The organism is Halomonas chromatireducens (assembly GCF_001545155.1).
Lineage (GTDB): Bacteria > Pseudomonadota > Gammaproteobacteria > Pseudomonadales > Halomonadaceae > Halomonas > Halomonas chromatireducens.
Genome location: NZ_CP014226.1, coordinates 1,028,686 through 1,084,390, shown reverse-complemented (window position 1 = coordinate 1,084,390; position 55,705 = coordinate 1,028,686). Strand labels below are relative to the sequence as shown.

Annotated in this window: 54 protein-coding genes and 1 pseudogene (2 of these 55 running past the window's edge); 24 read left to right on the top strand and 31 right to left on the bottom strand. The window is 62.8% G+C overall.

Annotation, left to right across the window (positions count from 1 at the left end; translation table 11 throughout):
* The 8 genes from LOKO_RS18595 to LOKO_RS18590 form a co-directional block, all read right to left on the bottom strand.
* A protein-coding gene (locus LOKO_RS18595) for a glycosyltransferase (RefSeq protein WP_083517437.1) crosses the window boundary here: on the bottom strand, nucleotides 1-813 show its 5' portion. It extends 252 nt beyond the left edge of the window; the window shows 813 of its 1,065 coding nt (coding positions 1-813); it begins with the start codon at nucleotides 811-813; its stop codon lies beyond the left edge, outside the window.
* 6 nt (nucleotides 814-819) lie between these two features.
* On the bottom strand, nucleotides 820-2,085 hold the full coding sequence (locus LOKO_RS05060) for an O-antigen ligase family protein (RefSeq protein WP_235588941.1): 1,266 nt from the start codon (nucleotides 2,083-2,085) through the stop codon (nucleotides 820-822).
* A 72-nt stretch (nucleotides 2,086-2,157) separates the two neighbouring features.
* Complete coding sequence (locus LOKO_RS05055; protein ID WP_235588940.1) at nucleotides 2,158-3,471, bottom strand: undecaprenyl-phosphate glucose phosphotransferase; 1,314 nt, start codon at nucleotides 3,469-3,471, stop codon at nucleotides 2,158-2,160.
* An 86-nt stretch (nucleotides 3,472-3,557) separates the two neighbouring features.
* Complete coding sequence (locus tag LOKO_RS05050) at nucleotides 3,558-4,061, bottom strand: glycosyltransferase (RefSeq protein ID WP_158509926.1); 504 nt, start codon at nucleotides 4,059-4,061, stop codon at nucleotides 3,558-3,560.
* Nucleotides 4,062-4,063: 2 nt separating this feature from the next.
* Nucleotides 4,064-4,492, bottom strand: coding sequence for a glycosyltransferase family 28 protein (locus tag LOKO_RS05045; protein WP_144439615.1), 429 nt, complete (start codon nucleotides 4,490-4,492; stop codon nucleotides 4,064-4,066).
* A 40-nt stretch (nucleotides 4,493-4,532) separates the two neighbouring features.
* Entirely contained in the window at nucleotides 4,533-6,284 is a 1,752-nt protein-coding gene (locus LOKO_RS05040; RefSeq protein WP_144439614.1) for a hypothetical protein, read from the bottom strand.
* 34 nt (nucleotides 6,285-6,318) lie between these two features.
* Nucleotides 6,319-7,629, bottom strand: coding sequence for a CDP-glycerol glycerophosphotransferase family protein (locus LOKO_RS19175; protein ID WP_144439613.1), 1,311 nt, complete (start codon nucleotides 7,627-7,629; stop codon nucleotides 6,319-6,321).
* A gap of 10 nt (nucleotides 7,630-7,639) precedes the next feature.
* The gene (locus LOKO_RS18590; protein ID WP_201025358.1) at nucleotides 7,640-8,434 is read right to left on the bottom strand and encodes a LicD family protein; all 795 of its coding nucleotides are present in this window, start codon (nucleotides 8,432-8,434) and stop codon (nucleotides 7,640-7,642) included.
* 116 nt (nucleotides 8,435-8,550) lie between these two features.
* Between LOKO_RS18590 and LOKO_RS05030 the strand changes: the two are divergent.
* Nucleotides 8,551-8,838, top strand: a pseudogene (locus LOKO_RS05030) (aldehyde dehydrogenase (NADP(+))); the annotation flags it as partial.
* A gap of 88 nt (nucleotides 8,839-8,926) precedes the next feature.
* Nucleotides 8,927-9,673 carry a CvfB family protein gene (locus LOKO_RS05025; RefSeq protein ID WP_083517435.1) on the top strand — a complete coding sequence of 249 codons (747 nt, stop codon included), beginning with the start codon at nucleotides 8,927-8,929 and terminating at the stop codon, nucleotides 9,671-9,673.
* A gap of 36 nt (nucleotides 9,674-9,709) precedes the next feature.
* Here LOKO_RS05025 and LOKO_RS05020 read toward each other — a convergent pair whose 3' ends face one another.
* Entirely contained in the window at nucleotides 9,710-10,255 is a 546-nt protein-coding gene (locus LOKO_RS05020; RefSeq protein WP_066445882.1) for a VOC family protein, read from the bottom strand.
* 164 nt (nucleotides 10,256-10,419) lie between these two features.
* Here LOKO_RS05020 and gshB point away from each other — a divergent pair, with 164 nt between their 5' ends.
* Genes gshB through LOKO_RS04995 form a run of 5 tightly spaced genes read left to right on the top strand, consistent with a single transcriptional unit; the run spans nucleotide 10,420 to nucleotide 15,278 of the window.
* The gene (gshB, locus tag LOKO_RS05015) at nucleotides 10,420-11,403 is read left to right on the top strand and encodes a glutathione synthase (RefSeq protein WP_066445881.1); all 984 of its coding nucleotides are present in this window, start codon (nucleotides 10,420-10,422) and stop codon (nucleotides 11,401-11,403) included.
* A gap of 45 nt (nucleotides 11,404-11,448) precedes the next feature.
* Nucleotides 11,449-12,372 (top strand): energy transducer TonB, encoded by a 924-nt coding sequence (locus tag LOKO_RS05010; protein WP_066445878.1) that lies wholly within the window; start codon nucleotides 11,449-11,451, stop codon nucleotides 12,370-12,372.
* A 38-nt stretch (nucleotides 12,373-12,410) separates the two neighbouring features.
* Entirely contained in the window at nucleotides 12,411-12,983 is a 573-nt protein-coding gene (locus LOKO_RS05005; RefSeq protein WP_066445876.1) for a YqgE/AlgH family protein, read from the top strand.
* On the top strand, nucleotides 12,983-13,426 hold the full coding sequence (gene ruvX, locus LOKO_RS05000) for a Holliday junction resolvase RuvX (protein WP_066445874.1): 444 nt from the start codon (nucleotides 12,983-12,985) through the stop codon (nucleotides 13,424-13,426). The genes LOKO_RS05005 and ruvX overlap by 1 nt, the downstream gene beginning before the upstream one ends.
* Before the next feature lie 34 nt (nucleotides 13,427-13,460).
* Nucleotides 13,461-15,278, top strand: a complete 1,818-nt coding sequence (locus LOKO_RS04995; protein ID WP_083517434.1) for a sigma-54-dependent transcriptional regulator — start codon at nucleotides 13,461-13,463, stop codon at nucleotides 15,276-15,278.
* A 156-nt stretch (nucleotides 15,279-15,434) separates the two neighbouring features.
* On the opposite strand, the gene LOKO_RS04990 is transcribed toward LOKO_RS04995, so the two are convergent.
* Entirely contained in the window at nucleotides 15,435-16,115 is a 681-nt protein-coding gene (locus tag LOKO_RS04990; RefSeq protein ID WP_066445871.1) for a phosphoenolpyruvate hydrolase family protein, read from the bottom strand.
* A 189-nt stretch (nucleotides 16,116-16,304) separates the two neighbouring features.
* Here LOKO_RS04990 and LOKO_RS04985 point away from each other — a divergent pair, with 189 nt between their 5' ends.
* The 7 genes from LOKO_RS04985 (at nucleotide 16,305) to LOKO_RS04955 (ending at nucleotide 22,965) form a co-directional block, all read left to right on the top strand.
* On the top strand, nucleotides 16,305-17,525 hold the full coding sequence (locus LOKO_RS04985) for a Tm-1-like ATP-binding domain-containing protein (protein ID WP_066445867.1): 1,221 nt from the start codon (nucleotides 16,305-16,307) through the stop codon (nucleotides 17,523-17,525).
* Entirely contained in the window at nucleotides 17,522-18,355 is an 834-nt protein-coding gene (locus tag LOKO_RS04980; protein WP_083517433.1) for a phosphoenolpyruvate hydrolase family protein, read from the top strand. Before LOKO_RS04985 ends, LOKO_RS04980 begins: the two co-directional genes overlap by 4 nt.
* Nucleotides 18,356-18,426: 71 nt before the next feature.
* The gene (locus tag LOKO_RS04975; protein WP_066445864.1) at nucleotides 18,427-19,284 is read left to right on the top strand and encodes a branched-chain amino acid ABC transporter permease; all 858 of its coding nucleotides are present in this window, start codon (nucleotides 18,427-18,429) and stop codon (nucleotides 19,282-19,284) included.
* Nucleotides 19,281-20,255, top strand: a complete 975-nt coding sequence (locus LOKO_RS04970) for a branched-chain amino acid ABC transporter permease (RefSeq protein ID WP_066445859.1) — start codon at nucleotides 19,281-19,283, stop codon at nucleotides 20,253-20,255. The genes LOKO_RS04975 and LOKO_RS04970 overlap by 4 nt, the downstream gene beginning before the upstream one ends.
* Entirely contained in the window at nucleotides 20,252-21,499 is a 1,248-nt protein-coding gene (locus LOKO_RS04965; protein WP_066445857.1) for an ABC transporter substrate-binding protein, read from the top strand. Before LOKO_RS04970 ends, LOKO_RS04965 begins: the two co-directional genes overlap by 4 nt.
* Nucleotides 21,492-22,256 carry an ABC transporter ATP-binding protein gene (locus LOKO_RS04960; protein WP_066445855.1) on the top strand — a complete coding sequence of 255 codons (765 nt, stop codon included), beginning with the start codon at nucleotides 21,492-21,494 and terminating at the stop codon, nucleotides 22,254-22,256. Before LOKO_RS04965 ends, LOKO_RS04960 begins: the two co-directional genes overlap by 8 nt.
* The gene (locus tag LOKO_RS04955; RefSeq protein ID WP_158509925.1) at nucleotides 22,249-22,965 is read left to right on the top strand and encodes an ABC transporter ATP-binding protein; all 717 of its coding nucleotides are present in this window, start codon (nucleotides 22,249-22,251) and stop codon (nucleotides 22,963-22,965) included. Before LOKO_RS04960 ends, LOKO_RS04955 begins: the two co-directional genes overlap by 8 nt.
* Before the next feature lie 69 nt (nucleotides 22,966-23,034).
* Here the strand turns inward: LOKO_RS04955 and LOKO_RS04950 are convergent, their stop codons facing one another.
* The 5 genes from LOKO_RS04950 to LOKO_RS04930 all read right to left on the bottom strand — a co-directional run bounded on the left by LOKO_RS04950 (nucleotide 23,035) and on the right by LOKO_RS04930 (nucleotide 27,511).
* Complete coding sequence (locus LOKO_RS04950; RefSeq protein WP_066445851.1) at nucleotides 23,035-23,472, bottom strand: SRPBCC family protein; 438 nt, start codon at nucleotides 23,470-23,472, stop codon at nucleotides 23,035-23,037.
* Entirely contained in the window at nucleotides 23,469-24,317 is an 849-nt protein-coding gene (locus tag LOKO_RS04945; protein WP_066445848.1) for a phosphoenolpyruvate hydrolase family protein, read from the bottom strand. Before LOKO_RS04945 ends, LOKO_RS04950 begins: the two co-directional genes overlap by 4 nt.
* A gap of 16 nt (nucleotides 24,318-24,333) precedes the next feature.
* Complete coding sequence (locus LOKO_RS04940; protein WP_066445846.1) at nucleotides 24,334-25,317, bottom strand: branched-chain amino acid ABC transporter permease; 984 nt, start codon at nucleotides 25,315-25,317, stop codon at nucleotides 24,334-24,336.
* A gap of 2 nt (nucleotides 25,318-25,319) precedes the next feature.
* Entirely contained in the window at nucleotides 25,320-26,207 is an 888-nt protein-coding gene (locus LOKO_RS04935) for a branched-chain amino acid ABC transporter permease (RefSeq protein WP_066445843.1), read from the bottom strand.
* A gap of 74 nt (nucleotides 26,208-26,281) precedes the next feature.
* The gene (locus LOKO_RS04930; RefSeq protein ID WP_083517432.1) at nucleotides 26,282-27,511 is read right to left on the bottom strand and encodes an ABC transporter substrate-binding protein; all 1,230 of its coding nucleotides are present in this window, start codon (nucleotides 27,509-27,511) and stop codon (nucleotides 26,282-26,284) included.
* Nucleotides 27,512-27,618: 107 nt separating this feature from the next.
* On the opposite strand from LOKO_RS04930, the gene LOKO_RS04925 reads away from it, so the two are divergent.
* Nucleotides 27,619-28,464 carry a helix-turn-helix transcriptional regulator gene (locus tag LOKO_RS04925; RefSeq protein WP_083517431.1) on the top strand — a complete coding sequence of 282 codons (846 nt, stop codon included), beginning with the start codon at nucleotides 27,619-27,621 and terminating at the stop codon, nucleotides 28,462-28,464.
* A 6-nt stretch (nucleotides 28,465-28,470) separates the two neighbouring features.
* Here the strand turns inward: LOKO_RS04925 and LOKO_RS04920 are convergent, their stop codons facing one another.
* The 5 genes from LOKO_RS04920 to LOKO_RS04900 all read right to left on the bottom strand — a co-directional run bounded on the left by LOKO_RS04920 (nucleotide 28,471) and on the right by LOKO_RS04900 (nucleotide 32,891).
* Entirely contained in the window at nucleotides 28,471-29,217 is a 747-nt protein-coding gene (locus LOKO_RS04920) for an ABC transporter ATP-binding protein (RefSeq protein ID WP_066445840.1), read from the bottom strand.
* Entirely contained in the window at nucleotides 29,210-29,965 is a 756-nt protein-coding gene (locus LOKO_RS04915) for an ABC transporter ATP-binding protein (protein ID WP_066445838.1), read from the bottom strand. Before LOKO_RS04915 ends, LOKO_RS04920 begins: the two co-directional genes overlap by 8 nt.
* 264 nt (nucleotides 29,966-30,229) lie before the next feature.
* Nucleotides 30,230-30,877 (bottom strand): hypothetical protein, encoded by a 648-nt coding sequence (locus LOKO_RS04910; RefSeq protein WP_066445836.1) that lies wholly within the window; start codon nucleotides 30,875-30,877, stop codon nucleotides 30,230-30,232.
* 217 nt (nucleotides 30,878-31,094) lie between these two features.
* On the bottom strand, nucleotides 31,095-32,126 hold the full coding sequence (gene pyrB, locus LOKO_RS04905; RefSeq protein WP_066445833.1) for an aspartate carbamoyltransferase: 1,032 nt from the start codon (nucleotides 32,124-32,126) through the stop codon (nucleotides 31,095-31,097).
* Nucleotides 32,127-32,213: 87 nt separating this feature from the next.
* On the bottom strand, nucleotides 32,214-32,891 hold the full coding sequence (locus LOKO_RS04900; protein WP_066445831.1) for an IclR family transcriptional regulator: 678 nt from the start codon (nucleotides 32,889-32,891) through the stop codon (nucleotides 32,214-32,216).
* 233 nt (nucleotides 32,892-33,124) lie between these two features.
* Between LOKO_RS04900 and LOKO_RS04895 the strand changes: the two genes are divergently transcribed.
* The 3 genes from LOKO_RS04895 (at nucleotide 33,125) to LOKO_RS04885 (ending at nucleotide 37,202) form a co-directional block, all read left to right on the top strand.
* Nucleotides 33,125-35,473: a cytochrome P450/oxidoreductase gene (locus tag LOKO_RS04895; RefSeq protein WP_083517430.1), complete on the top strand. Its 2,349-nt coding sequence runs from the start codon at nucleotides 33,125-33,127 to the stop codon at nucleotides 35,471-35,473.
* Nucleotides 35,474-35,546: 73 nt separating this feature from the next.
* Nucleotides 35,547-36,602 (top strand): TRAP transporter substrate-binding protein, encoded by a 1,056-nt coding sequence (locus LOKO_RS04890; RefSeq protein ID WP_066452224.1) that lies wholly within the window; start codon nucleotides 35,547-35,549, stop codon nucleotides 36,600-36,602.
* Nucleotides 36,603-36,767: 165 nt separating this feature from the next.
* Nucleotides 36,768-37,202, top strand: a complete 435-nt coding sequence (locus tag LOKO_RS04885; protein WP_066445830.1) for a hypothetical protein — start codon at nucleotides 36,768-36,770, stop codon at nucleotides 37,200-37,202.
* A gap of 57 nt (nucleotides 37,203-37,259) precedes the next feature.
* On the opposite strand, the gene LOKO_RS04880 is transcribed toward LOKO_RS04885, so the two are convergent.
* Nucleotides 37,260-38,189 carry a LysR family transcriptional regulator gene (locus tag LOKO_RS04880; protein WP_066445827.1) on the bottom strand — a complete coding sequence of 310 codons (930 nt, stop codon included), beginning with the start codon at nucleotides 38,187-38,189 and terminating at the stop codon, nucleotides 37,260-37,262.
* A gap of 123 nt (nucleotides 38,190-38,312) precedes the next feature.
* Here LOKO_RS04880 and amaB point away from each other — a divergent pair, with 123 nt between their 5' ends.
* Together amaB and amaA are read left to right on the top strand one after the other, a co-directional pair.
* Complete coding sequence (gene amaB / locus LOKO_RS04875; protein ID WP_066445824.1) at nucleotides 38,313-39,806, top strand: L-piperidine-6-carboxylate dehydrogenase; 1,494 nt, start codon at nucleotides 38,313-38,315, stop codon at nucleotides 39,804-39,806.
* A gap of 39 nt (nucleotides 39,807-39,845) precedes the next feature.
* The gene (gene amaA / locus LOKO_RS04870) at nucleotides 39,846-41,126 is read left to right on the top strand and encodes an L-pipecolate oxidase (RefSeq protein WP_083517429.1); all 1,281 of its coding nucleotides are present in this window, start codon (nucleotides 39,846-39,848) and stop codon (nucleotides 41,124-41,126) included.
* 11 nt (nucleotides 41,127-41,137) lie between these two features.
* On the opposite strand, the gene LOKO_RS04865 is transcribed toward amaA, so the two are convergent.
* The gene (locus tag LOKO_RS04865) at nucleotides 41,138-41,923 is read right to left on the bottom strand and encodes a helix-turn-helix transcriptional regulator (RefSeq protein ID WP_083517428.1); all 786 of its coding nucleotides are present in this window, start codon (nucleotides 41,921-41,923) and stop codon (nucleotides 41,138-41,140) included.
* Between the two features lie 119 nt (nucleotides 41,924-42,042).
* On the opposite strand from LOKO_RS04865, the gene LOKO_RS04860 reads away from it, so the two are divergent.
* Complete coding sequence (locus tag LOKO_RS04860) at nucleotides 42,043-43,764, top strand: FAD-dependent monooxygenase (protein ID WP_066445820.1); 1,722 nt, start codon at nucleotides 42,043-42,045, stop codon at nucleotides 43,762-43,764.
* 2 nt (nucleotides 43,765-43,766) lie between these two features.
* Entirely contained in the window at nucleotides 43,767-43,970 is a 204-nt protein-coding gene (locus tag LOKO_RS04855) for a DUF2783 domain-containing protein (RefSeq protein ID WP_066445818.1), read from the top strand.
* Here the strand turns inward: LOKO_RS04855 and LOKO_RS04850 are convergent.
* Nucleotides 43,963-44,418 carry a hypothetical protein gene (locus LOKO_RS04850; RefSeq protein ID WP_066445816.1) on the bottom strand — a complete coding sequence of 152 codons (456 nt, stop codon included), beginning with the start codon at nucleotides 44,416-44,418 and terminating at the stop codon, nucleotides 43,963-43,965. The genes LOKO_RS04855 and LOKO_RS04850 overlap by 8 nt on opposite strands.
* 389 nt (nucleotides 44,419-44,807) lie before the next feature.
* Here LOKO_RS04850 and LOKO_RS04845 point away from each other — a divergent pair, with 389 nt between their 5' ends.
* The gene (locus LOKO_RS04845) at nucleotides 44,808-45,695 is read left to right on the top strand and encodes a DMT family transporter (protein WP_066445813.1); all 888 of its coding nucleotides are present in this window, start codon (nucleotides 44,808-44,810) and stop codon (nucleotides 45,693-45,695) included.
* A 51-nt stretch (nucleotides 45,696-45,746) separates the two neighbouring features.
* Here LOKO_RS04845 and LOKO_RS04840 read toward each other — a convergent pair whose 3' ends face one another.
* The 8 genes from LOKO_RS04840 to LOKO_RS04805 all read right to left on the bottom strand — a co-directional run bounded on the left by LOKO_RS04840 (nucleotide 45,747) and on the right by LOKO_RS04805 (nucleotide 54,527).
* Nucleotides 45,747-46,967, bottom strand: coding sequence for an MFS transporter (locus LOKO_RS04840; protein ID WP_066445810.1), 1,221 nt, complete (start codon nucleotides 46,965-46,967; stop codon nucleotides 45,747-45,749).
* Nucleotides 46,964-48,187 carry a multidrug effflux MFS transporter gene (locus LOKO_RS04835; RefSeq protein ID WP_066452222.1) on the bottom strand — a complete coding sequence of 408 codons (1,224 nt, stop codon included), beginning with the start codon at nucleotides 48,185-48,187 and terminating at the stop codon, nucleotides 46,964-46,966. Before LOKO_RS04835 ends, LOKO_RS04840 begins: the two co-directional genes overlap by 4 nt.
* Before the next feature lie 140 nt (nucleotides 48,188-48,327).
* On the bottom strand, nucleotides 48,328-48,972 hold the full coding sequence (gene maiA / locus LOKO_RS04830) for a maleylacetoacetate isomerase (RefSeq protein WP_066445808.1): 645 nt from the start codon (nucleotides 48,970-48,972) through the stop codon (nucleotides 48,328-48,330).
* 19 nt (nucleotides 48,973-48,991) lie between these two features.
* Nucleotides 48,992-50,011: a fumarylacetoacetate hydrolase family protein gene (locus LOKO_RS04825; protein ID WP_066445806.1), complete on the bottom strand. Its 1,020-nt coding sequence runs from the start codon at nucleotides 50,009-50,011 to the stop codon at nucleotides 48,992-48,994.
* 105 nt (nucleotides 50,012-50,116) lie between these two features.
* A complete protein-coding gene (gene hmgA / locus LOKO_RS04820; RefSeq protein ID WP_066445804.1) occupies nucleotides 50,117-51,427 on the bottom strand; it encodes a homogentisate 1,2-dioxygenase in 1,311 nt (436 codons plus the stop codon).
* 14 nt (nucleotides 51,428-51,441) lie between these two features.
* Nucleotides 51,442-51,684, bottom strand: a complete 243-nt coding sequence (locus LOKO_RS04815; protein ID WP_066445801.1) for a DUF2783 domain-containing protein — start codon at nucleotides 51,682-51,684, stop codon at nucleotides 51,442-51,444.
* Complete coding sequence (locus LOKO_RS04810; RefSeq protein WP_066445799.1) at nucleotides 51,671-53,407, bottom strand: FAD-dependent oxidoreductase; 1,737 nt, start codon at nucleotides 53,405-53,407, stop codon at nucleotides 51,671-51,673. Before LOKO_RS04810 ends, LOKO_RS04815 begins: the two co-directional genes overlap by 14 nt.
* Nucleotides 53,408-53,558: 151 nt before the next feature.
* Nucleotides 53,559-54,527, bottom strand: coding sequence for an MBL fold metallo-hydrolase (locus LOKO_RS04805; protein WP_066445797.1), 969 nt, complete (start codon nucleotides 54,525-54,527; stop codon nucleotides 53,559-53,561).
* Between the two features lie 373 nt (nucleotides 54,528-54,900).
* Between LOKO_RS04805 and LOKO_RS04800 the strand changes: the two genes are divergently transcribed.
* On the top strand, nucleotides 54,901-55,705 hold the 5' portion of the coding sequence (locus LOKO_RS04800) for a TRAP transporter substrate-binding protein (RefSeq protein ID WP_066445795.1). Its footprint extends 251 nt past the window's final position; only the first 805 of its 1,056 coding nucleotides appear in the window; it begins with the start codon at nucleotides 54,901-54,903; its stop codon lies off the right edge, out of view.

The window sequence follows — 55,705 nt, the reverse complement described above, 5'->3', positions numbered from 1 at the left end:
ACCTTCACAATCCGACGAGAGAACGAGCAGCCGCGCATGATAGATGTATGGGTAGGGATTCAGCTGCTTACCCACGAAAATTACCCGCTCCGCGATACCGAGTGCGACGGTAAGCACCTTGGCTTCGTCGACCTCGCCATCGCCAACCACCACCAGGTGCTGGGAAACACCGCTCGCTTTATATGCCTGGAAGAGCCTGTCATAACGCTTGTGTCGCCTATCCAGGCGCCCGACGTAGACGATAAAATCATCATACGGAACGGGGGCTTGCATAGCCTGCTGTATACCACTTGCATCAATGACGTTATGCACCACCTGAGCTTCAGCAGGAACGATGTCAAGTTCCGCCAACGAGTTCCGTATACCTTGTGAAATACACAGCACCCGTCGTCCATGATAAAGATGTCGAAACCGTGCAAGTCTTCCTGACCGTCGCGATCCTGCCACTTCAGCACCAGGATCGGTGCGAATGCAGAGCCACGCCCTGTTAGCCAGGCAAGAACGAATCACCACCTGATGGCTATAATGCATGTTGGCAATGACGAGGTCGAAGGGCTCGGGTTGACTGGCAAACCAGTCATTCAAACGAAGGGCATGAAGATGATAACGCCGAAATTTCTGCCAAAAGCCACGGTAGGTAAAGCTCAATACTTGAAAGTCAACGCCCTCGGGTGGCTCGTGCCAGATCTTATCCTGCAGGGAGACGATCGTCACCAAACAACCACGCTCAGCAAGAGTGGAAGCCAGGGCAAGGATGGAAATCGGTGCCCCTCCGCCGCCGAGATGATCCGTTATAAAAAGGACACGGGTCATGATGTACTACGTCTTTGTTGCAGCCAGCCTATTTACAATCGATTTCGTTGTACCATACAGCACCGCTAGCCAGAACGCATACATCATCACCCCGCTATTGTGGGCCAGGAAGACCTGCGACAGGCCGAAGTCGATATAGGCAACTGACAGCAGCACACCGGCCACCGCAAGAGATCGCAATTCAAGGTTCCTCGCCGTCATGTGGCGTGCAAAGAACCTCATCGGGATCAAATACAAGGCCAGCAGCACCGCAAGGCCAATGACACCACGCTTGGCAAAGGCATCGATGAACTCATTATGGGCGTGCCCGTAGATCGTGACCCCCGGGTGAATCACATCCTCTTCCGCCAACCGATCCATGCCCTCACGGTATCCAAGATGACCCCAACCGGTGACGGGCTTCTCAAGGATCAGATGGTAAGCCCCTTTCCACATCTCGAAACGGGCACCCACGGAGCTCGTGCGGCTCTCACCGCTGATATAGCGCTCGACATCACTGAACGCCTCATGCACCCGAGATTGAACGCCTGTATGTGGTAATGCGTAAACCGAGCTGGCACCCACCACCACTGCGGCGAGAACAGCCACCTTGATCCTGCCCGGCAGCTGCCTTCCATAGCCGCGATAGAGTACCAACAGCACGATCGGAAAACCGATCCAGCCACCGCGACTACCCGAAAAAAGCGAACCGAGGATTCCCCCCAAGGCGCCCAGCAACAATACTGCGAACCATAGATTGCGCCGTGGCTGCACAACGGCCCAGCCAAGCCCGGCAAGGCACAAGACCCCCAGCAACATACTCAGGTTGCCAAACTGAATCACATGGGTGTGTCCCTCGGCGCGCCAGGCCCCCTCCACCAGTTTCTGCCAGCCAGCCCATATCCCCGCGCCAACGGCCCCCGTGGCAATCCCGCTCCACATCCAGGCAAGGCGGGGCGGGTAGGCCATGATCAGCAGCATGGCCGGTATGGCGAGTACAAAGCGAATCGGCTTGTCGATACCACGCGTGCCCTGCCCGTCCCACCAGGCCTCCGCCATGCCGACACTCGCGTAGGCAACCAGGGCTGCCATGACCAGCCAGTCACTGCGATCCAGGTTCAGGTCTGGGCGCTTGACCAGCAAGAAAACGCTACCCAGCAGCAGCATCACTGCACCCAGCGAATATCCACTGGACACGATGAGTGCAATGGCCCCCAGCAGAAATACAGCCAGGCTGGTGTAGTGCCGCATAAGTACGGGAGCCCCAACACGCTGATAATCAAAAGAAAACATCGAAAATGGAACTCCAGAATCAAAAAGGCCGGCATCAAAGCCGGCCGATTATAGCACCCTGCCACCGAAGCATCAGTAGGCGTTAGGGTTGATGAACCCCTTGACTATCGTCAGTCCGATGATGCGCAGGTCAAGCCACAACGACCAGTTGTCGATGTACCACAGGTCGCACTGAACGCGGCGCTCCATCTTATCCACGGTGTCCGTTTCACCCCGAAGGCCGTTGACCTGGGCCCAGCCGGTGATCCCGGGCTTGACCTTGTGACGCTTCATGTAGGATTCCACCAGGTCCTTGTAATGCTCGTTGTGGGCCAATGCATGCGGCCGAGGCCCCACGATAGCCATGCGCCCTTGCAGCACATTGTAGAACTGCGGTAGCTCATCAAGTGAGGTGCGGCGCAATAAGGCCCCCAGCCGAGTTACCCGTGGGTCGCCCTTCCTGGCCTGGGTGACACATCCCCCCACTTCCTGGTGTACCGCCATGGAGCGGAACTTGTACACCTTGAACAATTTGCCGTTGGCACCAGTACGGTACTGCTTGAACAGCACCGGTCCAGGTGACGTGGCCTTGATGGCAACCGCAATGATCAAGCAGATCGGCAATGCCAGTAACGAAAAAAACGAGCCGAGAACCAGGTCCTCAAGGCGTTTGACGATGCGCGCCACCCCATCAATGGGGGTCACGCTAAGATCAATGGACAACTGCCCTGCTACTTGACTCATGCGATGATTGAGCAAATGCATATCCTTGAAGTCAGGAACGAAGCGGACCTCGGCGGTATGGTAGCGCAGCGCGTAGAAAATCGTACGCACTACCCCTCCCATCTCGAGCGGGACGCAGATCCACACTTCTCGCGCCCCCGACTCTTCCACGCGGCGCGCCAACCGTTTCAAACAACCAGCTTCGGGAGGCGCCGACATGCGCTCGATACCTGCCAGCGCATACCCTTCGGCGGGCGAGTTGCGCATGCCAGCGGCCACGCGAAGGATCTGCTCGCCAGGCCCTACCAAGAAGACAGGACGCTGCGACCATCCGCGCCGCCGAGCACTACGTAGCAGCACCTGTGCCAGCACACGGCTGCCGCCAGAGACCAAAAAGGAGATAACCAGGGTGAAGCCGATCCAGAGCCGTGAGAACCGCTCGGCAGCATGGGCAAAAAAGATCAGCGACGCAGCTATGATCGCCACCGTCAGCCAGACCAGACAAAGTTTGCCAAGCAGTGACGAGATGCGGCTGATACGCCAACGCTCGTAGCCGCCTTGAACGGTATTGAGCAGAATAACAAGCAAACACATGATGGCAATGGCAAGCCAATACCGTTCATGCAAGTCAAAGCTACCGAAACGAAGCCAATAGGCCAGCAGGCCACCGCCCACGATGGCCATGAAATCAACGAAAGGAACGATCAACTGGGCAGGGTATCGGTCGGCAAAACCGAAGGTGCTTTTACTCATCAGTTCTACGACGATCCTTACAGTTGCTGAATCAGTGCTTTTAGCTGCTTGCCAAAGGCCTGACGCTCATCGTGAATGCGTTGGGCCGGCGCAGCGGGCGGAGCCAGGGCTGCCGGCCCATCAAGCACGGCCTCGACCAACGGTTCGACGTCTTGAAAAAACGGTACGCCATAGATACGCGAGATGGCCTCGGCGGTATCCACCTGATGGTCATTGCGATGCTCCCCCAGCCGCGCAAGCCTCGGCAGCATCAGAAATGGCTTGCCCTGCTCCAGGCACGCCATGATATTGCCCATTCCGGCGTGCGTCACTACCAAATCAGCATTATCGAATATTGAGATGAACTCACTAGCGCTGAATAATGCTTGCGCATCCAGGTTTGCCAACGACGCGAAGCGCTGGAGCGACGCCCCTGGCCCGGCCTGGTAGACCAGCTTCCACGCTGGCCGCTGGCGAGCCACGCTCAGCACCGCCTCGTCCAACCGCGGAAAGGAAAACTGGGTACCCGCAGCAAACAGCACCCTCATAGCAGCCTCCCCAGGTAGCGCACGCGCCCCGTGGCCAGCTCCGGCCACTGGGTTAGCACCTGGCTGGCAAACAGCTTGGCCACGCGCCCCGAGAGCGACAACCGACGGCAATTGGCGATACTGTCCACCCACAGGGTCTTTTTGCCCAGCAGGAAGCCGGCGAAGAGTACCAGCAATCCGGGCGCAGCGCCGGTGCTGATGATCAGGTCTGGCCGGCTACGACGCACGATACCGAAAGCCCTGGGCAGTTGACGCACGCCCCGCCAGAGCTCAAGCACACTAAAATCATCGAGATAATAGGCCGCTCCACCATTCTGCTTCCCGGCCGTGGAGACGAACACCTGCTCCTCCACTTCCAGCAGCGTGGCCAAGCGCTGCAGCTGCACCCAGTGCCCCCCGAAAGACGCAACCAGAAGGACTCTCACAGATACACCAAAAGGTCTCGGAAAATGTAGGACAGCGAAGTCACGCTGATAGACTCTGCTGAGAAGGCAAACAGGCAATCATCTCGGGTATCAAGGCAACCGCATCTGCATAACGCTGCTGATTGAACTGTTGTTCGAACAAATGGCAGTAAGCACTGAGTCTGACCAAAGGGAACATTGAAGGATAAAAATCACTTCTATGCTCACATGCTCTATCGAATACATAGCGCAAATCCTTAATCCACCCTTTTCTTATGCCGAACCCCGCACCGACTGGTTCCAGCTGCCACCGCCCCCAATGCCCGACTTCAAAGTTATCGTCGGCTTTCAGAAACACCATTTCCGGGCAAACGCCTGGATTGATCAATACGACGGGGAGCGAAGATAGGGACTCCTTGATTTCCTCCAGAAGACTGCCAAGGAGTGCAACACTCTCTGCATGCTCTGTATTATTGAAAACTATAGACAGCCACTTTATAGTTGAACTGTCAAGCCTCTGAGGAAGCAAAGGGTGCGCCTTGCGATATCTCGAAATTAATTTTTTTGGAAGGCTGATCGACCAGTAAGTAGTCACCCGATCTAACGCCAGCCTGTTAAAATCCTGCCTTGAGACAGCCTCCGCACCAGAACCATGAAATAAATGAACACTATACCCCTCCCACTGACACTCTCCCGCGAGCGAAAGCGCGGGCAGCTTATTATCATAGCAGCAGGTCAACAACTCCATCTCATGAGCCGCCTGCTTCTTTAGCCGACTATCATAGATTTTCAGGTAATAAGATCTCGAAATTGAAGCTTGGGAAGCCAATTTCACAGAAAATAAATGAATATTTTTAATGCCGCTCTGTTGCCAACTGCAAAGCACGGAGGACTCATCGCCCACAATGTCGGGGCTACACTTTTTAAGCATATGAAGAAGAATATCGGGGCGCTCTGGCAGCCGAAGAAGATCCTGATGTTTTTTATTACCTCTTTCTTCAACACTTCTGAAAAACTTATGACGCGAGAAAAAAATCGCATTTATTTGCAGCTTTTTTTCATTCAACCAGCATGCATCCTTGACCAGTCGCTGACTTTTGTTAAACAATTGCCTGGATAGAAGCAAACAAATAATAGCCTGCATGAACCCCGGACCATCGCCTAGCAAAAAATCCATAACCATAAACGAGAAGACAAAGAGGAATCCCCCACCAAAAATAAAGCCTGAAAATTCCTCGCTTTTATTTTCAATAAAAGCCTTTCCGCCATCAAAAGTCATAACAACTACAGTAATGATCAAAGTAATAAATAAAAAATAACCGACCACGGCCATCAAGAACCGCGGATAAATCGCGCCAAAAACAACCAGCAAGGAGAATGCCATAACCACGGTTGCCAAACTGGAGGACAATCGGTGATAGGCCTCAGAAGAAAGTTCATTTTGCTTGGTAAAAATTGGTAGTTTTCGCGTCTGCGCTATGATACGGCTTGAACCAACCTCAGAAACTTTTGAAGCCATATTTTCTGATATAAAATGGATCAGAAAAAAGAAAATTGATGCAGCGCTCAGAGCCAGAACCAGAGGTTCTTTTTCATAGGCAGCCCATGAGGAAGGAAAATATCGCGGAATTCCGGTCGAGCCAATCAAGATAATAACCTTCAATGGCAAGAAAAAGGCTAATAGCTTCGCACCTTGGCTCAGCAAAGTAAGTAAAATAACCGCCAAAGTCGGAAGCGGCACTATAGAAATAAACTTTTTTAGAACCGAGGAAGACCAATGGAACTGGCGCCAGCACAACCTATAGAACCACATCACCACACCTTATTCAGTACTGCATTCGAGTTGGTTATACGGCAAGAATCGCACGCTTGAGATCATCTTTTATCTCACGCCCTGCCACACCGCTTGGTAAACAAACATTCCTGATCCGCTCTTCATAGAGAAAGTCATCGCCGTTTACTACCACCCTCTCAAACAAGACTGATAGACTTTCTCCATCTACGGCTTTATAAAAGTTTCTTACGACTTCCTCCCCAAAGGAACTATATCCTTGAGAGTCTGAATTGACAAGGTGAATTAGGGGTTTTCCTGTAATTAGATATTCAAGTAAGAAAGAACCGCAGTCCGTAATCATGGCGTCTGAATGCTTGAGAATTTCGAGATAGTCGCCATCGTCAACAATTTCAGCATTTGGCAGCATCCTCCAGCTTTTATAGTATTTTTCGACTTCATCAGCTTTCATGGTGCCAGATTTTACCAATGTATATTTCAAGCGAGGATGAGGTTTGAAAACCCACCTGAATTGCGGTGTACCCCTGGCAAGCTCAAGAACATCTTCCCCACTCCAAGGAAAAGTGGCGTATTGGTTATGATGCCCACTCTCCAATGAGTGATGAGGTGCAAACACGACAACTTTCTCAGAAGAGACTGATTCGCCCATCCTAGATCCAGCATGTCTAGACCTTGGTAACTGAGACAACAAGGCATCCATCTTTGGATACCCTAGATAGATATAATTACCATACTCGACAATTGGGCTATCATCCCAGCCATTAAGCAGCCCTCTACTCTCGAGATAAACACGCCATATCAATGGGAAAAAGTTGGACGATAACTGCCCTGACTCTCTAGCCAAATAGAGCCCATAGCCGTAAGGGATATAACATGTCAAAGCATAACGCGACACCACTTCAATACGATGAGAATACGATAAGCCATACGGTTGATCATAGAAAACGACATCAGGAAAAAAGGTTTTCAATGGAATAAAACATTTCCGGCCCTGGTCATAACCAAGCTCTACATTCATATTTTTATTCTTAAAAAAAGAATAATTCTCGCCCAGTTGAAGCAACTGTGTTTTCCCGACAGAGCGGCCTAGCTGTTTCAAAGGCGCCACGACGACTACAGGCTCAAACGCTATATCTTTTTCAAGTTCTTCATAAAGGGACTGAGCGCCCCATTTCTGGTTCTCTCTTACCAGAAACAACACCCTGATTTTTTTTCCATCAGCAATGTTTAATACTAATCTCTCTCTTATTTTTTCATATCGGCCAGCAAGCAGTGCTTGCTTTTTAACCCAGCCATCATTATCACGCTGATAAAACCTTCGCCACAATCGTGAGGCTAAACTAAGGATAAGACCACCTGCCATCATCAAATATGACCTACTCTAGATCCAGACTCGGAACATCTTCGGAATAAAGATCAAGCAAGCCGATTGCAATAAATCTACCAGGATTGGGGTAATCGCTACTGCGTTGCGCTATTTCCTCACACATCTCCCGATACTCGGCTGGACTTATGTTGGTCTTGTTTAGAAACTTTTTCACCTCATCAGGAATCGCTTCATTAGAGTATGAGGGATCAGGGACTTTCCAGCCTTTCCCATAATAGGACGCTAAAAATACCTCTGTATTATTTGGGGTAAAAACCATCTTACCCCTCAACAACTCTTCTTTTACCGGCAAGAAGTCCTCTCTACAAAGTGGAAGTTTGGCTTGGCGATGCGCCCAAACATGTCCATCCTCATACCACACGGGGCGAATGTCCAGATGGACCCCGGGCGGGCTTTCGGGTAAAGCAATGCGGAAGAGCCGACCTTTTCTATTAAAGCTACAGTTAAACCCCAAGAGCACAAGATCGAGGACTAACTCTTTAGTCTCCTTTTTTACAGAATTAACATCCGTACAGTCTGACCAATATCCCACATCAAAATCATCATCACCTTCTATAAAGTCCCCATTCCTATGATGGCCAAGCAAAGTTCCATACATAAGAAAAACAGGCTTGTCAAACTTATCCTTCATCACCACTTTTAACTTTTCATAAATTTCAAGGTATTGCGACTGGCGCTTAACCACCTCTTCTTTTTTAGGTACAAGATAGCCTTTTTTGTTAAGTAAATTAGATTGTCTTTTAGATAAAATCGTCTCATCACCATGCGGAATTTTGAGCTCCAATAGAGGGCTTTTTTTTCTTAAAAGACATCCCCCATTCTGGCTTTCAAGAGAAAGAGATGATCTCACTGGAAACCGTTTTAATGCGTTTCTTTTTATTGTGTAACTAAAAAATCCGCGATCTCGCTGCGGCGAAAGCCCTGCTACCCATTCTCGAGCGCAAGGCGGGGCGGATTCTGGCTAACGGCTGGCCCACTGGCGTGGAGGTGTGCCATGCCATGGTCCACGGCGGCCCCTACCCGGCCACCTCGGACTCCCGCACCACCTCGGTGGGCAGTGCGGCGATCTTCCGCTTCTTGCGCCCGGTGTGCTACCAGGCGCTGCCGGGGGGCCTGCTGCCGGAGCCGCTCAAGGACGGCAACCCCTGGGGCGTGTCGCGGCTGGTGGATGGCAAGCGCGAGGCCTGAAACCGTGGAGTTCTCTATTGGCGGCCCGGGCAACCCGGCGCCGCCTTTTTTTGCCATAATGCCCGCACACTCCTGCGGAACCCTCGCCATGTCCTCCTCCTTTCACGATCGTCGTAACGGTCGGCTCACAGCGTCCCGCCCGCCTCAACCCTCCGGCCGTGAGAGTCGGCCTCGTGCCCCGAAGGCAGCGGTGGGCGAGGTGGCCTACCTCGAGGTGGTGACGGTCAACGAAACCGGTGCCTTCCTCGACTGGGGGCATCCGAGGGACCTGCTGCTGCCCTACGGTGAGCAGCGCTTCCGGCCCACGCCCGGCAAGCGGGTACTGGTGATTATCTACGAGGATCAGCAGGGCCGGCCGGTGGCCTCCCAGAAGCTCGACCGCTTCGTTCAGGACGAGGCCACCGGCTACGCCGCGGGTGATGAGGTCGTGCTGGTCATCGCCGACCGCACCGACCTCGGTTACAAGACGGTGGTCGACCATCGCTTCTGGGGCCTGCTCTACCAGGATGACGTGACCCGGCCGCTGCGCCGGGGCCAGCGGGTGCCCGGCTTCGTCAAGCGGCTGCGCGAGGATGGTCGCCTCGACCTTTCGCTGTTGCCGCCGGGGCCGGCCCGGCTCGATGTGGTGGGGGAGCAGGTGCTCAAGGCGCTGCGGGAAAGCGGCGGCTACCTGCCGCTCTCCGATGCCAGCCCGGCCCACGTGATCAAGGCCCGGCTGGGGGTGAGCAAGAATGCCTTCAAGCAGGCCATCGGGCGGCTCTACAAGCGCCGCCTGATCGTCATCGAGGCGAGCGGTATTCGCCTGGTGCCCGGGTCAACGAGCGACCCAGCCTGATCCCCGGATCGCCTGGGTCGGTCTTTCGAAGGGGGCTCAGTCGAGTGCCTTGAACTCCTCCTCGTGCAGCCAAGCGGCGTGCTTGGGCGCCCGCTTGGTCCTGGACCACTCCTCGACCATGGCCGGGGCCACTTCCCGAAGCTGCTTCATCTGTGCCGGGGTGCCCTTCTCATAGGTCAGCTCCAGGCGATGTCCATTGGGATCGAAGAAGTAGATCGAGCGGATGATGCCGTGCTCGGTGGGGCCCAGCACCTTCACGCCCTTGCTCTCCAGCTCCTCCTTGGCCGCCAGCAGGGCGGTCTCATCGGCCACGCGGAAGGCGATGTGCTGGACCCACTCCGGGGTATTGGGGTCGCGGCCCATGGGCGGTGAATTGGGGATCTCGAAGAAGGCCAGGATATTGCCGTTGCCCGCATCGAGGAACAGGTGCATATAGGGGTCGGGCTCCTTGGTGGAGGGGACCCGGTCCTCGGCGATGGCGACCAGGAAGTCCATGTTGAGCTTGTCCTGGTACCACTCGACGGTCTCCTTGGCATCGCGGCAGCGATAGGCGACGTGATGAATCTGCTGGATATCGATCATGGCGAGGGTCTCTTGGCGGTGCGCTATAATAGTTTCAACTGAAACTAAATCTAGTGGCAGTGATTGATGAAGTCAAGCGCAACGCATCGGGTCCGCCTTGGTGTTGCCCTCGAGCCTGCGGCATACTTCGCCCACACCAATCCATTCGTGGAAGCCCGGAGCCGATGAGCAAGCCGAGTAGCAAGCCGACAAGCGAACGTGCCCTCAGGGTAGGGGTGGTGATGGATGCCATCGCCGACCTCACCTACAAGAAGGACACTACACTGGCCATGCTGTGGGCCGCCCAGGAGCGCGGCTGGTCGCTGCACTACATGGAGCAGGAGGACCTGTTCCTGAAGGATGGCCGCGCCCATGCGCGGATGCGCGACCTGACCGCCTTTCGCGATCCCGAGCGCTGGTATGCCCTGGGCGCACCGGAACCCACCCCGCTCGCCGAGCTCGACGTGATCCTGATGCGCAAGGATCCGCCGGTGGACAGCCACTTTCTCAACGCGGTGCACCTGCTGGGCTTCGCCGAACGCGAGGGCGTCCTGGTGGTCAACCCTACGGTGGCGCTGCTCGCCTGCAACGAGAAGCTCTTCGCCCAGGAGTTTCCGCAGTGCTGTACGCCGACCCTGGTCTCCTGCAGCGAGCCGGTGCTGCGTGACTTCCATGCCGAGCACGGCGACGTGATCTTCAAGCCGCTGGACGGCATGGGCGGCAGCGGCATCTTCCACGTGCAGCCGGAAGGGCGAAACCTGGGGGCGATCATCGAGACGCTCACCGAGCGGGGCCAGCGACAGATCATGGCCCAGCGCTACATTCCCGAGATCAGGGATGGCGATACCCGCATCCTGTTGGTCGACGGTGAGCCGGTGCCCTATGGCCTGGCCCGGGTGCCCATGGCCGGGGAGACCCGGGGCAACCTGGCCGCCGGGGGCACCGGCGTCACCCGTGAGCTGACCGCGCGCGACTATTGGTTGATCGAGCAGGTGCAGCCGATGATTCGCGAACGGGGGCTGATGTTCGTTGGCCTCGACGTGATCGGCGACTACATCACCGAGATCAACGTGACGAGCCCCACCTGCGTGCGCGAGATCGATGACCAGCGCGGTACCGATATCGCCGGGCTGTTGATGGATGCCATCGAGCGACGCCTGGAGCGGTAACCCCATATAGCCACACATCCAGTACGAGGAGAGCCTGCGAATACCATGGCGGTCACCATCAGCGATCCCATCCGCTATGCTCCGGTCACGCGCTCCTATCGCCGCTGGCTGGCGCTCTCGGTTGCGCTGCTGCTGCATCTGGCCCTGATCGGTGTGGTGGCCAGCTTCCGTTTTGCGCCGGCCCCGGCGGAACCCTCGAGCCTGGATGTGGTGCTGGTGACGCAGCCCGCCGAGATACCGGTGGAGGCGGACGCCATGGCCGAGGCCGATCAGCAGGCTGCCGGGGAGCCTTCCGAAGAGGCTCCCGCCGAGTCGCGGGCGGCGGCCATGGAGGAGATGCCCGTGCTGGAGGCGCCGGAGAGCGCGGTTGACCCGGCCACCACGGCGGAGCCGGAGCGTGCAGCGCACAGCGAGACGGAGCCGGCCCCCGCTGAGGAGGCGCCGCCATCGGCAGAAGTGGCCCGTGATGAGAGCGCCGTCCCCGAGCCCCGCGAAAGCGCGCCCCAGGCGAGTGAATCGCCATCCGCCCCGGCCGCGGCAGCTCCCTCGGCATCGGGGCGAGACCTGCTGGCCCAGGCCACCAGCAGCATTCGCGAGCAGGGGCTGGCGCCCAGCGTGGAGGGCCCCGCCGCCGATTCGCAGCGGCCGGCGGCCCAGCAGGCCGCCGAGGCCCGCTATATCGACGACTGGACACGGCGGGTCGAGGACTACGGCAACCGGGTCCACCCGGCCCCTCGCCATCTGGACGGACAGCTGCGCATCCGCGTGGTGATTGGACGAGATGGTCAGCTCCGTCAGGCGGAGGTGGTACAATCGTCAGGACATACCGAACTCGACCAGGCGGCACTGGATACCGTCCATGGCGCGGGCCCCTACCGGCCCTTCGACAGCGGCATGGGAGAGCTCGACAGCCTCTCCATTACCCGGGTCTGGCGGTTCGGACAAGGCAATCATTTCGGCGTGCGGTAGGGCCCTGCCACGAGCTGGGCCTGCCGTCCGGGAGTCACATGCAATCTGCGCAAAGCTTAGGCTTGAAACACCATTTTCTGATGGCGATGCCACATCTGGAAGATCCGAATTTTGCCGGCTCTCTCAGTTACCTGTGCGATCACGACGAGAACGGCACCATGGGTGTTATCGTCAATCGGCCGCTGGATATCAGCCTGGATGCCCTGTTCGAGCAGCTGGAGCTGGAGGCGGAAGAGAGCCCACACCGCAATGCACCGGTCTACTATGGCGGACCGACGCACAAGGATCGCGGCTTCATCCTGCATCGCGGCTCGAGCGAAGGCTGGGATTCCAGTATTCAGGTGGACAGCGATATCGCCCTGACCACCTCCATGGATATCCTGCTGGCGCTGGCGGCCGGTCGCGGGCCGAAGGAGTTCCTGGTCTGCCTGGGCTGTGCCGGCTGGGAGGCGGGGCAGCTCGAGGCCGAGCTGCTCGATAACGCCTGGCTGACCGTGGAAGGGCGCGCCGACATCCTCTTCGAGGTGCCGCCGGAGCAGCGCCTGACGGCCGCCGCCGGTATCCTCGGCGTGGACCTCAATCTGATGACGCGGGAAGCCGGGCATTCATAATGTCCGGCAAGCGCCTGATCCTGGCCTTCGACTTCGGTACCCGGCGCATCGGCGTGGCGGTGGGCAACGAGGTGATCGCCAGGGCCCGCCCCCTCGACCCGCTGTCGGCACGGGATGGCATTCCCGACTGGAACCGGGTCACGCGCCTGGTTGAGGAGTGGCGGCCGGACCTGTTCGTGGTGGGGCTGCCGCTCAACATGGACGGCACCGAGTCGGCGATGAGCTTGCGTGCGCGCAAGTTCGGCAAGCGGCTCTACGGCCGCTACGGCAAGCCCTGCGAGATGGTCGACGAGCGTGGCTCCACCCGGGAAGCCAAGGCCATCGCCCGCGAGGCGGGACACCTGCGCGATCGTGACAAGAGCTATCGCGACGACGGTGTCGACGGCATCGCGGCGGTGTTGATCCTCGAAAGCTGGTTCGCCCACCAGGAGGGGCTGCCCTGAAACGGTAACATTGCCGCCCGGAGAGACAAGGCACATGGCCAAGGTGGAGACTCTCGACAATCGCCGCTTCCTGGTGGGAGCCGCCATCGGCACCGGCATGACCGCCAAGGCGGCGGCCCAGGGAGGCGCGGATTTTCTGCTCGCGCTCAACGCCGGGCGCCTGCGGGTGCTGGGCGGCCCCTCAATCTCCTGCATGCTGCCGCTGGCCGACAACAACCGTGCGGTAATGAACTTCTCCCGCGCCGAGATACTGACGCGTGTCACGCTGCCCGTCTATTTCGGCGCCTGCGTCTTCGATCCGGCCTGTGACCTGGAGGCGCTGGTGCGGCAGGTGCGCGATGCGGGCTTTCAGGGTATCTGCAACTTTCCCACGGCAGTGCACTTCGACGGCCCGATGCGGGCCTGCCTGGAGCGGGCCGGCGTGGGGCTGGAGCGTGAAGTCGCGCTGATGCGCCTGGCCCGGGAGGCTGGCCTGCAGACCTGCGCCTATGTGCGCCAGCTCGACGAGGCCCTTGCCATGGCCGACACGGGGGTCGACCTGCTGTGTATCAACTATGGCTGGAATGCCGGCGGAGCGGATGGTGTCCCCAGTCGATACAGCCTGGACGAGGCTGCGGAACACGCCAGGGCGGTGTTTGAAGCTGTGCGCAGCCGTCATCCCGGCCTGCTGTGCACCGTCGAAGGCGGCCCAATCACCACCCCCGATGAGGCGCAGAAGGTGGCGGAGATATCCGGCGCCAACGGCTATATCGGGGGCTCGACCATCGACCGTATCCCGCTCGAAGCCGCGGTGGCGGAAACCACCTCGGCCTACAAGGCCGTTGCCCAGCTGCAGAGCCACATCCACAGCCTGAAGAGCGAATGGCTGGGCGATGGCCACGAGTTCGGCCTGATCGGTCGCTCGGCTGCCATCACCGAGGTCGTGCAGATGATCCGCAAGGTGGCGGAGAGAGATATCACGGTGCTGGTAACGGGCGAGAACGGCACCGGCAAGGAGCTCGTGGCCCGTGCCATCCACCTGGTCAGCCGGCGTCGACACCAGCGGATGGTGGCGGTCAACTGCGCGGCGATACCCCGCGATTTGCTGGAAAGCGAACTGTTCGGCCACGAGGCCGGGGCCTTCACCGGCGCCCTCAAGGCCCGGCTCGGGCGTTTCGAGCAGGCACACGGCACCACCCTGATGCTGGACGAGATCGGTGATCTGGAGCTGGCGCTGCAGGCCAAGCTATTACGGGTGCTGGAGGACGGTAGCTTCGAACGGCTGGGCAGCAATGAGCCACGCTTCACCGATGCGCGACTGATCTGCGCCAGCAATCGTGCCCTGCGCCGCATGGTTGCCGAGGGCCAGTTCCGCGAAGACCTCTTCTATCGCCTGAATGCGGTGGAGATCCCCCTGCCACCCTTGCGCGAGCGCATCGAGGACATCCCGCTGCTGGTGCGTCATTTGCTGCCGCGTATCGCCGGGGAAATGAATCCACGGGTGCGCGAGATGGACGCCTCGGCCTACCGGGCCCTGATGCAGCATCATTGGCCGGGCAACGTGCGCGAGCTGCGCAACGTGCTGGAGCGTGCCGTGGTGATGTGCGAGCGGGAGGTGGTCTCGGTCCGAGACTTGCCCGTTCTGCACGCTAAACCACCGGGTCAAAGGGAGGGCCTACCTCGGTTATCGGCGCGTTCGGACGAGACGTCCTGGCAGGCAGCTTCCAGCAACGGGGCGCTGCCGGAGACCGAGCGGGAATGGATACTCGATGCCCTGCGTCGCAACCGCTTTCGACGCCAGGAAACCGCGGCGGAGCTTGGCTTGGCGCGCAAGACCCTTTACAACAAGATGCGCCATTACGGCTTGCTCTAGGAGCCTGTCGGACTCAACGCTGATCTACTGCGAGATCCGGTCTTTCGGCCAATTTCATTCGATCTGATTCGTTAAATAGCGGGCTATTCGCCTCATCAGATCGATAAACTTGTCTCGAAATCCAACTCTCTCGTGACGATCAAATCCGATAGGCTCCTAGCGCTCCACCGCGTGTGGGTGACGTATCACGACCTCCGCCACCGGGTGCAGGGCAGCCATGAGCTCGGCCACGCCGTCATGTTCGTAGCACCATACCGCCTTGCCCTCTGCCTTGATTCTCTTCGCCAATACCTGCAGTTCCCTTCGCTCCACTGACGGTGACGTGTCCACGCTCGCCGACAGGCCGGCGGCAATCATCAGTTGCGTGGGCTTCGTGGCCATTGCCAGCGGCAGCTGTGAAGGCTGTGAAACGATAGCCAGGGTCGCGAAGCCGCGCTTTCGTGCCTGAGTCAGGAAAGCCATCTCCTCTCGGTACCCCAGCCCCGAATGGGTGAGCGTCTCCGCCAGCTCGCCGCTGAGCAGGGCAGTAGAGGGCCAGTTTGCCACGCGCTTGCAGCCCAGCCTGGCCAGCATTTCGAGCAGGTCGTCCGCTAGCCGGAAAGGATCGTTGGCCAGTACGCCGGCATAGGTCGTTTCGGGAAAAGCCGGACTGTTGCGCAGCGCGTCGAGCAGCTCACCGTTGGCATCGCCAATGGGAAGGCTGCTGCCGAGATCGGCCAGCGTTGCCGGCAGGCGGGCGGTCATGGGGCTCAGCAGGGAAGGGCTGCCACGCTGCTGCCGGGCTTCCTCGAGGCTGGCCACCAGGTGACCAATCGTGCCGTTGAACGCTTCTGTCATTGGAATCCCTGCGTGTCATATCGGGTAATTTCGGGTATCTGGGTACCCATTTATACCCATACTGGCCAGGCCGGTTGGCTCGAAATCCCGTCATACGGCGGCTCGTCAACCTGGCACGCTTACTGCAACACTCTGTGCAAACAAGAAGGCCGCTGCGAAACGATGGCGGCCAGGAAGTGGAGACATGCCATGGGCTTCAAAGCTTACATTATTGGAACCTGCGACACGAAAGCCGCCGAGCTGCGCTATGTTCGCGGCCTGCTGCAGGCGGCGGGCCTGGACACGGTCATCGTCGACGTGGGAACGCGTGGCGGTGACCACGGCACGGCGGATATTCGTGCCGTGGGTGTGGCCGCCTGCCATCCCGATGGTCCCCAGGAGGTGTTCGTCAACGACCGTGGCCGTGCGGTGGCGGCCATGGCAGAGGCCCTGCGCGGGCTGCTTGCCAGCCGCTCCGACATCGGCGGTGTCATCGGCTTGGGGGGATCGGGCGGAACGGCACTGATTACCCCGGCCATGCGCGACCTGGATGTTGGCGTACCCAAGGTGATGGTGTCGACGGTGGCGTCGGGCAATGTGGCGCCCTATGTCGGCCCCAGCGATATCGCGATGATCTATTCGGTCACCGATGTGGCGGGCATCAACCGGATCTCTCGCCGTGTTCTCGGCAATGCGGCCAACGCCCTGGCCGGCATGCTGAAGGGCCACATCCCCGAGGTGGATGATGGCAAGCCGGCGATCGGCCTGAGCATGTTCGGGGTGACCACCGACTGTGTCGGTCAGGTGACCCGCGTGCTGGAATCAGACTACGACTGCCTGGTCTTCCATGCCACCGGCACCGGCGGCCAATCCATGGAAAAGCTCGCCGACAGCGGCATGATCACCGGGCTGCTCGATATCACTACCACCGAAATCTGCGACCTGTTCATGGGTGGCATCTTCAGTGCTGGCGAGGAGCGTCTGGATGTCGTGGCCCGCACCGCGGTGCCCTATGTGGGCTCGGTGGGGGCGCTGGACATGGTCAATTTCGGTGCCTTGGATACGGTGCCGGCAGCGTATCGCCAGCGCCTTCTCTATGAGCACAACCCGCAGGTCACGCTGATGCGCACCACGCCGGAAGAGAACGCGCGCATGGGCCGCTGGATCGGCGAGAAGCTCAACCGCTGCAAGGGGCCGGTACGCTTTCTGCTCCCTGAAGGCGGCGTCTCGCTGCTCGATGCCCCCGGGCAGCCCTTCCACGATCCTGAAGCCGATGCCGCGCTGTTCGAGGCCCTGGAGGAGACCGTGGAACAGACCGCCCAGCGTCAGCTGATTCGTTATCCCTTCAATATCAACGATCCCGAGTTTGCCACCGCCCTGGTCGAGCATTTCAGGGACATCATGTCTACGGACCCGAGGAGGCCCAATTGAAAAAGTGGAATCGAGAGGAACTGGTGGCGCATTTCCAGGCGATGGTGGCACGCAACGAGCCCATCGTGGGCGGCGGTGCGGGAACAGGCCTGTCGGCCAAGTGTGAGGAAGCAGGCGGCATCGACCTGATCGTGATCTATAACTCGGGGCGCTACCGCATGGCCGGGCGAGGCTCGCTGGCCGGGATCATGCCCTACGGCAATGCCAACGAGATCGTCAAGGAGATGGCGCGGGAGGTGCTGCCGGTCACCCAGAAGACCCCGGTGCTGGCGGGGGGCTGTGGCACCGATCCATTCGTCTTCATGGAGCCCTTCCTGGCCGAGCTCAAGGCGATGGGCTTCGCCGGGGTGCAGAACTTTCCCACCGTGGGCCTGATCGATGGCACCTTCCGCGCCAATCTCGAAGAGACCGGCATGAGCTACTCCCAGGAAGTGGAAATGATTCGGCAGGCGCGCAAGGCAGGGCTGCTGACCACACCCTATGTCTTCAGCGCCGAGGACGCCCGAGCGATGACGGAGGCCGGCGCCGACATCATCGTCTGTCATCTGGGACTGACCACGGGTGGCAGCATCGGTGCCGAGACCGCCATGAGCCTGGATGACTGCGTAGAGGCCATCAACGATTGGGCAGCAGCGGCCCGAGAGGTACGTGACGACATCATCGTGCTCTGCCATGGCGGCCCCATCGCCGACCCCGAGGACGCCGAATACGTGCTCGCGCGCTGCCCCGACTGTCACGGCTTCTATGGGGCATCGAGCATGGAGCGCCTGCCGACCGAGCGCGCCCTGACCGAGCAGACGCGTGCCTTCAAGAACGTTCGCCGAGGCTGAATCGCCATGTGCTTCAACGACAACAACAGCACGCCGGAAACGCCACGCTCGATCAGTCGGGAGGCGAGGCCATGAACACCTTCTATTTTCTGACCCTGAACGGCCTGACCATGGCGGCACTGCTGTTCATCATGGCCAGCGGACTGACCCTGGCTTTCGGCCTTATGCGGGTGGTCAACCTGGCCCACGGTGCCTTCTACCTGCTGGGCGGCTACTTCGGGGTCCAGGTGATTCGAGAGACCGGCAGCCTGACGCTGGGCATTCTCGCCGGTGGCGGTATCGCCCTGGTGGGCGGCCTGCTGATGGAGCGCTTCCTGCTGCAGCGGGTACGCGGCATGGATCTTTCCGAGGCGCTGCTGACCATCGCCGTGGGCCTGATCATCGCCGACGCCCTGCTGGTGGTCTACGGCGGGCAGCCGGTGAGCCTGCCTCTGCCTCCCGAGCTGCGGGCGCCGGTGGACCTCGGCGTGATGATGTATCCCTACTTCCGGGTGCTGATCATGGGCTTTGCCGTGCTGCTGGGTATCGCCCTGTGGCTGGTGATGACCTACACCCGCATCGGCGCGGCCATCCGCGCCGGGGTCGACGATCGCGAGACCGCCATGTCACAGGGCATCAATGTGCCACTGCTGTTCGGCGGGGTCTTCGCTGTCGCCAGCTTCCTGGCCGGTGTCGCCGGGGTGGTCGGTACCTCCTACATGTCGCTGACCCAAGGGCTCGACGTGCGGGTGCTGATGCTCTCGCTGGTGGTGATCATCATCGGCGGCATGGGCTCGCTCAAGGGGGCGGCAGTGGGTGCGCTGATCACCGGGATGGTGTCGAGCTTCGCTACTGGCTACCTGCCGCAGTTCGCGCTCTTTTTCCTGTTTCTACCCATGACCCTGATTCTGGTCTTTCGGCCCCAGGGCCTGTTCGGGAGGACGGCATGAAACGCGAACATCTGCTCATTCTGTTTATCGTTGCCGCCCTGGTGGCCTGGCCACTGGTAATGGGCAACTATGCGGTCTCCCAGGCCAATCGGGCGATGATCTACGCCCTGGCGGCGCTGAGTTTTTCGCTGTTGGCGGGCCGTCTGGGCTGGTTCTCGCTGTGCCAGACCACCTTCGCCGGCATCAGCGGCTATACCATCGCCATTCTCGGCGTGCGCTTCGGCCTGCCCTTCCCGGTTGTCGTTCTGTTGGCGCTGCTGTTCACCACGCTCAGCGCCTTCATCTTCGGCCTGCTGACCGTGCGCTCGCGCAAGGTCAGCTTCCTGATGCTGACGCTGGCGCTGGGGCAGATGGTCTGGGCGCTGTCGTTCCAGTGGGTCGACGTCACCGGCGGCTACAACGGCATCGCCGGGGGGCGCATGCCGGTCTATGGCGGTGTCGATCTCAATGATACCCGGGTCTTCTATGTGCTGGTCACCACGGTCACGGTGGCGATCTTCCTCGCCGTATGGCGGCTTTACGGTTCGCCCTTCGGGCTGCTGCTGCTGGGGATTCAGGAGAACGAGCAGCGCATGCGCGCCCTGGGTCATCCCGTTTATCTGGCGCGCTTCACCGCCTTCGTGCTGGCCGGAGCCATCGCCGGCGTGGCGGGCGTCTTCCTGGTCTACGACATGGGCATCATGTCGCCCTCCCCGCTGGGCCTGGGTCACGCCGTCTGGGTGCTGACCGCCGCGGTCCTCGGCGGCTATCGAAGCCTGCTGGGCCCCGCTATTGGCGTGGCTGTCCTGATCGCCCTGGAAACCCTGGTCTCCCAGTACACCGACCGACACATGATGGTGATTGGTCTGGTTCTGCTGCTCTCGATTCTGCTGATGCCGCGTGGGCTGGCAGAAATGTTCGAGCAGCACTTCAAGCGCAAGTCGAAGCCACAGGCTTCCGTGACAACAACAACCCGAGGAGAAGAGCCATGAAGCACGCCAAGACCCTTATCATTGGCGGTATTTCCGCCCTGACGGTGGGCGCTACAGCCCATATCCAGGCCGACGACACCCTGCGTATCGGTGTCATCGGGCCCACGACCGGGGTGTTCTCGTTTTTCGGCGAGCAGCAGCGCATGGGCGTGGAGCTGGCCCAGGAGGAGCTTGCCGAACGTCTCGAGGCGCTCAATATCGAAGTCGAGTTCTACGACTCCCAGGGCGATGCAGAAACCACGGTGGATCGCCTACGCGCCATGGAGTCCCGTGACGATGTCGACCTGGTAGTCGGCCCGGTGCTGGGCGGTACCGGCCTGGCCGGGCTGGAGTGGGCCAAGGGCTCGGGGATGCCGACGGTGATCTCCTACTCGGCCCCCGAGGACATCACCATGCGCGACCGTGCCGAGAACGTGGTGCGCGCCGGCTGGACCGGGGCGCAGCCCATGTTCGCCTTCGGCGAGTACGTGGCCGAGGAGCTCGGTCATCAGCGCATCATCGCGGTCGGCCAGGATTACTCCTTCCCCTATAACCAGCTGGGTGGATTTCTCAAGGGATTCTGCGCCGCCGGCGGGGAATCGGTGGAGCGCATCTGGCACCCCACCGGTACCTCGGACTACAGCTCGATCCTGGCGACCCTGCCGGACGGCGATGCCGTCCTCTACAACGGTGCGGGCAGCGACGGCCTGGCATTCTTCCAGCAGTACCACGACTTCGGCATCGACGCGCGCATGCCGTTGCTCGGGGGCTCCAACTTCTTCGCGGTGGGCGACCTGCCGGAGATGGGTGAGCAGGCCATCGGCGGTCTCTCGGCGCTGCAGTATGCCGAGGGCCTGGAGAGCGATACCTTCCTGGCCTTCCGTGACGCCTTCTGGGACATGCACGGCGATGACGTCATGCCGCTGGCACCGGCCGAGCATGGCTATGTGGCCTTCAAGATGGCGGTGAACGCCTTCGAAAGCGCCAACGGCGGTGACCGTGACGCCGTGATTGCCGCCCTGCGCGAGACCGAGATGCCGGATGCGCCGCGCGGCCCCTTCCACCTCGATGAGTACGGCAACCCGGTACAGAACATCTACATCAATGAGGTCCAGGAAGTCGACGGCCGCCTGGTCAATGTGCCGATCAAGACCTACGAGAATGTCAGCCAGTTCGGCCCCTTCGATGCCGAGACGTATCTGGCCGGAGAGCCGGATAGCCGCGACTTTCCCCCGGGCGACTGTTCGGATCCCTACTATGACTGAAGCTCAGCTTTCGATGAGCCCAGAGCCGGCGCTGGAGGTCGCCGGCCTGGCCAAGTCCTTCGGCTCGCTGATGGTGGCCAGCGACGTGCATCTGCGGGTGGCGCCGGGCGAACGGCGTGGCCTGATCGGGGTCAATGGCGCCGGCAAGACCACGCTGTTCAACATGATCGCCGGCGAACTCAAGCCCGACCGGGGGAAGATTCGATTCTTCGGCGACGATATCAGCGCGGACTCGGTCATCCAGCGTACCCTCAAGGGGCTGGGTCGTACCTATCAGGTATCGACCCTGGTGCCCTCGGTCACGGTCAGGGAGAACCTGGCGCTGGCGAGGGGGGACGGCCGGCTGCCATCGCTGTGGCAGCCCTGGCAGTCGCGCCTGGACGATGACCTGATGACCACGGCCGACCAGTTGGGGCTGACGCCAGTGCTCGACGAGGCGGTGGCCAACCTCTCCTATGGCACCCTGCGTCAGCTGGAGCTGGCCATGGTGATGGCCCAGAAACCGCGGCTGCTGCTGCTCGACGAGCCTGCGGCCGGGCTCTCCCATGCCGAGCGCCAGGTGTTACAGGGTATTCTCAAGGACCTGCCACAGGAGGTGACGCTGTTGATGATCGAGCACGACATGGAGATGGTGCTGGCACTCAGCGACCGTATCTCGGTGTTGCATCAGGGTGAAATGTTCGCCGAGGGTTCTCCTGACGAAATTGCCGCCCATGAGGGCGTGCGTGACATCTATCTGGGGCGTGCCAATGGCTGAAACGATGATAAGCGTCGAGCGCCTCGAAGCCCATTACGGCCTGGGGCTGGCGCTGCAGGACATCAACTTCCGTGTCGGCAAGGAGTGCGTTGCGGTCATGGGGCGCAACGGGGTCGGCAAGACCACGTTGGCGAGGGTCCTGATAGGGCTCGATCCGCCCCAGGCAAGCGGTTCGGTGGAGCTGTTGGGCCATCAGGTGCTGGGCATGCCGCCACACCGCATCGCGCATCTGGGAGTGGGCTATGTGCCCCAGGGAAGACGGCTGTTTCCCTCGCTCAGCGTCGACGAACACCTCCAGCTCAACTCCCGCAAGGGGCCCGCCGGGCAGCGCTGGTCAACCAGCCGCGTGTTCGAGCTGTTTCCCTCGCTGGGGCGTCGGCGAAAGGCATTTGGGGATCAGATATCCGGAGGCGAGCGCTCGATGCTGGCCATAGGCCGGGCGCTGGTGACCAACCCGGGCTGCCTTATCCTCGACGAACCTACCGAAGGACTGGCACCGGCGGTGGTCGAGGATGTCGCCTCGAGCCTCAAGGAGCTCAGCCGAGAGGGGGTGGCGGTGCTGCTGATCGAGCAGAACGTGAAGGCGGCGGTACTGGCGGCCGATCGCGCCTACTTCATGTCGGAAGGTCGGATCGTGCATGAAACCGCCGACGGCGAGTCGATGTCCGACGAAGCGACCCTGGGGCGCTATCTTGGCGTGTCGGTCTAGTTGCATAGAACGACTAGCGCCCGGGCCTTGTGGCCGGGGCGCTTGTTGCAGGTATCGTGATGTTTACTATCAGCTGGTAAAACGCTCAGCGGCCCCTTCGAAGGCCAGCCGGAAGGTGTCCGATACGCGCTGCATGACATCCTCACGATCGGCCTCTGCGACCTCGAACTCCGCCCACCATTCGCCGAAACACTGCCCGCTGGTGGTGATCGGCTTCAGGCGCATTTCCGCCACGTAGCCTTGTACCGGCAGGGCAGGGGCTTCGAGAATACGGTAGCAGCAGAGGTGGTCACGGTCCGAGAGCGAGAGCAACTCTTCGCGGATGTGGTTGCCATCGTGGTCGTGGAAATGGCGTACGCAGCCGAGCTGGTCGGCGGGTTTGCCTTCCTCGATGTAGCTCTTGGCGAAGAAAGGGTGATAATCCGGCAGGCCGTTGAAATCGCGCAGCACGCTCCAGGCCTGCTCAAGGGAGATTGGCATCACTGCGCTGACGTATACCCGGGTCATGACGAGGTCTCCTGATAGTCGGTGATGGCCTTGAATTTGCGAATCTGTTCAGTTAATGCGATTTCCGTGGGTAGGCGCTCCATGCTGCTGGCGCCATAGAAGCCGTTGCAGTGCTCGCTCTGTTTCATGACATAGGTGGCATCCTCGGGAGTGGCGATGGGGCCGCCGTGACAGAGGATGATCACGTCCCGGCGCACGCGCCTGGCTGCCTCGGCCCAGTCATCGATCAGGCGCACCGATTCGTCGAGGCTCTTGGCCGACTCAGCGCCGATGGTGCCGCCCACGGTGACGCCCATGTGCGCCACGATGATGTCGGCACCCGCCTCCGCCATGGCCACGGCCTCGTCGGCCGAGAACACGTAGGGCGTGGTGAGCATGTCCATCTCGTGGGCCAGGCGAATCATGTCGACCTCGCTACCGTAGGTGATGCCGGTCTCCTCCAGGCTGATGCGGAAAGTACCGTCGATCAGGCCTACGGTGGGAAAATTCTGCACCCCCGAGAAGCCAAGCTCCTTAAGCTCACGCAGCAGCTTGGGCATGATCACGAAGGGGTCCGTACCGTTGACCCCGGCCAGCACCGGGGTGTGCTTGACCACCGGCAGTACTTCGAGGGCCATCTCCTGAACGATCTGGTTGGCGTTGCCGTAGGCCAGCAGGCCGGCGGAAGAGGCGCGCCCCGCCATGCGGTAACGCCCCGAGTTGTAGATCACGATCAGGTCGATCCCACCGGCTTCCTCGCATTTGGCCGAGATGCCGGTACCGGCGCCGCCGCCGATGATCGGCTGGCCGCGGGCGACCATGTCCTGGAAGCGGGCCATGAGGGTCTTGCGGTCGAAGGCAGGCATGGCGATTTTCTCCTTGTTATTGCTGATGGGCATGCGAACGACGCTGGCCCTTGGCTGAGGTCATCGAGGTGCGGCGAGAGCGAAGCCAGAGATTGAGCTGACCCACGACACCCTGGCGGAAGGCCAATACGCAGGTCATGAAGACCACGCCGGTGATGACCGTGACCCAGGCGCCGAAAGGGTCGAGATAATGGTTGAGTGCGGAAACCAGTGCCGCACCGACTGCTGGGCCGAAGACCGTGTTCATGCCGCCCAGCAGCGTCATCAGGATCACGTCGCCCGAGGTGTGCCAGTGCACGTCGTAGAGTGCCGCGAGCTGGAAGACGATCGCCTTGAGTGAGCCGGCGATCCCGGCGAGACCGGCCGAGATGGTGAACACCAGTACCTTGTAGCGGGCCACGGGGTAGCCCAGCGAGATGGCTCGGGGCTCATGCTCGCGGATGGCGCGCAGCACGTTACCGAACGGCGAGTTGACGGTGCGCCACACCAGCCACAGGCCGGCCGCGACGATGCCCAGCACCACGTAGTAGAGCGCCGTGTCGCTGCGCAGGTCGATCACCCCGAGGAAGGTGCCGCGGGGAATCCGCTGCAGGCCGTCCTCGGCCCCGGTGAAGGGCGCCTGCAGGAAGAAGAAGAAAACCAGCTGCGACAGGGCCAGGGTGATCATGGCCAGGTAGATGCCGCTGCGGCGAATGGCCAGAGCCCCGATGATAGTCCCTAGCGCTGCCGCCACCAGGCCGCCGGCCAGGATGCCGAGATCGGTGGGCACACCGTACTCCTTGACCAGCTGCCCGGTCACGTAGGCCCCCGTGCCAAAGAAGGCGGCGTGGCCGAAGGAGAGAATCCCGGTGTGCCCCAGCAGCAGATTGAAGGCGCAGGCGAACAGCACGAAGCACAGCATCTTCATGACGAAGACGGAATAGACGAGCTGGGGTACGAAGGGAACGACCAGCAGCGCCAGCAGGACCACAGCGATTGCAGCGATGTACAGGGTGCGCATGCTCAGCTCTCCTCTCTACCGAAGAGGCCTGCCGGGCGCAGCAACAGTACCAGCACCATGACCAGGAAGACGATGGTGGAGGAGAACTCTGAATAGAACACCCGGGTGAAGCCCTCCACGACGCCAAGCCCCAGGCCGGTAACGATGGCCCCCATGATCGAGCCGAGCCCGCCAATTACCACGACGGCGAAGATGATGATCACCAGGCTGGATCCCATCGAGGGGTTTACGTGGAAGATTGGTGCGGCCAGCACGCCGGCGAAGGCCGCCAGCCCCACGCCCACACCATAGGTCAGGGTGATCAGGCGTGGCACGTTGATGCCGAAGGCCTGGGTCAGCTCCGAGCGCTCGGTCGCGGCACGCAAGCTGGCGCCCAGTGAGGTGCGCTCGATGATGAACCAGGTGGCCAGGCACAGCGTCAGCGCCGCGGCAATCACGAAACCGCGATAGATCGGCAGGATCATGAAGCCCAGGTTGATGGTGCCTCGCAGCAGCTCTGGCGTGGCGAAGGGTTGGCCGGAAGAGCCGAATGCCACCCGGAAGCCCCCTTCCAGCACCAGCACCAGGCTGAAGGTCAGCAGCAGCCCGTAGATCGGGTCGAGGCCATAGAGCCGACGCAGGAACAGGAACTCGAACAGCATACCGAACAGGGCAACTGTCAGCGGCGCGATGAACAGCGTGACCCAGTAATTGGCGCCCATGTACTGGGCCAGCAGGAAGGCGGTGAAGGCACCCAGCATGAAGAAGGCACCGTGAGCAAAATTGACGATCTTGAGGACGCCGAAGATGATCGCCAGGCCAAGGCTGAGTACCGCATAGAAGGAGCCATTGACGATGCCCAGCATGAGTTGCCCCAGCAGGGCCTGAATGGGAATACCGAAAATATCCATGATCACGTGCTCGCGAGGCTAACGGTAGGAGAGAGTTGTGGTGCCCGGCCAGAGGCCGGGCACGCAGTCGCACATCAATCGTTATCGAGCAGGTGACAGGTGCTGTCCTCCAGCGGCTGGAAAGCCTCCTCGCCGGGAATGGTGTTTACCAGGCGCAGGAAGTCGTAGTCGTACTCCGACTCGTCGGGGGATTTCACCTCCCACAGGTACTGGTCATGCACCATGCGGCCATTGGGGCGGATATAGCCACCGGTAGCGAAGAAGTCGTTGATCTCCAGCTCACGCATCTTTTCGGAGACTGCGGTGGCGTCATCGGTGCCGGCGGCTTCGACGGCGTTCAGGTAATGCATGGTCGACGAGTAGTTGCCGGCATGCGCCATGTTGGGCATGCGCCCGGTGCGCTCATAGAAGCGCTGGGAAAACTCGCGAGTCTCCTCATTGGCGTCCCAGTAGAAGGCATTGGTCAGCAGCAGGCCCTGGGCGGTATCGAGACCCAGGCTGACGATGTCGTCGTACCACAGCAGCAGGGCTGCCGGCCGCTGATCCGGGGTAACGCCGAATTCCGCCAGGGCGTTGATGGCGTTGATGGCATCCGCCCCGGTAGAAGCAATACCGATGATCTCGGCACCGGAGGCCTGGGCCTGAAGGGCGTAGGAGGAGAAGTCGGTGGTGTCGAGGGGGTGTCGTGCAGCACCAACCACCTGGCCGCCGGCCTCGCGCACGACATCGGATACCTGCTCCTCAAGACCGATGCCGAACGCGAAGTCCACGGTGAGGAAGAACCAGGTATCGCCACCGTCCTCGACGATCGTCTTGCCGGTGCCTTGTGCCAGCGAATAGGCGTCGTAGGTGTAGTGAGTCACATAGGGCGAGCAGTAGTCGTTGGTCAGCCCGATGTTGGACGCCGAGTTGGAAATGGCATGGCGCTGGCGCTCCTCGGCCACTGCTGCCACGGCAAGGGCGACACCGGAGTTGGACAGATCGTTGATCATGTCCACGCCCTCGTTGTCATACCATTCTCTTGCACGGCTGGCGCCAGTGTCGGCGCGATTGCGGTGATCGCCGTAGATGACTTCGATGGGTACGCCGTTCACCTCACCACCGAAGTCTTCGACGGCCATGCGTACGGCGGTCACGGCCGCTTCGCCGGAGAGGTCGGTATAGATGCCCGACATGTCGGTCAGCACGCCGATTCGCACCACGTCGTCGGAATAGTTGGCGCTTGCCATTCCGCTGGCGAGGCCCCCCAGGCCGAGTACGGCTGAAGACATCATCAGCGTTTTCAAGGAGTTTTTGGCTGGCATTGGTTTCTCCTGTTCACTTGGGAAGTTATTGTTGTACTTTGCTCTGATTAGAACGTTCTTGTTTTCCATTGCCACTATCAGTTAGGGCCAATCAGGGCGATTACGCCATGGCTATAGAACACGAACAGCTATCCGAAACACACATAGTCGGCGCCGACACCCAGCAGTGGATCGTGCGTGCCGAGGACTGCCCGGTGCTGGCGCAGCGGCATATCTCTCACCTGGGAGTGGGCGATGCCGCCGTGCCTTACCGCATCGTGCGCACCCGCTTGAGCGGCGCTTATATCCACGGCTCCCTGAGCGGCGAGGGGCGCATGCTGCTCGACGGGCGCTGGTGCATCATGCGGCGCAACATGATGTCCTTCGCCCCGGCCCATGCGCTGCATGCCTTCCATGCCGTACCGGAGAAGCGCTGGCAGTACTGCTGGCTGCGCTACCTGCCGAGCGCCCCGCGCTCGGTGGTGGGTACCATCGCGCCTATCATGCAGGACTTCGATCCAGAGCCCATGAAGTACGCCATCCTGGGCCTCTACAGCGAGGTGTTTCATGGCAAGGGCGATGCTGCCAGCTGCGTCATGTGGGTCGATACCATCGAGCGCTATATCGCTCGCTTTGCCGACCCGTGGCGGCGCGATCCCCGGATCGTCGCCGTTTTCGAGTCGGTAATGCCGACGCTGGAGCGCCAGTGGACCATTGAGGAGATGGCCGAGATCGCCCACGTCAGCACCGAACATCTGCGGCGTATCAGCCGCAAGGTATTCGGCCGCAGCCCGATGCAGCAGTTGACACAGTTACGCATGCAGCATGCTTCGCATCTGCTGGCGACCAGCGATCTCCCCGTGGAGGAGATCGCCGGGCGGGTGGGGTATCAGAGCCCTTTCGCCTTCTCCAAGACCTTCAAGCGCATGAACGGCGTCTCGCCCTCCCATTTCCGGCTGCACACCCGCGAGTAACGTCGACTAGACGCCGAGCCGCGCCAACAGCGCGTCAATATCCTTCTCGATGCCATCACGATCATAGTGAGCCGCGACCTGGCCGTGGTCGATCAGATAAAACTGGTCGGCAACCTCCATGGCGAAGCGCAGATTCTGCTCCACCAGCAGAATGGTGTAGCCCTGGGACTTCAGCTTCTTGATGGTGTCGCCGATCTGCTCGACGATGCTGGGCGCCAACCCTTCGGTGGGCTCGTCGAGCAGCAGCAGCGGGGCACCGGTGCGCAGAGAACGAGCGATGGCAAGCATCTGCTGTTCGCCGCCGGAAAGCTTGGTGCCGGGGCTGTGCAACCGTTCACGCAGGTTGGGAAAAAGGTCCAGAGCCTGTTCCGTACTGAAGCCTCCATCATCGACTTGCTTCGGCAGTTCCAGATGCTCCTTGACGTCCAGGGTGGCGTAGATGCCGCGATCCTCGGGGCAGAAGGCCACACCGTGTCGAGCGATATGGAAAGGACGCAGGCCAATGGTCTCGGTGCCCTGCAGGCATATGCTGCCGCGACGACGTGGCACGATGCCCATGATCGATTTCAACGTCGTCGACTTGCCGGCACCGTTACGGCCCAGAAGGGTGACGACCTGCCCCGGCGGCACCTCCAGGTCGATACCATGCAGCACGTGGCTTTCGCCGTACCAGGCATGAAGATCGCGAATGGCCAGCATGGGCTCGGGAGTCAGCATGGGTTCGGAAGAGTGGATAGCGGCGGCATCAGTCATGGCGGGCGCCTCCGATATAGGACTCGATGACACGCGCATCCTGCGAGACCGTGGCGTAATCGCCCTCCACCAGTACCTCGCCGCGGGCCAGTACGGTGATGCGGTCGCAGAGATCGGCCACCACACCCAGGTTGTGTTCCACCATCAGTACGGTTCTGCCCTTGGCAACGCTGCGTATCAGCTCGGCGGTTCGCCCCACGTCTTCGGTGCCCATGCCGGCGAGCGGCTCATCGAGCAGCATCACCTTGGGGTCCAGTGCCAGGGTGGTGGCGAGTTCCAGCGCACGCTTGCGCCCATAGGGGAGCTCGGCGGCGGGCGTATCGGCCCACTCCTCGAGACCGACATCTTCGAGCAATGCCATGGCACGCTGCCCTTGATGATCCAGGCGGTGGTGTGAGCCCCAGAAATCGTAGGATTCGCCGCGCTGTCGCTGCAGTGCCAGCTTGACGTTGTCCAGGGTTGTCAGCTTGCCGAAGACGGCGGATATCTGAAACGAGCGGACCATGCCCCGTCGGGCGATCTGGTCCGGCTTGAGCCGGGTGATGTCCTGGCCCTGGTAACGGATAGTCCCCGAGGTAGGTACCAGGAACTTGCTGAGCAGATTGAAGCAGGTGGTCTTGCCTGCTCCATTGGCCCCGATCATGGCATGAATGGTGCCGGCCTCGACGCGCATGGATATGTCATTGACCGCCGTGAAACCCTTGAAGCTCTTGGTCAGGTTGGCGGTCTCGACGATTGCTTCTGCCATGGAGTGCTCCGCTTGGCATTGTTATTGGAGTCGGATCTCTGGGCGGAGTCGTGCTGCCCTGTCTCTAGTCTTGTTCTTCATGGGGAATAGGGCCATGGCTGCAGGGCACTTTAGCCTGTCCAAAAACCACATGCTGCCGTCCAGGTTCTACCTGATTTGATTAAAGCAGACCGGTAGGCGGGTGGGTAGCCGACAAAAGCGAATCCCGCCGATAAGCGTTGCTTATCGGCGGGATGGAAGGAAAGAAGCCTGGGCGTGCCGGGCTCAGGTCGTCAGCACCCGCTCCTCATCGTAGTGGGCGGCAATATCGCTGACCGAGATACAGGTGTACTTGATGACGAAGAAGGCCAGGGTGGCGGGGCAGGTGAAACTCTCCTCGAACTGCTCCACCCGGGCGCCGCGGCCACGGGTGACGCTGGCCCGGTAGGTGTCGCCGGCCTTGGTCAGCTTGACCTTGGCCTGGCTGTCGGCCTCCTGCTTCTCGAGCACCAGCTCCTGCTGCTTTGCCAGCAGTTCGTCCAGCATCTTGCCGCCCTCGCGCTCCTCCGGCGTGGCCCAGACCTCCTGGTCCCGGTTGCCATACTGGTAGAGCATAATGATCGGCAGAACGGAGAAGATGGCCCCGCTCAGTACCCAGGTCAGCTCTCCGCTGGAGAGTCCGCCGGTGAATACCGCGAGCAGCTGTACGACGATGCCGACGGCGAGCAGGCCGGCCAGCGGCCGCCACATGCGCGGATTGAGGAAGGGCTTGCCCAGAGTGTGGCCCCAGAGTCCCGTTGCCACCAGGACGCCCACCCCGGTGGAAATAAGGGCCCAGAGCGGTCCGCCGCCCACGAGCAGGGCAATAGCTCCCAACAGCACCAGCAGGCTGTAGAAACCCGCCAGTAAAATGTACGCGCGATGCAGATTCATGCGTAACGTCTCCTTGTTGCGGGTTGCCGGCCGGCAACGCCTGTTATTGTCGTCGAACGCTTATCGGATAGCTGGACCTGGCGCCAGCCGTTTCGTCATGGGGGTGGCTGCTCATAGCTTCGCATATTACTCGGCTGCGAACAGCATAGCGCTGACCAACGCTATATGCATGGTTGGGAGCCAGCCGATAACCTGGCCTCTCAACCCGACAGGCTCCCTAGCTGTGGGGGTCGTCCACACCGGTCCGCTCGGGCACGAACCAGCGCACCGGTCGCAGGTCCTTCTCGATCAGTTCCTCGACCTGAAGCAAGGTGGCAAAAATTGCCATGCGCATGGGAATGCCGTTGTCGGTCTGGCGAAAGATCGCCAGCCGCGGGTCGCCATTGAGGTCGACGTTGAGATCATTGGCGCCAGGCCGGCTATCACGGGGCAGCGGGTGCATGACGATGGTGGTGTCGTTGCAGCGTGTATCGAGGAAATCGCGGCCGACGCTGAAGTCCTGCGAGACCCCGGCGAAGCTTTCGCTCATCTCTTCGGTGAAGCGCTCCTTCTGGATCCTGGTGGTGTAGACCACGTCCAGGTCGGAGAAGTCGCCAGCCAGGCTGTCGCGCTGTTCCACCCGGTGGCCCCGGGAGACGGCACGGTCGATCACTTGGCCCGGCATCTCCAGACCCGGTGGCGAAACCAGGGTGATGCGCATCGGCTCAAAGAGCGAGAGCAGCTTGATCAGCGAATGGACGGTACGCCCGTACTTCAGGTCGCCGGTCAGCAGGATGTGTGCCCCCGCCAGCTTCTTGCCCAGGCGTGCGAACTCTTTGTCGATGGTGTAGAGGTCGAGTAGTGCCTGGCTGGGGTGTTCGCCGGGGCCATCGCCGCCGTTGATCACCGGCACATGGGTGGCGGCGGCGAACTCGGCCACCGAACCCTGATCCGGATGGCGCATGACGATGGCGTCGCAGTAACCGCTCATCACCCGGCTGGTATCGTAGAGCGACTCCCCCTTGGCCATGGAGGAAAAGGTGAAGCCGGTAGTGTCGCAGACACTGCCGCCCAGCCGGCAGAAGGCCGCATTGAAGCTGACCCGGGTCCGGGTGCTGGCCTCGAAGAAGAGGTTGCCGAGCACGGCGCCCTCCAGCACCCGGGTGACCTGGCGCCGGCTCGCGATGGGCTCCATGCGTGCGGCGACACGCAGCAAGTGATCGACATGGTCTCGGGAGAGGGAATCGACGGACAGCAGGTGTGAGCTCATTGCGGGCCTCGGGTTGGCGACGGGAATGGCCGTAGTGTACTCCCCCCTGCGGCCCGCTTCACGGAGGATGTCGTTGAATATCAGTGGTTACTGGCCGATCAGCTCGGCGAGGTGGCGTGCATGACTTATCACCTCGTGGCTGGCACGCTCGGTATCCAGATCGTCCATGGCCACCACGCCGATGCATGCCTCCACGCCGGCGCGGAACTGGGGGGTGGCGATGGCGCTGGCCACGCCCACGGCGCCGCGCTGCAACTGGCCACGAGTCAGGCTGTAACCGTCGGCGCGGGCCTGGCGCACCGCCTCGCTGTCATCCTTGCGGGGTGGGCGCCCGGCGAGAATGGCAATCCCCGCCGCACCCTGGGACAGCGGGTGGCGGCTGCCCACCCGGTAGCCGACCCGCAGCAGCCCCTCGTCGGGCTCGGCCACCAGTATCACCACGCACTCCTCCCCCTGGGCAACCGAAACGAACGCCGTGGCTCGCGTTGCCTTGGCCAGCGCCTGCAGCAGCGGCTGGGCCACCGCGCGCAGCTGCGGTTCGAAGCGTGAAGCGAGAAGGGCGATGCCCGCCCCCAGGCGAATTGGCCCCTCGTCGGTACGCGTGATCAGGGCATGACTCTCCAGTGTGGCAACGAGGCGATAGGCGATGGCGCGATGCACATCCAGCTGCCTGGCGAGCTCGGCAATCGTGATGCCCTCGCTGTGCTCGGCGATCAGCTCGAGGGCGCTCAGGCCTCGATCCAGGGTTTGCAGGGTAGTGGACATCGGTGGCGATACCTCGGGTAGCAGTGGGTGAGCCTGACCACTGCCATGTTAGCGCAGCCGGTTGACGTTTGACGCTGTCGGTAAAAGGGCCTATTTTCCCAATCGTGTTCGTTAAAAGATATTAAGTGTGCGTTAAAAGTAAATGAATGGAAAGGTGCTCGCTGGAACGTCAACGGCAGTCAACCTGCCCTGCACGCACAGTCGCGAAGCCAGACCGTTCACACGGAGCCACCATGACGACAAATTCACGACGGGCCGGGGCTGAAGCGGGCGGTTGCCCCATCCACCAGCCAGGTCGACAACAGGACCTGGCGCCCAATGGCTGCCCGATCTCCCCTCGTGCCGCGGCGTTCGATCCCTTCGATCGCCCTTACCAGCTCGACCCCGCCGAAGCGCTGCGCTGGTCCCGCGAGCAGGAGCCGGTGTTCTACAGCCCGAGGCTGGGCTACTGGGTCGTGAGCCGCTACGACGACATCAAGGCGATCTTCCGTGACAACATCACCTTTTCGCCGTCGATTGCCCTGGAGAAGATTACCCCGGCAAGCAAAGAGGCCCAGGCGGTTCTCGAGCGCTACGACTACGGCATGAACCGTACCCTGGTGAACGAGGACGAGCCCGCCCACATGGCGCGGCGGCGCGAGCTGCTCGAGGCCTTCTCGCCCGAGGCACTGGAAGCCCATGCGCCCATGGTGCGCCGCCTGGTGCGCGAGAAGCTCGACGCCATTGTCGACCGCGGCCGCGCCGACCTGGTCGACGAAATGTTCTGGGAGGTGCCCCTCACGGTGGCGCTGCACTTCCTCGGCGTGCCCGAAGAGGACATGGAGCAGCTGCGCCGCTTCTCGGTGGCCCATACCCTCAATACCTGGGGGCGGCCTTCACCCGAGCAGCAGGTCGAGGTAGCCGAGGGCGTCGGCAAGTTCTGGCAGTACTCCGGTGAGGTGCTCGTGAAGATGCAGCGCCAGACCCGGGGGAAGGGCTGGATGTACGACATGATCGAGAAGAATCGGCAGAAGCCCGATGTCGTCACCGACAACTACCTGCACTCGATGATGATGGCGATCATCGTAGCCGCGCATGAGACCACGGCGCTGGCCACCGCCAACGCCTTCCGCCAGCTGCTCTCGCGCCCGGCGGTGTGGGACGAGCTGTGCGACAACCCCGAGCTGATCCCCGCGGCGGCCGAGGAGTGCCTGCGCCACTCCGGTTCGGTGGTGGCCTGGCGGCGGCGCGCTACCCGGGAGGTGGCGGTGGGTGGTGTGACCATTCCCGAGGACGGCAAGATCCTGATGGTCACGGCCTCGGGCAATCACGACCCAAGCCACTTCGAGAACCCTGACGAGCTCGACATCTACCGCGACAATGCCGTCGACCATCTTACCTTCGGCTACGGCAGCCACCAGTGCATGGGCAAGAACCTGGGGCGCATGGAGATGCGTATCTTCCTCGAGGAGTTCACCCGGCGGCTGCCGCACCTGGAGCTCGAGGAGCAGGAATTCACCTTCCTGCCCAATACCTCGTTTCGTGGCCCCGAGGCGCTGTGGGTGCGCTGGGACCCGGCAAAGAACCCCGAGCGGCAAGATCCCGCCGTGCGCACTGCCCAGCGCGACTTTGCGGTGGGCGCGCCGTCGCGTCAGGACATCGCCCGGACAATGGTCGTCGCCAAGGTGCAGGCGGCTGCCGACGGCGTGCTGCAGATCGCTCTGGAAGACCCTCGTGGACGTCGCGTGCCGGCGTGGAGCCCCGGCTCCCACGTCGACCTGATCATGGGGGACTACGTGCGCAAGTACTCGCTGTGTGGCGAGACGGACGACCCCTACTGGCTGCAGGTCGCCGTGCTGCGTGAGGAGGCGGGGCGAGGCGGCTCGGCCTGGATCCATGAGCACTTCGAGCCGGGGATGACGCTGCGCCTGCGCGGGCCCAAGAACCACTTTCGCCTCGACGAATCGGCGCAGCACTACGTGCTGATTGCCGGCGGCATCGGCATCACCCCGATCATCGCCATGGCCGACCGTCTCAGGCGGCTGGGCAAGTCCTATGAGCTGCACTACGCGGGGCGCTCCCGTTCCAGCATGGCCTTTATCGAACGGCTCGAGCGCGACCACGGCGAGGCGCTGCAGCTCTACCCCAAGGACGAGGGGCGGCGTCTCGATCTGGCCGGGCTGCTCGCCGAACCGCGCGAGGCGACCCTGCTCTACGCCTGCGGCCCGGAGCGGTTGCTCACGGCGCTGGAAGGCGGCACTGCACACTGGCCGGAGGGCAGCCTTCACGTTGAGCATTTCACTGCCGAGGGCGCGCTGCTCGACCCGGAAAATGAGCACGCCTTCGAGGTCGAGCTTACTGACTCCGAGCTCACCGTGGAGGTGCCACCGGAGCGGACGCTGCTCCAGGTTCTGCGCACCGCCGGCATCGACGTGCCCAGCGACTGCGAGGAGGGCCTGTGCGGCTCCTGCCAGGTCGAGGTGGTCGAGGGCGAAGTCGACCACCGCGACAAGGTCCTCACCGCCGCCGAGCGGGCCAGCCAGGATCGGCTGATGAGCTGTTGCTCTCGCGCCAGGGGCAGGAAGCTGGTACTGGCCCTTTGACCCAGAAAAACCATAACGCAGAGAAACGTACGCCAACCCTGACAATCGGGACTCACGAGGAACCATAATGAAAATGCACAAGCTCGCGACACTGACGACACTCACCGCGCTCTCTCTCGGGGCCTTCCAGGGCGCCTCCGCCACCGAGCTCACGGTCAGCACCTGGGCCGGGCCCAACCACGGCGTCAACACCATCGTCTGGCCGACCTGGGCCAGCTGGGTCGAGGAGGCCACCGAAGGCCGGGTCAGCGTCAACGTGGTGCATGACATGGGTCCGCCGGGAGCGCAGATGGAGCTGATTGCCGATGGCGTGGCCGACGTCACCTGGCTGTTCCACGGCCTGATGCCGGGGCGCTTCGAACTGACCAAGCTGCCCGAGCTGCCCACCTTCGAGGACTTCCCTTCCGAGCACGCATCGGTGGCCTACTGGCGCGCCCATAACGAGTACTTCGCCGAGGCCGGCGAGCATCGCGGCGTCGAGGTGATCGGCCTGGGGGTACATGGCCCGGGCGCGCTCTTCCTTGCCGAGCCGATTGAAAGCCTCGACGATCTCGACGGCAAGCGGGTGCGTATCGGCGGCGGGGGCATGGCCGATATCTCCAACGCGCTGGATCTCACTGGCGTCGCACTGCCGCCGGCGGGCACCTACGAGGCGGCCACCCAGGGCGTTGTCGATGGCGCCATGCTGACGCTGGAGGGCCTCAGGAGCTTCCGCCTCGCCGAGGTGCTGCCCAATACGGTGCAGATGCCCGGTGGCTTCTATCGCGGTAGCTTCTCGCTGGTGATGAACCCTGACACCTGGGCCTCGCTCTCCGAGGAAGACCGCGAGGCGATCGAGAGCGTCTCCGGCGAGCGCCTCTCGCGGCTGTTCGGCTACATGATGGATGTGGTCGACGTGCGCGGCATCGCGTTTGCCGAAGAGCGGGGCAATACCTTCATCGAGCTGCCGGCCGAGGAGGTGGAGCGCTTCCAGCAGATGGCAGCGGAACTGCCGGGCAAGTGGAAGGCAGAGGCAGAACAGAAGGGCGTTGACGGGGAGGCCGCCCGTGCCTATTTCCTCGAGCAGCTCGAGGTGGCCGGCGAGGAAGAAGGGCTCTCGGCCGATGAAGTGATCGATCCCGAGGCCTGAACCGGCTAGCCAGCAACCGACCTGCGAGCACGGCCAAGGCCGTGCTCGCTATCGTTCAGCTAATGGCAGGCATTCGTTTCATCTGAAACTATTTTGATCCGTGTCAATGTCAGGAAGGGGGGAGGGGACGATACTGTCGAAAATGTACCTGACGGGAGTATCCTCATGAACCACACCCCGAATGCGTCGCGTAACTCATGGTGGGATCGCCTCTGTGAGCGAACCTATCGTGCCACCACCCCTCGGCTGGTGCGCGAGATCGAGGCGGAATCGCCCGGCGCCTATAGCGAGATGCTCCAGGATCTGAAGATGCCTCTTGAGCCAGCTTTCGAACGTGAAGTCGCAAGGCATCTCGACCGTGGCGGCTATCGCGCCTTCGTTCCCGCCGATACCCTGATGCCGGCCATGCTGCAGCGTTTCGGCCTGGACAAGGCGACCGTTGCCGCGCATGTCAGCTATCCGAGCCTGCGTGGCAACTGCAACGCCTGTCCGGTGGCCGGCTACTGCTGGCACGCCATGCGCCGCGACGCCGACGTCGATGAGTGCCGCGCCTTCTGCCCCAACGCCGCGGCCTTCGATCGCCAGGCCGAGCTGACCTGAAGGCCAGGCCGATTCAACGATTCCATTCCAAATATTCCTGTTAAGTGGCTGCTGGCGCTACGCGCCGGCAGACCATTTGCCATCGGTCTCCTTGGCCTGCGCGTCGAGGTGCTCGAGGATCCACTCGATGAACCCCTTCACCTTGGCCTGTTCCGCCTTGTACTCGGGGTAGGCTAGGTAGTAGGCATCGCGACTGGTCAGCGAGAACGCCCAGGGAATGATCAACTGTCCTGCCTTCAGTTCCTCCTCTGCCAGGAAGCGTGGCACCAGCGCCACGCCGCAACCCGCCCGGGCTGCCCGTAGCGACATGGAAAACGTATCGAATCGCGGGCCGTGATAGCTGTGCTCGGTATAGGCCCCCTGGGCGGCAAACCAGTCGTGCCAGGCCTCCGGGCGGGTAGCGCTCTGCAGCAGCACCAGTTCGGTCAGCGCCAGGGGATCCCCGATCCCGCACCCCGGCACCACCGACGGGGCGCAGACAGCCACGACTTCCTCATCGAGCAGCTTGATGCACTCGGCTTTCGGCCAGGCACCATGGCCGAAGAAGAAGGCGACATCGACGCGCTCATCCTCGAGGTCGAAGGGCTCCATCCGGTTGCCGATGTTCAGGTAGACATTGGGATGGCGAAAACGAAAGCCATTGAGCCGGGGGATCAGCCAGCGGGCGCCAAAGGTCGGCAGCGTGGTGACGTTGAGCACCTCGCTCTGGCCGCCGTAGGATTGCATGTAGCGGGTCGACATCTCGACCTGGGCGAGGATCTTGCGCACCTCGGTCAGGTAGAGCGAGCCCTCGGGAGTAACCTGCAGGCGCTTGCGGACGCGGCGGAACAGGGGATGTTCGAGCACCGACTCGAGCTGGGCCACCTGCTTGCTGACCGCGCTCTGGGTCAGGCTCAGTTCATCGGCGGCGCGGGTGAAGCTGAGGTGGCGGGCCGAAGCCTCGAAGCACTGCATGGCGGTGAGGGTCGGCAGGTGGCGGCGGCTCATTTCAGTACCCAATCGGAAAAAAAGGAATGACCTTCGTATAAAACGTCGTTTGAGGCGGGTCAATCACGACGGCAATACTGCTTGCGATCATCATGTTCATAACGAGTCGCAGGAGGAGGAAGAATGATCGATGCCGTCATGAGGCGCCTCGGTGTGCCCGAGGCCCTGTACCGCCAAGGCGACTACCCCGTCACCTCACCCACCGACGGCGCCGAGATCGGTCGTATCGCCCTTGAGGGAGCAGATGCGGTCGAGTCCCGTATCGCCCGTGCCCGGCAGGCCTTCGAGCAGTGGAGCCGGGTGCCGGCGCCCCGTCGTGGCGAGCTGGTCCGCCTGTTCGGTGAGCAGCTGCGTCCCCACAAGGAGGACCTCGGTGCCCTGGTGACCCTGGAGTGCGGCAAGATCCTCCAGGAGGGCCTCGGCGAGGTGCAGGAGATGATCGACATCTGCGACCTGGCAGTCGGTCAGTCGCGTCAGCTCTACGGCTTGACCATCGCCTCCGAGCGCCCCGGCCACCATATGCGTGAGAGCTGGCATCCGCTGGGCCCGGTCGGCCTGATCACCGCCTTCAACTTCCCGGTCGCCCCCTGGGCCTGGAACGCTGCCCTGGCCCTGGTGTGCGGCAACAGCCTGCTGTGGAAGCCCTCCGAGAAGACCCCGCTCAGCGCCCTGGCCTGCCAGGCCCTGCTCGAGCGCGCCATGGCCGAGTTCGGCGACGAGGCCCCGGCGGATCTCAGCCAGGTCATTCTCGGCGACCGCGAGGCCGGTGAGCGCCTGGCCGACGACCCCCGCGTGCCGTTGATCAGCGCCACCGGCAGTACCCGCATGGGCCGCGAGGTCGCGCCGCGGGTTGCCGCCCGCTTCGGGCGCAGCATCCTGGAGCTCGGCGGCAATAACGCCATGATACTGGCGCCCAGCGCCGACCTGGATATGGCGGTGCGCGCGATTCTCTTCTCGGCAGTGGGTACCGCCGGCCAGCGCTGCACCACCCTGCGCCGCCTGATCGTCCATGAATCCATTCGCGACGAGGTGCTCGAGCGGGTGAAGACGGCCTATACGGGCATCAGCATCGGCGACCCCATGACGGGGAACCTCGTTGGACCGCTGATCGACGCCCAGGCCTATGACCAGATGCAGTCCGCCCTGGATCGGGCTCGTCAGCAGGGGGCCCGGGTATTCGGCGGCGATCGCCAGCTGGCCGAGACCTACCCCAACGGCTACTACGTGGCCCCGGCCATCGTCGAGGTCCCAGGCCAGGACGAGCTGGTCAAGAACGAGACCTTCGCCCCGATTCTCTACGTCATGGGCTATCGCGACTTCGACGAGGCGCTGGCGCTGAACAACGGCGTGCCCCAGGGCCTGTCGTCGTGCGTCTTCACCACCGACGTACGCGAAGCCGAGGCCTTCGTCTCCGACCAGGGCAGCGACTGCGGGATCGCCAACGTCAATATCGGCCCCAGCGGCGCCGAGATCGGCGGCGCCCTCGGCGGCGAGAAGGAGACCGGCGGTGGTCGTGAGTCGGGCTCGGACGTGTGGAAGAGCTACATGCGCCGTCAGACCAACACCGTCAACTACTCCCGAGAGCTGCCCCTGGCCCAGGGCATCCGGTTCGACTGACCCGGGCAGCGTCCACCCGGCCCAAGCATGGGAGGCACCATGAAAGAGCGCTGTCTCTGGCAATCCACTTCGCTGGAACCGTCCTTGAACCTGGATGCGCTGCAGGGAGACCACTGCGCCGATGTGGTGGTCATCGGCGGTGGCATCACCGGGCTCAGCACCGCGCTGCACCTTGCCGAGGGCGGTGTCGACGTGGCCCTGGTCGAGTCTGGGGATATCCCCAGCGGTGGTTCGGGACGCAGCGTCGGCCTGGTCAATGCGGGGCTGTGGATTCCACCGGATGACATCATGGCGGCGCTGGGCGAGGAGGATGGCGAGCGTGCCAACGCCATTCTGGGTGCCGCCCCTGCGGACGTCTTTTCGCTGATCGAGCGACACGGCATCGACTGCCAGGCGACCCGCACGGGCACCCTGCACCTGGCCCACAATGGCAGGGGCGAGCAGGAGCTGGCGCGTCGCGCGGAACAGTTCCAGCGGCGTGGCGCTCCCGTGGAGCTTCTCGAAGCAGACGCCTGCCGGGAGCGCGTGGGTACCCGGCGTATTCGTCGGGCCCTGCTCGACCGGCGCGCCGGCACCCTGAACCCTACCGCCTATACCCGGGGCCTGGCGCGCGCCGCCAAGGCGGCCGGCGCTCGCCTGCATACCCACAGCGCCGTGGTTGGCGTCGCCAGGGCGGGGGATGACTGGCGGGTGACCACCGACCGCGGCAGCGTCACGGCCCCGCGGCTGGTACTCGCCACCAACGCCTACACCGAGGATCGCTGGAACGAAGTCCGCCATCACTTCTTTCCCGGCCACTTCTTTCAGGTCGCCTCCCGGCCGCTACCCGCGTCACTCGCCGGCGACATCCTGCCCGAGGGCCAGGGCGCCTGGGATACCCGCATGGTATTGAGCAGCATGCGCCGCGACCCGGAGGGCCGGCTGATTCTCGGTAGCCTGGGCAAGGGGGAGGGGAAGCCTGCGGCGTTCCTGCGCTGCTGGGCCAACCGCATTCAGCGTCACTACTTTCCCCAGCTGGGGACTGTGGAATGGGAGTGTACCTGGACGGGGCGAATCGCCTTCACGCCGGACCATACGCTGCGGCTCTTCGAACTCGCCCCCGGCGTGCTGGGGGTTTCGGGTTACAACGGACGCGGTATCACCACCGGCACCGTGGTGGGCAAGGGCTTTGCCCGGTACCTGATCTCGGGCGATGACGCCCTGTTGCCTTTGCCGATCCGAGCCCCCAAGCCGATACGTGCCCGGTCTCTTAGAAGTTCAGGCTATGAAGGGGGCTTCACGCTCTACCACACGGGGCAGTGCCTGCGGGTATTGAGCTGAGCCAGGCCCGCTCAACTCGGCCGACACAGCGCCACCAGCCGCGCCTTGGAAGGCACGCCGAGCTTGGCGTAGGCGCGCTTGCGGTAGGTCTCGGCGGTGGACAGCGCGATATCGAGTTCGGCGGCGGCGGTTTTGAGGGTGTGGCCACGCAGCAGATAGAGGCAGAGCTGGCGTTCCCGCTCGGAGAGAGGAGTCAGCACGGCGGTTTCCTGGGCGCTGGGTCGCTGGGAGAGGGAGCGGGTGCTGCCGTAGTGTCGTCGGATCAGGCTAGCCAGCAGCGGCGCAAGGCCGTCCAGGCAGGCCAGGTCATCCTCGGTGAAGGGACCCGCCGTCACGCCACAGTAGAGGTTGAGATAGTAGATGCTGTCCTGTCCCGGGATGGTCAAGGAGACCTTGTCGACCAGGTCGGGAAAGGCGAATAGATGGCTCTGATAGGCCGGCGGCATGGCCTCGGGCTGCATCGTCGTCAGCTCGGCGGCGGCGAGCTTGCCCTTATCATCGATCAGTTGCCGCAAGCGCTGGTAGTTGGGGTCCTGGCGGAACAGGCCGCCGGCGTAGAGCTGGGCCAGGCGGCCGGCGACCCGGGGCTGGCGCTCGTTGGCGGCCAGCAGGCAGTCGATCTCGTCGCTGCTGTCATAGGCGAAGATCATGCACTGCTCGATACGCACCGCCCGTCGCAGCAGGGCGAGCAGGGCCTCATCGAAGCCTTCGCTGCCCATGGCATCGACGCAGGCGGCCATCGCTGGAACCAGCGATGGCCAGCTGGATGCGTGCCTGACTTCGCGCTTGTCTGCCATGCTGAATTCATCACCTCGATCATGGATATGCCTGTCCCCCCTTTTGCAGGACAGTGCCCCTGTCTGCTTAAGGATAGGCTGTCGTCAGGCTCGACAATAACCCTGACAGGAGAGTGAGCATGCGCCCCGCCGGAAGAGACGAGCACGATTCGCTGTACTTCGATTATCCCCGTTTCCCCTTCGTGCGTCCTGCCGAGCTGGAGGGCCGCGAGGTTCGTCATCGCGTGGCCATCGTCGGCGCCGGTCCGGTGGGGGTGACCGCCGCCCTGGAGCTGGCACGCCATGGCATCGCCTCGGTGGTGCTCGACGACAAGGACAGTGTCAACGACGGCTCCCGGGCTATCTGCATCTCCCGCCACAGCCTGGAGATTCTCCAGCAGCTAGGTGTGGATAAGCGCTTCACCGACAAGGGGCTCGGCTGGACCCGCGGGCGTACCTACTTTCGCGACCGCGAGATCTACCGCTTCGAGATGCTCCACTCCGAGCAGGAGCGCTTCCTGCCCATGGTCAACCTGCAGCAGCAGTACATCGAGCAGTTCCTGATCGACAAGGCGATGGCGTCGTCGCTGATCGAGCTGCGCTGGCAGCAGGCGGTCACCGGGGTGAGCCAGGATGGCAGCGGCGTGACCCTGGAGGTCGCGACCCCCGAGGGCGACTACCGCCTGCAGAGCGACTACCTGCTGGCCGCCGACGGTGCCCGCAGCGTGGTGCGCAAGGCCTTCGGCCTCCCACTGCACGGCGAGGCCTACGAAGGGCGCTACGTGATCGCCGACGTGCGGCTGAGATCCGACTTTCCCACCGAACGGCGCGCCTTCTTCAGCCCCTCGGTAATGCCCGATTCCACCCTGCTGGTGCACAAGCAGCCCGATGATATCTGGCGGATCGACTATCAGTTGCTGCCGGATGAGGACCCCAACAAGGCGGTGGAGGAGGCCAGCATCCGTCAGCGGGTCGGCACCATCATCGACATGCTCGGCGAAGGCGATGACTGGGAGCTGGAGTGGTGGAGTCTCTACAAGGCCTACACCCTGGCGCTGGACGACTACCGTCACGGCCGGGTGCTGTTCATCGGCGACAGCGCCCACCTGGTGCCGATCTTCGGTGTGCGCGGGCTCAACAACGGTATCGCCGATGCCGCGAATGCGGCCTGGAAACTGGCCTGGGTATTGAACGGAAGGGCGCCGGATCGACTGCTCGACAGCTACAGCCCGGAGCGGCGTGGCGCCACCCTGGACGTGTTCGCCAACGCCGGCAAGAGCACCCGCTTCATGACGCCGCCGACCCGTGGCTATCGGTTGATGCGCGATGCCGCCCTGTCGCTGGCGGTGGATAACGACTATGCCAGCGACTTCGCCGATCCCCGCCAGGTCACGCCCTACACCTACGCCGAGAGCCCCCTGACCCTGGCCGATGGCGACGACTTCGCCGCCGGGCCGATCCCCGGGGCTCCGCTGATCAATCGTCGCCTGGGCGAGGATGACTTCCTGCTCGATCATCTCGGCCGGGGCTTCACGCTGCTGCTGTTCAGCGACGATGGTTCTCTGGCGCCGGCGCGGCAGGAGCAAGTGGCCAGCCTGCAAGCCCGGGAGCCTGGCCTCGACGTGCTGATCATCGGCCGTGAGGCGTCAGCCCCGGCGCTCGGCAGGGGCCTGGGGGATAGCCAGGTCGATAATTGGGTGGATAGCCGAGTGAATAGAGAGCGCGGCTTGTTCGAGGCCTATGGCGCCGTCGATGGCACGGCCTACCTGGTACGCCCCGACCGCCATGTGGCGGCGCGCTGGAAAACCCTCGACGCCGCCGACCTCGATGCCGCACTCACTACCGCCCTGGGAGGAGAATGATTATGACCGCACCGACACTGCCTTTTGCCGACCTGGAGCAGGTCTACGAGACGTTGGCGACCACGCTGGATGCCTTGCCCGAGGAGCAGGAACGGCTGTTTCTCGCCCAGCTGGCACTGGCGCTGGCGCATCGAGTACCCGATGTGGCCCTGGTAAGGGAAGCGATCGAGGAAGCCCGGCGGGGGCTGGCGGTTGCGGCTAGTTAGCGGGGCCGCAGCTATCCGGCTCTGCTCCCCGCGCCTCGAGGGCCTCGGCATTGGGGCAGAAACGCCGGCACTCCTCCCGCGGTGCCTGGTGACGCAGGGCCAGCCAGCAGGTACCCACCTTCGAGCAGGAATTACAGGTGGTGCGCAAGGCGTGGATGATGGGGTCCTGATCAAGGTCCTCCCGGGCAAGCCCCAGGGCGCGCATCATCGCCGGCATCAGGGTATCGGTAGGCTGAAAACCCGGGATATCGCCCGCGGCCAGGCTGCGCGCCAGCGCCTGCTCCAGGGACCGGCTCATCGGTTGTGACAGGTTATGGATCAGGACACTCAGCGCTTTCGGCGCACAGCACTTGAGCTCGAGCAGGGCGCGCTGCCCCTCGAGGTAGTCACTGATGGGCTCCTGGCCGGCTGACGGGCTGTCGTCGGCGGGGTGCTTGGGTGAGCTCATAGTCGCTGTTCTCTGCCGGACCAACTTTCACTATGGTCGACACGATCCATCGCCGCCTTGATCGATATCATGTTCTCGGGCAAGCGGCCGACAGGGTCGGCGGATCACCCCGAACCCACCACTCAGGCCGGGCTTGGCAGCAGTTCGGCTACCGCCTCGCCGACGCGCCGGAGTCGGCCGGTGTGCTGTACGTAATAGCCCGAGCGGGACAATCTGATCAGTGTCGGGCCATCAGAGTGCGGTAGCCGTTGTCTGCTCGCCGTTTCGTCTGGTGATCCCAGGTTCCTCGGCCAGCGAATCTGGCAGATCGGCTTGGGAGAAGCGATTAATTTGCTGCCTTTTAGTTAGCCTGCTACGCTTGACGGCTCCAAGCGAGAGTCTCGCGCGACATGCCTTCACCCACTGCCACTACCTCCACTGTCGATCGGCCACTGAGAGGCATTGCCTTCATTCTCGGCGCTGGCTTGTTGTTCACCCTGCTCGACACGGGGGTCAAATGGCTAACCCAGAGCTACTCTCCCGTGCAGGTAGTCTGGGCCCGATATGCTGGCCATATGCTGGTACTGGGCGGCTATCTTCTGATGCTCGGCTGGCCGCGTTGCCGGGCCATCATGGCGTCCGTGGAGTCGTTACCCGGGCAGCTCGTGCGTGGCTTGTTGCTGCTCGCCGCCAGCACCTTCGCTTTCCTGGCTTTTCGTGAGCTGCCACTGCTTCAGGTGTATGTCATCAACTTCAGTTCGCCGCTGCTGGTGACGCTGCTGGCGATCCCCTTGCTTAAGGAGCGAGTGACTCTGGCAAGCGGTGGGGCTGTTGTCGTCGGCTTCATCGGCGTAGTGATCGCGGTGGGCCCGTTGGACTGGCGTGCTCAACCAGCTGCCCTGCTGCCCTTCGGGATGGCTTTTTGCTTTGCCCTCTATCAGTTGGCCACGCGACGCTTCGGCCGTAATGATCACCCTCTCGCTTCACTCTTCTATGCAGGCCTTGCAGGCGCCTTGGCCAGCTCCCTGATCGTGCCCTTCTTCTGGACCCCTATCGCAGCCGGCCACATCCCTCTCTTCCTGTTAGTCGGGGCATTAGGCGCCGTCAGTCAGTTGATGCTTATCTTGGCCATGCGCTGTGCGCCTGCTTCTCTTGTATCGCCTTTCTTGTATCTGCAGATCGTCTGGGCGACGCTTTCCGGCTACCTGGTTTTCGGTGATATTCCACTGATCGAGACGTATCTAGGTGGAGCGCTGATCATCATGGCAGGTATTTTTCTTGCCACGCGGAAGCGATGAGCTGAGCGTCCAGGCTCGGCTGCTGGATTCCGGTGTGATGACGGCATGGCGTTATTGGTATCTTGGGGTTGCGGGGGATTCAGGCTTGGCTTGCCGCCACTGACGCAGCAGCCAGGCGAAGGCCATGCCCAACAGCAGCAGCCATACGCCGGCACCGGCCAGCAGCCACAGGCTATCGGCCAGGCGCAGTATCACCCCACCCAGGCTGACGCCCACCGACTGGCCCAGGAACAGGCAGCCGGCGAACACCGCCATGGCGGTGCCGCGGGCGGCGGGTGCCATCTGGGTGGCGTTGATCTGCAGGGTGCTATGCATCATGTAGAAGCCCAGCCCGGCGGCAAAGGCCGCGGCCGCGGCCGCTATCGGCTGCTGGGCCAGCGCCAGCCCGACGAAGCCCACCCCCATCAGCACACCGCCCCCGGCGGCCAGGCCCGGCTCGCCCAGGCGCCTGACCAGCGGCCTGGCCAGGGCGGCGAAGATCAGCCCCCCCACCCCGAACAGCGCCACCATCAGCCCGGCACGGGTCAGCGAGACGCCGAGACGCTCGTAGAGGTGACTGGCGACGAAGGCCAGGGCGCCGAAGGCGGCAATCCCCTCGAGAAACACCAGCACCAGGATGCGACGGGCCCGGGCAATCAACAGGATCTCGCGCAGCCGCGACACGAAGGCGACCCCACCCTGTTCCGACCTGGGTGGGGAGAGGCCGGGGCGGCGATGGAGCATCGTCAGCAGCAGCCCCCCGGCCAGCAGGAAGAGGGTCGTCAGGAGATAGAAGGCGGCCTGCCAGCCCAGCGTGTCGGCGAGAAAACCGCCCGCCACCTGGCCGGTGATCAGTCCCATTACCGCGCCGGAGAGCATATGCGCCAGGGTCACCTGGCGGCTCTCATAGGGCACGTTGTCACCCACCCAGGCCATGGAGAGCGGAATGATGGCGGCGGCGGTGGCGCCGGTCAGGGTGCGAAACAGCAGCAGCGTCGACAGCGATCCGGAAAGCGCCGAGCCCAGTGCACCCAGTGCGCAGGCCACCGTGGCCAGGCCGATGACCCGAAGGGTGCCGTGACGGTCGCCCAGAGGGCCGTAGGCAAGCTGCATGACGCCATAGGCGATGGCGAAGAAGGTGATGTTCTGCGCCACGTCGGCCACCGGGCGCTCGAAGGCGTACGACAGTGCCGGCAACATGGCATCGGTGACCCGCATCGACGCCATGCTGGCGAAGCCGGCCAGGGCCAGCAGCAGGATGACGAGACGGGAAGGCGGGGAGGTGTTGCTCAATGCTTCAACTCCTGTGTCTGCTGCAATGCCATGGCCCGTTCGGCGGGCCGTACCAACCCCAGGAAACTGGCGACAGCGAGCAGTCCACCCAGCGCTACCACGATCGCCATGGTCAGCGAGGTGCCGTCATGCAGCTGGGCCACTGCGCCGCCGACCACGGCAGCAATGGTCATCTGTAGAAAACCGAAGAGTGAAGAGGCCGCGCCGGCGCAGTGTGGATTGGGCGCCAGTGCCCCCGACATGGTCTGTGGCATCAGAACGCCGACGCCGACCATGAACAGCACATGGGGGCCGACCACGGCCCAGGCGGCGAACACCCCTGACAGCGCCAGCGCTGCCATCAGGCACCCTCCCGCAGCGCAGACCAGCGTGGCCAGGCCGACCAGGCGCTCGCGTCCCAGACGATGGCTATAGCGGCCGCTGAGCAGGGTCCCGACGAAAAAGCCAGCGACGATCAAACTGAAGAACAGTCCATACTGGAACGGGGAGACGCCGAGGAACTCGATCAACACGAAGGACGAACCCGAGAGGTAGGCGAACAGGCCCGAGAAAGCCGCCGCGTTGGTCAGGGTATAGCCCATGAAGGTGCGTTGGCCGAGCAGCCTGCGAAAGTTGGCCAGGATGGCTTGCGGGTGGATCGACTGACGTCGTTCCGGTGGCAGTGTTTCAGGCAGCGCCAGGATCAGCAGTGGCAGCATTGCCGCGGCATAGAACGCCAGCAGCACGAAGATCGACTGCCAGCCGAAGAACACCAGCAGCCCGGCACCGACAATCGGAGCCAGCGCCGGGGCCAGCGACATGGTGCTGGCCATGTAGGAGAGGATACGCCCGGCCTCGATGGGCCCGTAGATGTCGCGCACCGCGGCGCGGCCCAGCACCGGCCCGGTGGCGCCGCCCAGGGCCTGCAGGAAGCGCCCTGCCAGCAGCCATTCGATGCTGGGGGCGAAGGCGCACAGCAGGCTCGCCACCAGGAACAGACTGAAGCCGAAGATCATTACCGGCTTGCGCCCGAAACGGTCGGAGAAAGGGCCGCAGAACAGCTGGGCGGCGGCGAAGCCGGCCATGTACAGGCTCAGAGTCAGCTGCACCTGGTCGGGGCCGGTATCGAGCGCCGCGGCCATGGCAGGCATGGCGGGCAGGTACATGTCGGTTGCCAGCGGGCCCAGCGCGGTCAGGGCCGCCAGGGTCACCACCGTGGCGGGGGACGTCAGCCTCAGCACATTGACCTCTTCTCGAAGGGCGCCTCGGGAGGCGAACAACGACCAGCGGGCGCCACCCTTCCCGGCTCGGCCTGAGCGGGATAGAGCGGCGCCCGTGTGTCGTTAGCCTGCTTATTGTAGCCGAAACGATCCGCGATTGCTTAGCCGGCGTCCGGCTGCTCTTCCGGGGAGGCCTGGTGGAAAGCATCGAGTGCGCGGCAGTTGGCGACGATGCGCTGGATCCGCGGGTAGGCGGAGAGGTCGCACTCGAAGCGCTCGGCGTTGAACACCTGGGGCACCAGGCAGACATCGGCGAGCGTCGGGGTGTCGCCGTGGCAGAAGTCGCCGCTGCCCGCCTCCCGGGAGAGCATCGCCTCCAGGGCGTCGAAGCCGCCGGTCACCCAGTGGCGGTACCAGGCCAGCTTGGCCTCGTCGTCCAATTTCAGTTCGTTGACCAGGTACTTGAGCACCCGCAGGTTGTTGAGCGGGTGGATCTCGCAGGCCACCAGTTGGGCCAGTGCCCGCACACGGGCCCGCTCAGCCGGCTCGAGCGGGAGCAGCGCGGGGCTGGGGTGGAGCTCGTCCAGGTACTCGCAGATCGCCAGCGACTGGGTCAGGGTGGTGCCGTCGTCGGTAACCAGCGCCGGCACCAGCCCCTGGGGGTTATGGGCGCGGAAGGTCTCGCTGCGCTGTTCGCCCTTCACCAGGTTGACCGGGACCTGCTCAAAGGCCAGGCCCTTGAGGTTGAGGACGATGCGCACCCGGTAGGCTGCCGACGAGCGAAAATAGCCGTATAGCGTGGTCATGGTTGCCTCTCCCTGCCATTTACTTGGGCTGGTACTTGACCACCTGCTGGTCGATGGCGCCGAAGATGCTCTTGCCCTCGCGGTCGAACATCTCGATGCGCACCCGGTCGCCGAAGCGCATGAAGGAGGTCTTGGCCTGGCCGTGCAGGATCTGCTCCACCATGCGTACCTCGGCCAGGCAGCTGTAGCCCACGCCACCATCGGCGATCGGCTTTCCGGGGCCGCCATCGGGGTCGGGGTTGGAGACGGTGCCGGAGCCCACCACCGCGCCGGCGCCCAGGTAGCGGGTCTTGGCCGCGTGAGCAACCAGCTGCGGGAAGCTGAAGATCATGTCGGGGCCGGCTTCCGGTTCGCCGAACTTTTCGCCGTTGAAGTGTACGGTGAGCGGCAGGTGCACCTTGCCGTCCTGCCAGGCGTCGCCGAGTTCGTCAGGGGTCACCGCGATGGGCGAGAAGCTCGAGGCCGGCTTGGCCTGGAAGAAGCCGAAGCCCTTGGCCAGCTCGCCGGGGATCAGGCCGCGCAGGCTGACGTCGTTGACCAGCATGACCAGCTTGATGTGTCCGGCGGCCTGCTCGGGGGTCACCGCCATGGGCACGTCGTCGGTGATCACCGCGATCTCGCCCTCGAAGTCGATGCCGTGCTCCTCGCTGACCGCCTCGATGTCCTCTGTCGGGGCCAGGAAGCGGTCGCCGCCGCCCTGGTACATCAGCGGGTCGGTCCAGAAGGTCTCGGGCATCTCGGCATTGCGCGCCTGGCGTACCAGCTTGACGTGGTTGAGGTAGGCGGAGCCGTCGGCCCAGTGGTAGCTGCGCGGCAGCGGCGAGTGCAGCTTGCTTTGGTCGAGGTCAAAAGCGCCCTCGGCCTGGCCGTCGTTGAGCTGGACATAGCGTTGCTCCAGCTTGGGAGCGAGGCTGTCCCAGCTCTCCACCGCCTGCTGCAGGGTGGCGCCAATGTCGCTGGCACGCACGGCGCGGGTCAGGTCGCGGGAGACCACGATCAGTTCGCCGTCGCGGCCGTTCTTCAAAGTAGCGAGTTTCATCGTCGTTGGGTCCTTTCGTCAGAGGCGAGGCCCTGTGGGCCTCGTCCGTTCATTCGTCTTGTTGCTCAGGGCGCTTTTATCGCGCTCGGGGCTGTCTATATCCGCTCAAGGCTGTTCCGGATCGAAGTGCGAACGCAGGGTCGACCAGACATCGACGTAGTCGCGCTGACGAATCTCGGCATCCAGTGCCGCCTCGGTCGGATGGTAGACGTAGCGGCTCTCGAACATGAAGGCCAGGGTATCGCCCTGATGCTGGGGTGCAAGCTCGGCGTTCGATGCCTTCTCGAAGGTATCGGCGTCGGGGCCGTGGGGCGACATGCAGTTGTGCAGGCTGGCGCCGCCGGGCAGGAAGCCCTCGGCCTTGGCGTCGTACTCGCCGTGGATCAGGCCCATGAACTCGCTCATCAGGTTGCGATGGAAGTAGGGCGGGCGGAAGGTGTTCTCGGCCACCATCCAGCGCGGCGGGAAGATCACGAAGTCCAGGTTGGCCATTCCCGGGGTGTCGGAGGCCGAGGTCAGCACGGTGAAGATCGACGGGTCCGGGTGGTCGAAGCTCACCGTGTTGATGGTGTTGAAGTGGGCCAGGTCGTACTTGTAGGGCGCGTAGTTGCCGTGCCAGGCCACCACGTCCAGCGGCGAGTGGTCGAGCTGGGTCACCCAGAAACGACCGGAGAACTTGGCCACCAGCTCGTACTCGCCTTCGAGATCTTCGTAGCTCGCCACGGGGCTCTGGAAGTCGCGGGGGTTGGCCAGGCCGTTGGCGCCGATGGGGCCGAGGCCGGGCAGTTCCAGCGGGCTGCCGTAGTTCTCGCAGATGTAGCCGCGGGCGGCGTCTGAGCCTTCCGCCAGGCGCACCTGGAACTTGATGCCGCGGGGAATCACCGCGATCTCGCCGCCCTTGACCTGAAGCTCGCCCAGCTCGGTGCGCAGGCGCAGGGTGCCCAGCTGCGGAACGATCAGCAGCTCGCCGTCGGCGTTGTAGAAGAAGCGCTCGGTCATATCCCGGTTGAAGGCGTAGACGTGCACGCCGCAGCCGGCCTGGGTGCCGGCATCGCCGTTGACTGCGATGCTCAACAGGCCGTCGACAAAATCGGTGGGCTCGGCGGGCACGGGCAACGGGTCCCAGCGCATCTGATTGGGATCGGCGGCGGGCTTGGCCAGCGGTGCCGTGGCCACGCCTTCTACGGCGAGCGGACGATAGGCGCTCTGTACCACCGAGGGACGGATGCGATAGAGCCAGCTGCGCAGGTTCTGGTGACGCGGGGCGGTGAAGGCCGAGCCGGTGTACTGCTCGGCGTAGAGCCCATAGGCACAGCGCTGGGGCGAGTTCTGGCCGATTGGCAGGGCGCCGGGCAGCGCCTCGGTGGAGAAATGGTTGCGAAAGCCGCTCTGGTACTCAAGCGTCTCGGTCGTCATGGGGAGTATCCTCGTCATCCGTGCTGTTCTTGTTGCCGGGCTTCGGTCTCGGTGGCTCTGGGCTCGGCGGCCTGGGTGGCGATCTCCAGTGCCTCTTCGAGCACCTGCTGGTCGCCGATATGGTTGGCCAGCAGCAGGATCAGCCGGGCGTTGATGCGTTCGCTCTGCGCCTCGTCGCGTTCACGGTGCGCCTCGGTCAGCGCGGCGTAGAAGGCGTCCGGGTCGGTGAAGTTGGGGTTGAGTTCAAGCCGTGGCATGGCGGCCTCCCTGATGGTCGGGGCGATCTTCGGAAACGGCGGCAAGGTTGGCGCCCAGGGCGCGGTCCATCGCGGCACCCACCGCCCTGGCCGAGACCTCGGGCCAGCGGGCGGTCACGTGCTGGTCGGGCCGCAGCAGGTAGCCGGCGCCGGCCGTGAGGCCATAGCGCTCCCCGATCAGGTTCTCGGCGTCCTCGACCGTCACGCTGCGGGGCAGCTCGGAGAGGGCGTGAGGCGTGGGTCCGACGATGACCAGGTCGAGGTCGTCGCGCTCATCCAGCAGCGACTGCAGTTCGGCCTGCAGGCTCTCGGCCCGGGCGCTGTTGACGCGACCATCGAGCAGCAGCACGAAGCGGTTGCCCAGCTGGTTGAGCAGCCAGGCGCTCTGCCCGGCGAGTCGGATCGGCGCATCCTTGGCCGGGCTGCCGGGGCGCAGCTCAAGCGGGAAACCTTCGCCGCCGGTGTCGTTGAGCGGCGAACCGTCGTAGCGGCAGGGCACCGACAGCCGGCCGCTGTTCACCAGGCTGCGGGCGAAGGGGTAGTGCTCGGCCAGTTCCAGGGTGGTGTCGCGGAACACGCGGCTGATGCGGCTCTTGGGCGTGATGAAGTCGGTGGCGCGGGTCGAGTTGAGGATGTTCTCGGCGGCACCGTGCTGGCGCTCGTCGTTGTAGGTCTCAAGCAGCGCCTCGGGGGCCCGGCCCCTGAGTACCCGGGCCAGTTTCCAGGCCAGGTTCTCGGTGCTCTGCAGCGCACCGTTGGCGCCACGGGCGCCGAAGGGCGAGACCTGGTGGGCGGCATCGCCCATGAAGAACACCCGGTTGTGAATATAGTCGTCCATCTTGCGGCAGCGGAAGGTGTAGACGCTGGCCCATTCCAGTTCGAACTCCACGTCCTCGCCGAGCATCGCCTGCACGCGGGGGCGGATGTTCTCCTCCTTCTTCTCCTCTTCCGGGTCGGCGTCCCAGCCCAGCTGGAAGTCGATGCGCCAGACGTTGTCCGGCTGCTTGTGCAGCAGCACCGACTGGTTGGGGTGGAAGGGCGGGTCGAACCAGAACCAGCGCTCGGTGGGGAAGTCCGCCTTCATGATCACGTCGGCGATCAGGAAGTGGTCCTGGAAGATCTGGCCGCGGCTCTCCAGGCCCAGCATGTCGCGGATCTTGCTGTTGGCACCGTCGGCCACCAGCAGGTAGTCGCAGGAGAGGCGGTAGTCGCCGTCCTCGGTGCTGACCACGATTTCGCTGCGCTCGGGTCGGCTGTCTACCTCGATGACCTTGTGCTTCCAGCGCAGTTCGATGAGGTCGGAGAGTTCGTCTGCCCGGTCGACCAGGTACTCTTCGAAGTAGTACTGCTGCAGGTTGATGAAGGCCGGCATGCGGTGGCCCTCCTCCGGCAGCAGGTTGAAGTCGTATACCTCGCGTTCCTGGAAGAACACGCGGCCATGCTGCCAGGTCACGCCCTTGTCGATCATCGGCTGGCCGCAGCCCAGGCGATCGAGGATCTCCAGGGTACGCTTGGCGAAGCAGATCGCCCGGGAGCCGACGCTGACGGTATTGTTGTCGTCCAGCACGACGCTGGCGATGCCCTGCTGGGCCAGGTCGATGGCCATGGCCAGGCCGGTGGGGCCGGCGCCCACGATCACTACCGGGCAGTGGCGTACGTCATCGCGGTCGAGTTCCGGTGGGCGTCGATACGGGTAGACGGGATTCTTGTAGGTGGTTGGCATGGCTCCTCCGACCGCGACTGTTTCCGGCGGCAGGCCTGTGCGAGGGCGTGGTGGACCCCTCCCTGGGCGCTACCGATTCCTTCCCTGGAATCGGGCCCTCGTCAGGCCTGTCGCCGGCGACGCGCATCTTGAACGTTGGGAAAGCAGAGCGTTACTGGTTCTCGACCACTTCCTGCAGCGAGTGCCACATGGCGGTATCGCGCTCGGCGGTCCAGATCCGCGGATCCGGATACTCGCCGCCCGCCTCGTCATAGCAGCGGGTGATGTCGAAGGGCACGCAGTGATCGAAGATCACCCAGTGGCCGTACTTCGGCTTGAGCAGGGCGTAGGTCTCGGCATAGCACTCGGAGAGCGTCTTGCCGGCGGCTTTGCCCGCCTTGACGCTTTCATACATGTCATTGAGGAAGTCGCGGGTACCCTGGATGGCTTCCTGGCACTGCTCGGGGGTCTGCAGCGCCTCACCGCGGCCCGGCACCAGCTTCTGCGGGGCCATTGCCTGAAGGCGGTCGAGGGTGGCCGGCCAGTATTCGTGATAAGCGTCGCCGGTGTAGGGCGTGGCGCCATATTCGACCAGGTCGCCGGAGAACATCACCTTCTCCTCGGGCAGCCAGACGATGGTATCGCCCTTGGTGTGGCCGCGGCCCAGATGAATGATGCGCACCTCGCGCTTGCCCATGTACACCGTCAGTTCCTCCTGGAAGACGATATTCGGCCAGGTCAGGCCGGGCACGGAGTCCACCCCCTTGAACAGGCGCGGGAAGCGGCCGACCTCGGATTCATAGTCCTGCTGGCCGCGCTCGACGATCAGGTCGTAGGTATGCTGGCTGGCGTAGATGTTCTCGGCGTCGTAGGCGGAGGCGCCCAGCACTCGCACGGCGTGGTAGTGGGTCAGAACCACGTGCTTGATCGGCAGGTCCGTGATTTCGCGGATCCGGCGGATCACGTCCTGGGCCATGATCGGAGTGGCCTGGGTATCGATCACCATCACGCTGTCGTCGCCGATGATGACACCACTATTGGGGTCGCCCTCGGCGGTATAGGCGTAAAGGCCTTCGGCCAGCTTGGTAAAGCTGATCTGCTTCTCTTCAGTATCGGCGTGCGAGGCGAATTTCTTGCTCATGGTTCCTCTCCAGTGTCTCGTCGGGGGCGCCTGATCAGGGGATAGATGACAGCAGCTCTCGACCCGATCGGCGTGTCAGGTTGAACCGAGCATAGTTGCTTTTGAAACTATATGTCCAGTTGTCCTGAAATTGGTTTCAGACACTGTCGCCGTGAAAATGGGAAAAACTTGCCTAAGATCATGGATTTCTTTAGTTTTTAATACCTAAGTCTAATACGAATTTTCGCCAAACTAGTTGCAGGGGAGAGTAACTGCGGTCATGGTGACAGCGGAGAATACGAAGACTGAAAGCTCTTGGCCGATGGCTTCCAGAGCCCAGTCGACAAGACCGTAATTCGGCGCATGTCGCCCCGTGACGACGTAGGAGCACAACATGAACAAGACAACTCGCCTGATTGCCGGCGCCCTGGCGACGCTCGGCCTGGGTCTCGGTACCCCGGCTCTGGCCCAGACAACTATTACCGTGAGTACCTGGGGTGGCCCCAACCATGGTGTCAACACCATCGTCTGGCCGTCCTGGAAAGCATGGATCGAAGAGGCCACCGAAGGTCGCGTGACCGTTGAAGTCGTGCATGACATGGGGCCCCCGGCGGCACAGATGGAGATCGTTGCCGACGGCATCGCCGATGCCAGCTGGATTTTCCACGCCCACATGGCAGGACGTTTCCTGGCCACGCAGCTGCCGGAATTCCCCACCTTCGAGGAGTTCTCCTCCGAGGACGCCGCTGCTGCCTACTGGCACACTCATCAGGAGCACCTGGCCCAGGCCAATGAGCACCGCGGGATCGACGTGATGGCCATGGGCGTGCATGGCCCCGGTCAGATCTTCACCCGTGACCAGGTCGACGACCTGGACGGCCTGGCCGGCAAGCGCCTGCGTGTCGGCGGCGGTGTAATGAGCGGCCTGGCCGATGCCATGGGCGTGACCGGCGTGGCACTTCCGCCCACCGGCGTCTACGAAGCGGCCTCCCAGGGCGTGGTCGACGGCGCCATGCTGACCCTGGAAAGCCTGCGCAGCTTCCGGGTCGCCGAAGTGGCCCCCCATGCCCTGACCGTGGACGGCGGCTTCTATCGCGGCAGCTTCGCCATCATCATGAACCCGATGATCTGGAACCAGATATCCGACGAGGATCGCGAGGCGATCGAGTCGGTTTCCGGCGAACACCTGTCGCGCCTGT

Coding starts and splice junctions, on each gene's coding strand:
- LOKO_RS05060 (WP_235588941.1), bottom strand. CDS start 2,085: ATGTTTTCTTTTGATTATCAGCGTGTTGGGGCTCCCGTACTTATGCGG.
- LOKO_RS05055 (WP_235588940.1), bottom strand. CDS start 3,471: ATGGCCATCGTGGGCGGTGGCCTGCTGGCCTATTGGCTTCGTTTCGGT.
- LOKO_RS05040 (WP_144439614.1), bottom strand. CDS start 6,284: ATGTGGTTCTATAGGTTGTGCTGGCGCCAGTTCCATTGGTCTTCCTCG.
- LOKO_RS19175 (WP_144439613.1), bottom strand. CDS start 7,629: ATGATGGCAGGTGGTCTTATCCTTAGTTTAGCCTCACGATTGTGGCGA.
- LOKO_RS05025 (WP_083517435.1), top strand. CDS start 8,927: ATGTCCTCCTCCTTTCACGATCGTCGTAACGGTCGGCTCACAGCGTCC.
- LOKO_RS05020 (WP_066445882.1), bottom strand. CDS start 10,255: ATGATCGATATCCAGCAGATTCATCACGTCGCCTATCGCTGCCGCGAT.
- gshB (WP_066445881.1), top strand. CDS start 10,420: ATGAGCAAGCCGAGTAGCAAGCCGACAAGCGAACGTGCCCTCAGGGTA.
- LOKO_RS05010 (WP_066445878.1), top strand. CDS start 11,449: ATGGCGGTCACCATCAGCGATCCCATCCGCTATGCTCCGGTCACGCGC.
- LOKO_RS05005 (WP_066445876.1), top strand. CDS start 12,411: ATGCAATCTGCGCAAAGCTTAGGCTTGAAACACCATTTTCTGATGGCG.
- ruvX (WP_066445874.1), top strand. CDS start 12,983: ATGTCCGGCAAGCGCCTGATCCTGGCCTTCGACTTCGGTACCCGGCGC.
- LOKO_RS04995 (WP_083517434.1), top strand. CDS start 13,461: ATGGCCAAGGTGGAGACTCTCGACAATCGCCGCTTCCTGGTGGGAGCC.
- LOKO_RS04990 (WP_066445871.1), bottom strand. CDS start 16,115: ATGACAGAAGCGTTCAACGGCACGATTGGTCACCTGGTGGCCAGCCTC.
- LOKO_RS04985 (WP_066445867.1), top strand. CDS start 16,305: ATGGGCTTCAAAGCTTACATTATTGGAACCTGCGACACGAAAGCCGCC.
- LOKO_RS04975 (WP_066445864.1), top strand. CDS start 18,427: ATGAACACCTTCTATTTTCTGACCCTGAACGGCCTGACCATGGCGGCA.
- LOKO_RS04970 (WP_066445859.1), top strand. CDS start 19,281: ATGAAACGCGAACATCTGCTCATTCTGTTTATCGTTGCCGCCCTGGTG.
- LOKO_RS04965 (WP_066445857.1), top strand. CDS start 20,252: ATGAAGCACGCCAAGACCCTTATCATTGGCGGTATTTCCGCCCTGACG.
- LOKO_RS04960 (WP_066445855.1), top strand. CDS start 21,492: ATGACTGAAGCTCAGCTTTCGATGAGCCCAGAGCCGGCGCTGGAGGTC.
- LOKO_RS04955 (WP_158509925.1), top strand. CDS start 22,249: ATGGCTGAAACGATGATAAGCGTCGAGCGCCTCGAAGCCCATTACGGC.
- LOKO_RS04950 (WP_066445851.1), bottom strand. CDS start 23,472: ATGACCCGGGTATACGTCAGCGCAGTGATGCCAATCTCCCTTGAGCAG.
- LOKO_RS04945 (WP_066445848.1), bottom strand. CDS start 24,317: ATGCCTGCCTTCGACCGCAAGACCCTCATGGCCCGCTTCCAGGACATG.
- LOKO_RS04940 (WP_066445846.1), bottom strand. CDS start 25,317: ATGCGCACCCTGTACATCGCTGCAATCGCTGTGGTCCTGCTGGCGCTG.
- LOKO_RS04935 (WP_066445843.1), bottom strand. CDS start 26,207: ATGGATATTTTCGGTATTCCCATTCAGGCCCTGCTGGGGCAACTCATG.
- LOKO_RS04930 (WP_083517432.1), bottom strand. CDS start 27,511: ATGCCAGCCAAAAACTCCTTGAAAACGCTGATGATGTCTTCAGCCGTA.
- LOKO_RS04925 (WP_083517431.1), top strand. CDS start 27,619: ATGGCTATAGAACACGAACAGCTATCCGAAACACACATAGTCGGCGCC.
- LOKO_RS04920 (WP_066445840.1), bottom strand. CDS start 29,217: ATGACTGATGCCGCCGCTATCCACTCTTCCGAACCCATGCTGACTCCC.
- LOKO_RS04915 (WP_066445838.1), bottom strand. CDS start 29,965: ATGGCAGAAGCAATCGTCGAGACCGCCAACCTGACCAAGAGCTTCAAG.
- LOKO_RS04910 (WP_066445836.1), bottom strand. CDS start 30,877: ATGAATCTGCATCGCGCGTACATTTTACTGGCGGGTTTCTACAGCCTG.
- pyrB (WP_066445833.1), bottom strand. CDS start 32,126: ATGAGCTCACACCTGCTGTCCGTCGATTCCCTCTCCCGAGACCATGTC.
- LOKO_RS04900 (WP_066445831.1), bottom strand. CDS start 32,891: ATGTCCACTACCCTGCAAACCCTGGATCGAGGCCTGAGCGCCCTCGAG.
- LOKO_RS04895 (WP_083517430.1), top strand. CDS start 33,125: ATGACGACAAATTCACGACGGGCCGGGGCTGAAGCGGGCGGTTGCCCC.
- LOKO_RS04890 (WP_066452224.1), top strand. CDS start 35,547: ATGCACAAGCTCGCGACACTGACGACACTCACCGCGCTCTCTCTCGGG.
- LOKO_RS04885 (WP_066445830.1), top strand. CDS start 36,768: ATGAACCACACCCCGAATGCGTCGCGTAACTCATGGTGGGATCGCCTC.
- LOKO_RS04880 (WP_066445827.1), bottom strand. CDS start 38,189: ATGAGCCGCCGCCACCTGCCGACCCTCACCGCCATGCAGTGCTTCGAG.
- amaB (WP_066445824.1), top strand. CDS start 38,313: ATGATCGATGCCGTCATGAGGCGCCTCGGTGTGCCCGAGGCCCTGTAC.
- amaA (WP_083517429.1), top strand. CDS start 39,846: ATGAAAGAGCGCTGTCTCTGGCAATCCACTTCGCTGGAACCGTCCTTG.
- LOKO_RS04865 (WP_083517428.1), bottom strand. CDS start 41,923: ATGGCAGACAAGCGCGAAGTCAGGCACGCATCCAGCTGGCCATCGCTG.
- LOKO_RS04860 (WP_066445820.1), top strand. CDS start 42,043: ATGCGCCCCGCCGGAAGAGACGAGCACGATTCGCTGTACTTCGATTAT.
- LOKO_RS04855 (WP_066445818.1), top strand. CDS start 43,767: ATGACCGCACCGACACTGCCTTTTGCCGACCTGGAGCAGGTCTACGAG.
- LOKO_RS04850 (WP_066445816.1), bottom strand. CDS start 44,418: ATGAGCTCACCCAAGCACCCCGCCGACGACAGCCCGTCAGCCGGCCAG.
- LOKO_RS04845 (WP_066445813.1), top strand. CDS start 44,808: ATGCCTTCACCCACTGCCACTACCTCCACTGTCGATCGGCCACTGAGA.
- maiA (WP_066445808.1), bottom strand. CDS start 48,972: ATGACCACGCTATACGGCTATTTTCGCTCGTCGGCAGCCTACCGGGTG.
- LOKO_RS04825 (WP_066445806.1), bottom strand. CDS start 50,011: ATGAAACTCGCTACTTTGAAGAACGGCCGCGACGGCGAACTGATCGTG.
- hmgA (WP_066445804.1), bottom strand. CDS start 51,427: ATGACGACCGAGACGCTTGAGTACCAGAGCGGCTTTCGCAACCATTTC.
- LOKO_RS04815 (WP_066445801.1), bottom strand. CDS start 51,684: ATGCCACGGCTTGAACTCAACCCCAACTTCACCGACCCGGACGCCTTC.
- LOKO_RS04810 (WP_066445799.1), bottom strand. CDS start 53,407: ATGCCAACCACCTACAAGAATCCCGTCTACCCGTATCGACGCCCACCG.
- LOKO_RS04805 (WP_066445797.1), bottom strand. CDS start 54,527: ATGAGCAAGAAATTCGCCTCGCACGCCGATACTGAAGAGAAGCAGATC.